Origin of the sequence: Nonomuraea sp. NPDC049750 (assembly GCF_040659625.1) — a bacterium.
In the GTDB taxonomy this organism is placed as follows: Bacteria; Actinomycetota; Actinomycetes; order Streptosporangiales; family Streptosporangiaceae; genus Nonomuraea.
The window spans coordinates 111816-166494 of record NZ_JBFANB010000002.1; the positions used below are offsets into that span (position 1 = coordinate 111816).

The following is a 54679-nucleotide window of genomic DNA, read 5'->3' on the forward strand; positions in this document are numbered from 1 at the left end:
TCGCTGAGCCGTCTGGGCATAGACCGTCAGGTCGCTCGACAGGCCCAGCTGGCTCAACCTGACGACGGTATGGGTCAGCTCGTCCCGCGCGGGAGCGGTGGCGGCGACGTCCCAGCCCAGCTCCTCGATGAGCAGATCGACCTGGCCGCGCGCCGCGTCCCACTCCGCACCGGGCTCCGGCTCGATGGTGGGGCCCAGGGCATACTGGGCGGTGCCGAGCATGCGATGCACCGAGAGCGACTCGTCGTCCACCGCCTCGATGACCTGCTTGATGGCCGCGACGGGCAGCCGGCCCACTTCGAGCAGCGCCCTGATCAGGCGGAGTCTGCGCAGGTGGGAGTCGTCGTAGTCGGCTCTGGTGGCCGCCAGTTGCCGACCCTGGTGCAGCAGGCCCTCGCGGAGGTAGTACTTGATCGTCGCGATCGCCACACCGGACTCGACACTCAGCTCCGAAACGCGCATCGCTAGATAATAGCGCTATCCAGAGCGTGCGAGATGCCGGGCGGCGTGCACGAGATCGTCCACGTCGGCCTGCCGGTTCCAGAGGAACACCACCTCAAGGGGCGGAATCTCCTCGGCGACGGGGATGAAGGTGAGGCGTTCCGGCACCGGCAGGCCGCCGCGTACGCAGAGCGTGTAGCCGGCGCCCGACTCGACCATGGCGACGGCCGCGTCATGGGTGGGCGCCCCGGGGCCGAGCCGGGGATGCAGGCCGAGCCGGACGAACCCTTCGAGGAACCGGCGCGCACCCGCCACCGCGTCGGACTCCGGCATGACGAGCGGCTCCGTCGCCAGATCGGCGAGCCGCAGCCGCTCGACCGAGGCCAGCCGGTGATCGCGGGGGAGCAGGGCGAGCACCTGGGCCCGCTGGACGAGCATCCGGGCCACGCCCCTGGGCAGCGAGCCGGGGGCGTAGCCGAGCCCGGCCTGAAGGGTTCCGTCCATGAGGGAGATGATCTGCTCGGCCGTGCACATGGGCGCGACCCGCAGCCGCGACTCCTGAACCTGCGACAGGAGCCGGGCCACCACATCCCCCAGCCCGTCGGCGACCCCCAAGCGAACCGTCTGCCCCTTGCCCCGAGCGGCGGCCACGGCGCGTTCGAAGGCGTCGACCGCCACCGTGGCCTGGGCAAGGAACACCTCACCCGCCTCGGTGAGCCGCACCCCGCTGGACGAGCGGGTGAACAGCTCGACGCCGATCTCCTTCTCCAGCGCCCTGAGCTGCTCGGAAAGGGTGGGCTGGGCGATGTGGAGCACGGTGGACGCACGGCGCAGGCTGCCCGCACGGGCGATGGTGATCGCGTAGCGTACGTGGCGTAGATCCATCGCTCACCTCGAGGTGATGGGGATGGGCTATCGTCGCACCTCCGTATTACAGAACGGACTAGCTGCTGTGAAGGGGTTCAGTCACCGCGGGGTGACTGTTTCCGCGGCCAGTCGGTGAGCGCCCCTCGCGGTCGTCCGTGGGAGACATGCCGAGCAAGCGCTTGTGCGGAAACCGCCGCCGCGTTAGCGTGACGGGCGAGCACCACATGCGTCACCCGCCGGGGTGGATCGCGCCCCGCCCCGGCGAGTGACCCGACGCCCGTCAGCCGGGCAGCCGTCAGCGAGGCAGCCTTTAGCGAGGCAGCCTTCAGTGAGGCAGCCTTCAGTGAGGCAGGAGGTGGGCATGCAGCCCTTCGCCGGCCGGGCGGCCGTGGCCGGTGTCGGCATGACCGCGCTGACGCGCGAGTCCGGCCGCACCGAGCTGGACCTGGCGGTCGAGGCCTGCCGTACGGCGTGCGCCGACGCGGGCATCGCGCCCACGGAGGTGGACGCGGTCCTGAGCTACCACATGAACGACTCGGCCCCCGTCACCCAGGTCGCCCGCGCGCTGCGCATCGACCGGCTGGGCTGGCACAACGACATAGCCGGAGGCGGCACCCAGGCCGCCTCGATCCTGGGCGACGCAGCCATGCTCATACACGCCGGTTTAGCACGAAATATCCTGATCTATCGGGCGCTTAACGGGCGTTCCGGCAAGCGCATGAACACCGTCTCCACCGGCCCCCAGGAGCGGTTCACCTACGGCATGGCCGGCCCGATTCCGCTCTTCGCCCTGGCCGCGACCCGCTACCTGCACGACACCGGCCTCGGCCCGGAACACCTGCACGCCGTCGTCGCCCAGTCCAGGGACAACGCCAAGACCAACCCCCGCGCTCTGCGCCGGGAGCCGCTGTCGTTCGAGGAGTACCTGGCCAGACCGTACGTCTGCACTCCGCTCCGTACCGTCGACTGCTGCCAGGAGACCGACGGCGCGTGCGCGCTGCTGGTCAGCGGCGTGCTCGGTGGCCCGCGCATTCAGGCCGTGGTACGCGGCGGCGGCCCCGGCTGCTCCGCGATGGACCGCGCGCCGGACGTGAGCGCCGTCTTCTCCGAGTACGTGGCCCCCATGCTGTGGGAGGCGTCGGGCATGCGGCCGTCGGACGTGGAGGCGGCACTGCCGTACGACGCCTACTCCTGGCTGGTCCCGCGGCAACTGGCGGACTTCGGCCTGGTCCCTCGCGCGGACCTGGGCCCGTACCTGCTGGAGCGCCGCCACGCCTGGATCAACCCGCACGGCGGCCTGCTGTCGGAGGGCTATGTGCACGGCCTGAACAACGTGGCCCAGGCGGTCCGGGAAGTGCGCGGCGGCCGTGAAGTGGCGCTGGCGACGGGCTTCGGCGGCAGCTACGGAAGCGCGGCGCTCCTGGTGGGGTAGAAGGGTGCCCAGGCTATCAAGGACCGGCCGTCAGGTTAGAGGGGCGCCCAGGCCGCCAAGGGCCGGCCGTCGGGTTGGAGGGGTGCCCAGGCCGTCAAGGACCGGCCGTGAACGCCGCGTGCGAGGCCCGCCGGTCGGCCTCCGGCAGCAGGTCGCGCGCCGCCAGCCAGGCCGCCGCCCCCGCCGCGTCCCGCGCCGTGGCCACGCTCTCACCGGCCAGCAGCTCGCGTACGGCCTGCCGTACCGGACCCTCGCTCGTCAGCACGCTCCCGGCGAGCACCACCGGCCCCGACCGGTGCACCCGCCGCACCGTGGCGGCCAGGTGCTCGGCGGCCTGGTGGGCGATGCCGAGCGCGAGCGGGTCGCCCGCTTCGGCGGCCTGGCTGACCAGCGCCGACAGGGCGGCCAGGCGCATGTGGTCGGCCTGCGCCATCCGGACGATCCGATCGGCCACCTTGCGCGGCGTGGGGCCGCGCTCGGCCCCGAGGAAGTGCTCGACGACCAGTTCGACCAACGGGCCCGCCGAGGAGCCGCGATCCAGCTCGGCGACGACGGCCTTGGCGCCCGCGCGCCCGATCCAGAAGCCCGACCCCGCGTCGCCCAGCAGCCAGCCCAGCCCGTCGGCGATCACGTCAAGCTGGTAGCCGGTGATCCGGGCCGCCACCGCCCCCGTCCCCGACAGCAGCAGCGAGCCGTCCGATTCGGGCGACCCCGCGACGTACGCGATCACCGTGTCGCCCATGAGCCGCGGCCCCGAGGCGATGCCGTGCCCCGCCCACACCTTGGCCAGCGCGGGCTCCATCTCGTCGACGAACCCCGAGATCCCGGCAAGGGAGGCGACGACCGACGAGGCGTCCAGCCCGGCCAGGGCTCCGCCGAGCGCGGTCTCGATCGCCGTCACCGCGTTCGCCAGGCCGTGGGCGCTCGGATTGCCCGCGCCCGCCCTGGCGTACCCGACGCGCGTGCCGTCGAGCGAGTGCACGGCGACACGGGTGGAGGTGGCGCCAGCATCCACCCCAATGGTGAGCGAAATGGTCACGGTCCGATTGTGGGACTTGACTCCGCGGAGAAGCAAGAATAATTTTCGGCGGAAGACCGGGTATCCGGAAGGAATATTCGTGACTTCAGGGGCCCTCGGGCGTGTGGAAACAGAACTACCCGGTTTGCCGGAGGCGTTGCGCAGAGTCGGCGAGGTGATCCTCGGTGATCCGGCCGAGGCGGCCCGGTCGACCATCATCGCGCTGGCCGAGCGCGCGGGCAGCTCGCCCGCGACCGTGACCAGGTTCTGCCGGGCCTTCGGCTTCTCCGGTTACGCCGAGCTGCGCGTGGCGCTGGCCACCGAGACCGGCCGGGCCGCGCAGGCGGGCTGGGGCGCGGGCGTGGGGCACGAGATCGGGCCCGACGACCCGCTCGACTCGGCGATCGAGGTGATGGCCGCGGCCGACGCCCGGCTCATCCAGGACACCGCCGCCCAGCTCGACTCGGAGATCGTCGCCCAGGTGGCCGATGCCATCGTCGCCGCGCGGCGGGTCCTGCTCGTCGGCGTCTCCACCAGCGGGAACGTCGCCACCATGTTCGAGGGCCGGCTGCGCCGCATCGGCATCCCGGGCTGGAGCGCGGGCGACGCGCACGTCGCGCTGTCGGACGCCGCGCTGCTCGGCGCGGGCGACGTCGCGATCGGCATCAGCCACCGGGGCCGGACCCGCGAGGTCATGGAGGCCCTGGCCGAGGCCGGCAGTCACGAGGCCACCACGGTCGCGGTCACCTCCTTCGCCCGCTCGCCGCTCGCCGAGCTGGCCGACCTGGTGCTCACCACCGCCAGCAGGGAGACCACCTTCCGGCTCGGCGGGCTGGCGGCCGTCCACTCGCAGCTGTTCGTGCTCGACGCCGTCTACGTGGCGGTGGCCCAGCGCACTTACGAGCGCACCAACCAGGCGTTCGGGCTCACGATCAGCGCCGTGGAGAGCCATCGGGTGGAGAGAGGCTGAATGACGTTCGCAACGAAGGCCCTGGAGCTGGCACACCAGGTCGTGGAGACACAGGCGGAGCCGGTACGCCGCGCCGCCGCCCTGCTCGTCGCGTCGCTGCGGGCGGGCGGCGTGGTCAACGCGTTCGGATCCGGACATTCCGAAGCGATCGCGATGGAGATCGCCGGACGGGCCGGGGGACTGGTCCCCAGTAACCGGCTCACCCCGCGCGACCTCGTCCTGTACGGCGGTCAGCCGCCGAGCGTGCTCACCCCCGAGCTCGAACGCGATCCGCAGATCGCCCACCGGATCTACGAACTGGCGCCCGTCGCGCCGCAGGACGTGTTCGTGCTGATCTCCAGCTCGGGCATCAACGGAGCCGTGGTCGAGCTGGCCACGATCGTCAAGGACCGCGGCCATCCCCTGATCGCGCTGACCTCGGTCCAGCACAGCAGCCAGATGACCTCGCGCCACCCGTCGGGCCGCAAGCTGCTCGACCTGGCCGACGTCGTGCTGGACAACGGCGCGCCGTACGGGGACGCGATCCTCGAACTGCCGGGCGGCGGCGGTTACGGCGCGATCTCGACCGTCACCTCGGCGTTGCTCGCGCAGATGGTGGTGACCGAGGCGGTGGCCGAGCTCGTGGCGCTCGGCGAGACGCCGCCCATCTACCTGTCGGTCAACGTGGCCGGCGGCGACGAGCACAACAAGGCCCTGGAGAGCCGTTACGCAGGGCGGATCCGACGTGGAGCATGACTAGTCAGGAGTAGAAATATGCCGGACACCCCCCGTTTCACCAGGCGCGAGCTTCTCCGGAGTGCCGCGCTGGTCCCCGTGGCGGGCGCGCTCGCCGCGTGCGCGACCCCGGCCGCGAAGCCGTCAGCCTCGTCGTCGGCAGCCCCGGTCGCGACCAGCGCGGCCAACCCCTTCGGGGTCTCGGACAGCAAGCCGCTTGAGGTGTGGATCTTCGACGGCGGTTTCGGCCAGGACTACGCCAAGAACATCCACCAGCCGCTGTTCAAGGCGAAGTATCCGAAGGTGGAGATCAAGCACAACGCCACCAAGGAGATCACCAAGGTCCTCCAGCCGAGGTTCGCCGGCGGCAACCCGCCCGACGTGATCGACAACTCGGGCGCCAACGCCATGGACTTCGGCGCGCTCGCCCAGGACGGCCAGCTCCAGGACCTCACCCCGCTGCTCGACGCGCCGAGCTGGGACGACCCGGGCACCAAGGTCAGGGACACCATCGACCCGGCCGTCATCGACATCGGCACCATGGACGGCACGTTCAGCGTGCTCGGCTACGTCAACTACATCTTCGGCATCTGGTATTCGCAGAAGGCGTTCAAGGACAACGGCTGGGCGCCCCCCAAGACGTGGGACGAGTTCCTCAAGCTCAACGAAACGATCAAAAAGTCCGGCAAGATGGCCCCCTTCACCTACGCCGGAAAATTCCCGCAATACCTGTACGAAGTGCTGCTCACCATGGCCGCGAAGATCGGCGGCCCCGAGGTCCTCGTCAACATCGACAACCTCGAGGACGGCGCCTGGACCACGGAGGCCATGAAGACCTCCGCCACGGCCTGGGCCGAGATCGGCGCCAAGTACCTCCTGGAGGGCACCGCCGGCCTCGACCACGTGCAGACCCAGACCGCCCAGAACAAGTACAAGGTGGCCATGCTGCCCTCCGGCTCCTGGCTGGAGAACGAGCAGAAGACCACCACCCCGGCCGACTTCGAATACGGCATGTTCCCCGTCCCCGACTTCACCAGCTCCGACAAGATGCCCTACGGCACGCTGCACAGCCAGCCGAGCGAGAACTTCATCGTCCCCGCCAAGGGCGCCAACCCGCAGGGCGGCATGGAGTACCTGCGGGCCATGCTGTCGAAGAAGGCGGCCGGCGAGTTCAGCGAGATGGTCAAGACCGTCTCGACGGTCAAGGGCGCGGGTGAGGGCCGCCAGCTGTCCCCGGGCGCCGCGAGCGCGACCAAGGCCTACGCCGAGGCCGGCGCGAACATCGTCTACTACCGCTGGCAGACCTGGTACCTCCAGCTCAAGGACGAGGCCGTCGCCGCCACCGGTGAGCTCATGACCGGCGGCCTCACGCCGGAGAAGTATCTGGAGCGCATCCAGAAGAAGGCCGACGAGATCAAGAAGGACTCCTCGATCAAGAAGTACAAGCGCTGATGCTGTTCAACAGGTATCGCCGAGGGCTGTTCATCACCGCGTTCCTGGCAGCCCCGGTGACCCTTTACCTGGTCTATGTGATCTCTCCATACATCCAGGCGTTCTACATCTCGATGACGGACTGGCGCGGCGTCTCGGCCACGCCGGCCTTCATCGGGCTGGAGAACTTCCGCCGGCTTCTCGGAGACGGGACGTTCTGGAAAGCGGTCACGCACAACGCCGGGCTGCTCGTCCTGCTGCCCCTGGTCACGATCATCATCGCCCTGTTCTTCTCCTTCCTCCTCAACGTGGGCGGCGGCGGGCGGGCCGTGGGCGGGATCACCGGCTCCAAGTTCTACCGCGTGGTGTTCTTCTTCCCGCAGGTGCTGGCCGTCGCGGTGGTGGCGGTGCTGTTCCAGCAGGTGTTCCGGCCGGACGGCAGCGGGATGCTGAACGCGCCGCTGATGGCGCTGGGTGGCAAGCCGATCGGCTTCCTGTCGGACCCGGGCGTCGCGTTCTGGTCGGTGCTCGGCGTCATGGTCTGGCAGGCGGTCGGGTTCTACGTGGTGCTCTTCTCCGCCGGCCTGGCTTCCATCCCGAAGGACATGTTCGAGGCGGCGCAGATCGACGGCGCCGGGCGGCTGAGCCTGTTCTTCCGCATCACCCTGCCGCTGCTCTGGGACACCATCCAGGTGGCCTGGGTCTACCTCGGCATCATCGCCCTCGACGTGTTCGCGATCGTGTGGGTGATGACCGACCAGCACGGCGGGCCCGACTGGTCGACCACGGTCATGGCGGCCGAGGTCTACCGCAACGCCTTCCAATACTTCCGCTTCGGATACGCCTCGGCCCTGGGCGTCGTGATGTTCTTCTTCACCGTCGGGTTCGCGATCCTTTCGCTGCGTCTTACGCGGCGCGAACGAATCGAGTTTTAGCGAAATGAGTACTGATGACGACGACCTCGTGGACGGTGGCCAACTCCCGCAAGCTGGCCCGCCAGGAGAGCCGGAAGCGGCTCGGGCCGATGGCGATCCTGTCGCACGTCGCGCTGCTGCTGTGGACCGTGCTCACGGTGGTGCCGATCCTGTGGACGTTCCTGGCGTCGGTCAAGAGCGAAGACGAGATCTTCGGCGACGCCTGGTCCCTGCCGGCCAGCCTGCGCTGGGACAACTTCGCCAGGGCCTGGGAGCAGGCGCACATCGGCCAGTACATGCTCAACAGCGTCATCGTGGTCGCCTTCAGCGTGTTCGGCACGATGCTGGCCGGCTCGATGGCCGCGTACGTGCTGTCGCGCTACCCCTTCCGCGGCAACCGGGCCGTCTACCTGCTGTTCGTGTCGGGCCTGGCCTTCCCGGTCTACCTGGCCCTGTCGCCGCTGTTCTTCGTCGTGCAGAACATGGGCAACGTCCCGCTGATCGGCCCGTTCATCGGCCTGAACACCCACGCCGGCCTCGTGCTGGTCTACATCGCCTACTCGATGCCGTTCACGGTGTTCTTCCTGTCGGCCTTCTTCCGTACGCTGCCCACGGCCGTGGCGGAGGCGGCCATGGTCGACGGCGCCTCGCACACCCGGGTGTTCTTCCAGATCATGCTGCCCATGGCCAGACCGGGCCTGGTCAGCATCACGATCTTCAACATCCTCGGCCAGTGGAACCAGTACCAGCTGCCGCTGGTGCTGCTGCAGGAGCGCGACAAGTGGGTGCTCACCCAGGGCATCGCCGACATCTCGACGGCCGCGGGCTATGACCAGGACTGGTCGGCCCTGTTCGCCGCCCTGACGCTGGCCATCCTGCCCATGCTGGTCGTCTACACGGTCTTCCAGCGCCAGATCCAGTCGGGGCTGACCGCGGGGGCGCTCAAGTAATTACCCTCTCGCGCACCCGACCCGCCGGGCCTAGGCTGCTGGTGTGATCGGCGACATCCGCGCGTTGCTGGCCCGCCACCTCCCCGACGTCGAGGTGCGCACTCTGACCGAGTCCGGGCAGGGCCTGGACCACGAGGTCTACGAGGTCAACGGAGAGTTGATCGTCAGGGGCGGCAAGACCGCCGATCCGGTGGCCACGCGGCGCGAGGTCGACCTGCTGGCCGCGGTCCGCGAGCTGGCCACCGTGGCGGTGCCCGAGGTGGTCTTCGCCGACCACGAGCAGGGCGTGATCGCCTACCGCAAGCTGCCGGGCGAGCCGCTCAACCAGCACCCGGTGCCGGACCCCGCGTCGCTGGCCGCCCCGCTCGGCCGTCTGCTGAGCGCCCTGCACAGCGCCCCGGTCGATGACCTGCGCGAGCTGGCGCCGCTCGACCTCTACCCGGCGCCCACCCTGCTGGTGGACGCCGGGCTCGACTATCGCGACGTCGAGCGGCACGTGCCGGCGGCGCAGCGGTCGCTGGTGGAGCGGTTCTTACGCGACACACCGCCCGACGAGCCGCGCGACCCGCGCTTCTGCCACAACGACCTGGGCAGCGAGCACCTGCTGGCCGACGCCGCGACCAGCACGCTGACGGGCGTCATCGACTGGACCGACGCCGCCGTCACCGACCCGGCGCACGACTTCGCGCTCATCTACCGCGACCTGGGCCCCGAGGTCTTCGAACGGACCCTGGCGCACTACGACCGCGACTTCGACGAGCTCGACCGAGCCAGAGTCGTCTTCTATGCCAGGTGCGCGCTCATCGAGGACCTCGCCTACGGCCTGAGCACCGGCCCGCGCCACTACGCCGACGCCGCCCTGGCCCACCTCGAATGGACCTTCAGCTGACCATCGGTAGAGCCGGCCCGCCGGTTGAGCTGATCACGTCGCGCTGATCATGTGGCGCCGAGTTCGTCGCGCAGGCGCCTGGTCGCGCCGACCACGTTGGCCAGCGCCGCCTCTACCTGCTCGTACGTACGCGTCTTCAGCCCGCAGTCCGGATTCACCCAGACCCGCTCGGCGGGCAGCACCTTCAGAGTCTCCCGCAACAACTCCTCCACCTCGGCCTGGCTCGGCACCCTCGGCGAGTGGATGTCGTAGACCCCCGGCCCGAGCCCTCGCCCGAAGGAGCCCACGGCCCCCAGGATCCGGGCCCCGGAGCGGGCCGACTCGATCGTGGTGACGTCGGCGTCCAGGCCGTCGATCGCCGCGAGAATCTGGTCGGCGTCCGAATAGCACAGGTGCGTGTGGATCTGGATGCGGTCGCTGGCCCCCGAGGTGGCCCGCCGGTACGCGGCCACGGCCCACTCCAGGTAGTCGGCCTGCGAGGCCCGCCTGAGGGGCAGCAGCTCGCGCAGCGCCGGCTCGTCCACCTGGATGATCGACACACCCGCCGCCTCCAGGTCGCGTACCTCGTCCCGGACCGCGTCGGCCACCTGGAACACCACGTCGCGCAGCGGCAGGTCGTCGCGGACGAACGACCAGGCGACGATCGTGACGGGCCCGGTGAGCATGCCCTTGACCGGCTTGTCCGTCAGTGACTGCGCGTGGCGCGCCCACCGTACGGTGATGGGCGCGGCCCGCCCGACGTCGCCGTGCAGGATCGGCGGCCTGGTGCACCGGGAGCCGTAGGACTGGACCCAGCCGTTGGCGGTCACCGCGAAGCCGTCGAGGTGCTCGGCGAAGTACTGGACCATGTCATTGCGCTCCGGCTCGCCGTGCACGAGGACGTCGAGGCCGAGCCGCTCCTGCAGCCTGATGACCCGCTCGATCTCCGCCTCGACCCGCCGCTCGTAGTCGGCCTCAGCCAGCGTGCCCGCCACCACGGCCGCGCGAGCCGCGCGCAGCTCGCCGGTCTGCGGGAACGACCCGATCGTGGTGCTCGGCAGCACGGGCAGCCGCAGGTGCGCGGCCTGGGCCGCGGCGCGCTCCGCGTACGGCCCGCGCCCCTCGAACACGACCGGGTCCGCCAGCGCCACCGACGCGGCCGGCGCCTCGGCGCCCCGGAAGTCGGTGCGCGCCAGCTCGACGACCTCCGCCACCTTCTGCTCGGCGAAGGCCAGCCGCGCCCGGAGTGCCGGGTCGAGCCCTTCTTCCCCCGCCACGTCGTAGGGCACGTGCAGGAGCGAGCACGAGGTGCTGACCACCACGTCCGCCGCGTGCTCCCGCACCGCCCGCAACAGGCTCAGGGCCCGCCCGGGAGCGGTACGCCACACGTCCCGCCCGGACACCACGCCCGCCACCACGGTCTTGCCCGCCAGCGCCGGCAGCCGGTCCAGGCCGCCGCGCACCAGGTCCACCCCGATCGCCTCCACCGGCGTCGCGGTCAGGACGGGCAGCGCCTCGCCCAGGTCGCCGAAGTAGGAGGCGACGAACAGCCAGGGGCGCGACGGCGCGGCCCCCAGCCGTTCGTAGGCGGCCGTGACGGCGGCCAATTCCTCGGGCGTCCGGTCGGCCACCAGCGCTGGCTCGTCGAGCTGTACCCACTCCACGCCCTCGGCCGCCAGGATCGCCAGCAGCTCCTCGTAGCAGCCGAGCACCTCATCCAGCCGCTCCAGCGCCCCGGCCAGCAGCAGGAACGTCACCGGCCCCACCACCACGGGCCGCGTCTCGAAGCCCAGCCCCCGAGCCTGCCGCAGCTCGGCGAGCGGCTTGGCCGGGTCGAGCTCGAACACGGTCTCGGCGTCGATCTCCGGCACGATGTAGTGGTAGTTCGTGTCGAACCACTTCGTCATCCGCAGCGGCGCCAGCCCCGCGGTGCCCCTGGCCATCGCGAAGTAGGGGTCCTCGGCCTCCTGATAGCGCCGGGGCACCGCGCCGAGCAGCACGGCCGTGTCGAGCACCTGGTCATAGAGCGAGAAGGTGTTGGACGGCAGCCCGGCCAGGCCCAGCTCGTCGAGCCGCCGCCAGGTCCGCTCCCGGATCTCGGCGCCCGCCTCCTCCAGCTCCGCCCGGGTCGAGCGGCCGTCCCAGTAGGACTCCAGGGCCCGCTTCAGCTCCCTTCGCGGGCCGATCCTCGGGTATCCGAGCACGGTGGACCGGGGAAATGACGACATCGACTGCTCCCATGCGTTGACTTGATCCAACGCCGAGAATTCACCACACCGGTCCCACCTGATGCATCCTGTATTCGTGCTGCTTATGCTCAAGGAGGTCCAGTGCTTCGTCCGCGTGGCGGCCCGGCTCAGCTTCTCGCTCGCCGCCGCGGACCTGGGCATGTCCCAGCCTGCCATGAGCCAGGCCATCACCAGACTGGAGCGCGCGGCCGGGACCAGGCTGTTCGACCGGTCCGCCCGCGCGGTGCGGCTGACCGCCGAGGGCAGGGCGCTGCTTCCGCACGCCGACGAGCTGCTGACCGCCGCCGCCGCGTTCGCGGCCGAAGCCGCCCGGCTGGCCCGGCCGACCATTCATCTTGCTTATCCACCACTCGTCGGCGCGTTGGCGGCCCGGGTCGCCCGCCGGTTGGCGGCCCGCACCCCGGCCATCGGCGTGGAGCTCACGGTCGCCGGTCGTGGGACGGCCGCCGACGCGCTGGAGCGGGGCGAGGTGTCGGCGGCGATCCTGGCCACCCCCGCGCCCGCGCGGTTCGTCACCGCCGCCCGGTTCCACGTCTCGGTGGACCAGCTCGCGGTGCCGCTGGGGCACGTACTGGCGCCGAGGGCCAAGGTCGTCGCCGGTGACCTGGCCGGGCAGGTGCTGCTGACCCCCGGCAGCCGGGCGTGGGCCGGGCTGCCGGGGCGCTCGCGCATGGTGGCCGACGACGACTTCGCCGCCGCGCTCGACCTGGTCGCGGCGGGTGCCGGGGTGCTGCCGATCCCGCAGCTGCTGGCCAGGACCATCCGCCGCGACGACCTGCGGTTCGTCCCGCTCGACGCGGGGGACCTGCGCATCACGTACGCGCTGGCCTGGGCCAGGGAGCGCGTCACGCCCGAGCTGATGGCCCTGGTGCAGGCCGTACAGGATGCCTTGTGGACTAGGTAAGTGGACTAGGTCGCGGGTAAGTTGCGCAGGGCCTCGCGGCGGCTCAGACCCGAGATGCCCTTGGTGCGTACATAGCGGATGACCTCCGCCGGATTGGTCTTGGCGTATTCGCGCAACGCCCAGCCGATCGCCTTACGGGCGAAGAAGTCGTTGTCCGACAGGCTCGGCTCGATGCAGGCGTAGAGCAGGGCCGTGTCGGTGCGGGCCTTGAACCTGTTCTGGCTCAGGATCGCGGTGCGGCGCTTCCACAGGTCGCCGTCGCGCGCCCAGTCCAGCATGAGCGGGCGCATCGAGTCGGGGAAGGCGGTCAGCAGGCCGCCGATCCGGTGCGTGGCCAGCTCGTCGACCAGGTCCCACCAGGCCCCGCTGACGATCATCTCCTCGTACATCGGCACCGTGTAGAGAGTCTGGAACTCCCGGTAGTGGTGATAGCCGGTCAGATCGATCGCCGCGTAGCGCTCCTCGCGGTATTCGGCCTCGCGCCACAGGCCGAGCACCGCCCGGCGCCACTCCGGCGCCGTGCCGATGCGGTGGGCCGAGAAGACCCGCCGCAGCACCGCCCGCCTCGGCACCGCCTGGACGCCGAGGAAGGGCATGTCGGACTTCATGTACGCGCGCATCGTGGCGGCCTTCTCGGGCTCCGCCGCTTCCCGCAGTGCCTGACGCACCGCCGTACCAAGCGTCATGCCTGCTGGCTGGTCCGCTCACCCGTGGCCAGGCCGTCGAAGAGCACGGTGATGTAGTGCTCGGCCAGACCCGTCGTGTTGAGCCGCCCGCCGGGACGGAACCAGCGCACCGCCACCCAGATCGTGTCGCGGATCATCCGGTAGGTGAGCTTCGGGTCCACGTCGGCGCGGAACTGCCCAGCCGCCTGGCCCGCCTTGATCTGGGCGACCCAGATCTGCTCGACCTCGTCCTCGGCCTTGACCAGGTAGTTGAACCGCTCGAACTGCCGCAGGTAGTTCCAGTCGTTCTGCATTACGGTGATCGCGGCCCGGTGCGGCTCCAGCGTGCCGAAGCCGATGCGCACCATCTCCGACAGAATCGTGCGCGGGTCGGAGCCCGAGGCGATCGCCGTGCGGTAGCGGGTGACCAGGTCGTCGAGGAAGGTGGAGAGCACCTCGTCGACGATGGTCTCCTTGGAATCGAAATGGTGATAGAGACTTCCCGAGAGGATGCCCGCCTCGTCGGCGATCTCGCGTACGGTCGTGGCCTGGAAGCCCTTGCGGGCGAAGAGCTCCGCGGCGAGCTTGACGAGGTGGTCACGGCGCTCCGACGCCGGCCCGGACGAGGTCGCGCGCTGGCGCTTCGCCGGGGCGGCCGCGCTCTGCCCGGGGTTCTTTCGCGTTGTCACGCCTCCCATTATGAGCCCTCAGACAATCGCTTGTTCACCGAACCCGCCCAGCTCACCCGGCATTCCGCGCGCGACCAAGCGCTTGCTACGATGCGGGAGTGAACGAGGCATACATCGTCGGCGCGGTCAGGACCCCGGTCGGGCGCAGGAACGGCGGTCTCGCCGGCGCCCACCCCGCCGACCTCGGCGCGCACGTACTCCAAGAGCTGATGACCCGCACGGGCGCCGATCCGGCGGCCGTGGGGGACGTGGTGTTCGGCTGCGTGGACACCATCGGACCGCAGGCCGGCGACATCGCCCGCACCTGCTGGCTGGCCGCGGGCCTGCCGGAGGAGGTGCCCGGCGTCACGGTCGACCGCCAGTGCGGCTCCTCGCAGCAGGCGCTGCACTTCGCCGCCCAGGCCGTGCTCTCGGGCACCAGCGACCTCGTGGTGGCCGGCGGCGTACAGAACATGAGCATGATCCCCATCTCCTCGGCGATGCTCGCCGGCCGCCCTCTCGGGCACGACACCCCCTTCAGCGGCTCCAAGGGCTGGCTCTCCCGGTACGGCACGCAGGAGGTCTCCCAGTTCACCGGAGCCGAACAGATCGCCGCCAAGTGGGACATCTCCCGAGAGGACATGGAGGCGTTCGCCTATGAGTCGCACCGCCGGGCCATCGCCGCCATCGACACCGGCCGCTTCGCGGCCCAGATCACCCCCTATGAGGGCGTCACCACTGACGAGGGCCCGCGCCGCGACACCACTCCGGCCAAGATGGCCGGGCTCCAGCCCCTGGTCGAGGACGGACGCCTCACCGCCGCCCTGGCCTCGCAGATCTCCGACGGCGCCGCCGCCCTGCTCATCGCGTCGCCACGGGCCGTACGGGAGCACGGGCTGCGCCCGCGCGCCCGCGTGCACCACCTGTCGGTGCGCGGCGGCGACCCCGTCATGATGCTCGCGGCGCCGATCCAGGCCACGGAGCACGCGCTGCGCAAGAGCGGGATGACGATCGGCGACATCGACGCCGTGGAGATCAACGAGGCGTTCGCCTCGGTCGTGCTCGCCTGGCTGAAGGAGAGCGGCGCCGACCCCGCCAGGGTCAACCCGAACGGCGGCGCGATCGCACTCGGCCACCCGCTCGGCGCGACCGGCGCGGTCCTGGCCGTGAAGCTGCTGCACGAGTTGGAGCGGGCCGGCGGCCGATACGGCCTGCAGACGATGTGCGAAGGAGGCGGCCAGGCGAACGTCACCATCATCGAACGCCTATGACGTCCGGCGATGCCACTAGCAAATAGGAAACTTTCCTATTAGATTGCGGGTCATGCTCAAGAGCGGTGACCTGCTGTGCCTTGCCGATGCCGTAATCCTGCCCGGGTTCGGGGGAACGACCCCGCCCGACTGGCTCCGCCGCCGCCTGGGGGAGGGGCTGGCCGGGGTCGTGCTGTTCACCCGCAACATCGCGGGAGCGGCCCAGGTGGCCGAACTGACCGCCGCCCTGCGCGCGGAGAACCCCGCCGTCATGATCGGCATCGATGAGGAGTCGGGCGAGGTGACCCGGCTGGAGGTGGCCACCGGCAGCAGCCGTCCCGGCGGCTACGCGCTCGGCGTCGTGGACGACGTGACGCTGACCGAGGCCGTGGCCAGGAACCTCGGGGCGGACCTGGCGGCCGCGGGCATCACGATCGACTTCGCCCCCTCGGCCGACGTCAACTCCAACCCCGACAACCCGGTCATCGGCCTGCGCTCCTTCGGCGCCGACACCGCGCTGGTCTCCCGGCACACCAGGGCGTTCGTCCGCGGCCTGCAGTCCGCCGGGGTGGCCGCCTGCGCCAAGCACTTCCCCGGCCACGGTGACACCTCGATCGACTCCCACCACGGCGTGCCGGTGGTCGCCACCGACGGGATCGAGTACGCGCTCGGCCCCTTCCGCGCCGCGATCCAGGAAGGCGTCAAGGCCGTCATGACCGGTCACCTGCTGGTGCCCGCGTACGACGCCGTCCTGCCCGCCACGCTCAGCCCCAAGGTGCTCACCGGGCTGCTCCGCGAGGAGCTGGGCTTCGACGGCCTGATCATCACCGACGGCATCGAGATGGCCGCCGTCTCCGGGCCGTACGGGATCGGGGGCGCCGCCGCCCGCGCCATCGCCGCCGGGGCCGACGCCATCTGCGTCGGCGGCGAGCACTCAGGCGAGGCGACCGCCGTCGAGGTGCGCGACGCGATAGCCGAAGCCGTGCGCGAGGGCCTGCTGCCGGAGGAGCGCCTGGCCGACGCCGCGCGCCGGGTCGGCGAGCTGGCCGCCTGGACCGCCGCCGCGGGCACCCCGGACCCCGAGGTCGGCCACCTCGGCCTGGTCGCGGCCCGCCGCGCGCTGCGGATCACCCGCCGCACGAGCGACCCCGTCCTGCCGCTCACCTCCGCGGCGCACGTGGTGGAGCTGGCCCCCGAGATGAACCTGGCCATCGACAAGAACACACCGTGGGGCGTCGGCGAGCCCCTGGGCAGGCTGCTGCCCGGCACCGCCGTGACCCGGCTCGCGGCCGGCGAGGCGACCGGAGCCGTGCTGGAGCGGCTCATCGCCGCCGCGGCCGGGCACCCCCTCGTCGTCGTGGTCCGCGACGCGCACCGCCATCCCTGGCAGAGCGAGGCGCTGCGGCACCTGCTCAGCGCCCGCCCCGACGCCGTGGTGGTCGAGATGGGCCTGCCCGCCCGGTCCGACCTGGGCGCCGTGCACATCGCCACGTACGGCTCGGCCAGGGTCTGCGGCCAGGCCGCCGCCGAACTGATCACCGGTACCCTTTGACACCGTGAACTTCGACGGCGAGGACCTCTCCCAGACCACGCTCACCGACCGGCTCGCGCCGGACGAGACCCACGTCTTCCGCGACTGCGACCTGACCGAGACCGACCTCCGGCGGGCTCCGCTGGCCGGCGCCCGCTTCGAGTCGTGCGTGCTAGAACACGCCGACTTCCGGCGGGCCGACCTCGACGGCGCGGTGTTCACGGGCGGCGGCGGGATGCGGATCAGGTTCAACGACGCCGAGCTCATCGACGTGACGTTCACCGACGTGGACCTGTCCTCCGCCCAGTTCGGCGGGGCGCTGGTGACGGACGTGGCCTTCACCGGGTGCCGCATGATCGGCGCGTCGCTCACCGCGGCGCGGGGAACCGGCTTCAAGGTCTCCCGCTCCAACCTGACCATGGCCAACCTCGGCGGCTGCTCGCTGCGCGGGGAGCTCATCGAGGGCGTCCGCTTCGACGACGCCGATCTGTCGGGCTGCGACTTCACCGAGGCGACGTTCAGCGGCTGCCGGTTGCGCGGGACCAAGCTGCTCAAGACCGTGTTCGCCAAGGCCGACCTGCGCGGCGCCGACCTGGGCGAGCCCGACGACACCAAGCTGCGGGCTTTCCAGGGGGCGACGATCAACCCCGCCCAGGCGGCGGCCATCCTGGCCGCCCGCGGCATCACGGTGCTCTGAACCGCTCCATCACTGTCTCCGCCTCGGACATCACTCGCTCGATCAGCTCCCGGCAGGACGGCAGGTCGTCGAGCACCCCGACCACCTGCCCGGAGGCCATCACCCCCAGGTCGGCCCGTCCCTCGACCATGGCGGCCCGCAGCAGCACCGGCGTGTTGGCCGCCTGCAGCACCTGCGCCCAGGTCAGCTCGCGGCCATGCCGCATCCGGCGCCCCTCGCGGATCATCTGGGTCCACGTCAGCCCCGACAACCGCTTGAACCTGGCACCGTTGACCACGGCCCTGAGCAGCCGGGAGCGCTCAAGCGACTCCACGAACGGCGTCCTGAGCACCCGATGCGGCACACCATCGACCCGCGTGGTGACCAGTGTGTCGGCCGCCGCCAGGTAGACCTTCTTCACCTCGTCCGGCACCGACGAGTCGCTCGTCAGCAGGAACCGGGTGCCCATCGCGATGCCGCACGCCCCGTACGCCAGCGCCGCCACCAGCCCGCGCCCGTCGAAGAAGCCGCCCGCCGCGATCACCGGGATGTCCACCGCGTCCACCACCTGGGGGAGCAGCAGCGTCGTCGCGACCGGCCCGGTGTGGCCGCCGCCCTCGCCGCCCTGCACGATCACCGCGTCCACGCCCCAGGCGGCCACCTTCTCGGCGTGCCGCCGAGCGCCCACGGACGGGATCGTCACCACGCCCGCGCCCTTCAGCCGGTCGATCAACTCCCGCCGCGGCGCCAGCGCGAACGACGCCACGCGCACGCCCTCGCGGATCATCACCTCCACCCGTTCGGCCGCGTCGTCGGCGTCGGAGCGGATGTTCACCCCGAACGGGGCGTCCGTCCGCTCCCGCACGCCATTGATCGCCTCGGTCATCTCGCCAACGGACATCGTGGCGGCCGCGATGATCCCGAGCCCGCCCGCCTCCGAGGTGGCCGCGGCGAGCCGCGCGCCCGCGACGTACCCCATCCCGGTCTGCACGATCGGATACCGGCACCCCACGAGGTCGGTCAGCGCGGTCTTCACGCCGCTGCCGCTTTCCTCATGCGGCCACCTCGCGCTCGCGCGACCCGCGCGGGTCGAGCACCTCCTTCAGCAGGCTGCTCTCCTCGGTGGTCGGCTCCCGGGTCTCGGGTACGTCCTCAGGGACCGTCAACTCGAACCCCGTCGCCGCGACCACCTCCGCGACACTCACCCCCGGATGCACCGAGGCCAGCCGCATCGACCCGTCCGGCGTGCGGAAGTCGAGCACGGCCAGGTTCGTCACCACCCGCCGCAGGTCGAAGGCACCCTTGTCGGTCCCGAGACCGCTGACCACGTCCACTCGCGGCACGAACACCTTGGGGGAGTGCCGGGGGATCCAGTAACTCGTCGGGCCGCAGCGCGTGTTGCCCGGCGCGCCGCGTACGCCGAGGAGCTGCGCCTTGGGCCGTGCCCAGTCGCCGATGCAGGAGATGTTCGAGTTGCCGAAGCGATCGATCTGGCTCGCGCCGAGCATCACGTGCCGCCGGCCGTTCAGCACCAGCCACAGGTGATCGCGGAACGGCAGCCAGCCCTCCACCACCTCGGGCCGCTCACCCAGCGCCGGTACGTCGCCCGTCAGCAGGCAGACGCCGTCATGCGTGAGCAGATCAGGCTCGAACGTCAGCCTGGCCAGCCGGGCAGCCAGCACGGTGACCGCCCCGCCGATCCCGGCCGCGAGGATCTCCCCGTCGCCTCTGAACGCCTCCGCGCAGGCGACCACGCACACATCAGCCCTGCTCACGGACACGTCAGACTTGGTCATGGAACTCCTCCCACGGCGTATCCACATAGCGCCGCTGCTCCTGCTCGTCGCGGCCGTAATCGGGCTCGCACGCGGTGAACCCCGCGCCGCCCGGCGTCTCGACCACGCCGCTCACCATCGACCGGCTGATCAGCAGCGACTGCACCGGCCCCTCCTTCAGCAGGTCGGCGGTGTCCACCAGCCGCTCGCACGACACGAAGCACCGGGCCGCCGCCTTGGCGTAGAGGTCGTCGAAGTACGGATCGGGGCCCAGGTACTGCGCGTTGCCGCGCCGGTCCGCCCGGTTGAGGTGCACCAGCGCGACGTCCATGGTCAGCGCGGGCACGGCGACCAGCTCCTCCCCGTCCTCGTACGGCGAGCGGACGGTGCGCAGATCGGGATTGACCCGCATGACGTCGGAGCCGAGACCGGCCCGCGTGGGCAGGAACGGCAGCCGGTGCGCCGCCGCCAGCAGCCCGAACATGAACATGCCCTCGTCATACTCGGTGAACTCGACCGTGCCGCCTTGCCTGGCCCGCCTGAAGTGCGGTTCGAGCGGGATGGAGTCCAGCGTCACGAACGGGGCCACCACCCTGCGTACCTTCCCGGCGGCGCAGAGCATGCCGACATCCGGGCCGCCGTAGGAGATGAGGGTGAGATCGCGGACGTTCGACCGCAGCAGGCCGGCGATCAGCGCCATCGGCTTGCGGCGCGATCCCCAGCCGCCGACGCCGACCGTCATGCCGCTCTCGACCTCGGCCGCGACCTCCTCGACGGACATGACCTTGCTCACGAGCCCTCCACGAAACGGTCCCGGTGCCTGTCGCCCGCGCCCATCAGGTTCAGCTCGAACGTGAAGCCCTGCTCGAAGCGGTAGGAGCGCTTCACGTCCACCGGGTCGATGCCGTTGAGCGACTCCTTGGCGCGGCGGATCACGTACGGGTCCTTGTCCGCGATCTGACCCGCCACCTCCAGCGCCGCGTCCCGCAGCTTGTCACGCGGCACCACCTCCAGCACCGAGCCGAACGCGTGCAGCTCGGCCGCCGTCACGTTCCGGCACGTGTAGACCATGGCGCGCATGAGGTGCTGCGGCACCAGCCGGGACAGGTGGGTGGCGGCGCCGAGCGCGCCCCTGTCCACCTCCGGCAGGCCGAAGTAAGCGTCCTCACTGGCCAGCACGATGTCCGCGTTGCCCACCAGGCCCACGCCGCCGCCGACGCAGTGGCCGTGCACAGCGACGATCACGGGCACCGGGCAGTCGTACACGGCCGCGAACGCCGCGAAGCACCCCCTGTTCGCGTTGATCAGGGCGGTGTGGCCCTCGGTGGCCTGCATCTCCTTGATGTCCACGCCGGCGTTGAAGCCCCGGCCCTCGGCTCGTAGTACGACGACCCTGGTCTGTTCGTCCTGCCCGGCGGCCGTAACGGCGCCGGCCAGCTCGTGCCAGGCTCGCGCCGGCAGCGCGTTCACCGGTGGGACGTCGACGACGACCTCGGCGATCGGGCCGTCCCGCAGCGTGATTCCCATCCCGCTCCCTGGTTGCACCTAACGCTTGCTTGGTACGGTAGCACCCGTGACGGTGACTTACGACTACACGGGCAAGGTCGTCCTGGTGACCGGCGGGACGCGGGGGATCGGCGCGGGCATCGCCACCGCCTTCGCCGCGGCCGGCGCCGAAGTGATCGTCTGCGCCCGCCACGACCCATCATCTGCGCCCCTGGGCACGCCTTCGGCCGTGGATGCGTCGTCAGCAACGCCGCCTCCTTCGGTTGTGGATGCGGCGCCGGCCGAAGGGGTGCGGTTCGTGCGGGCCGATGTGCGGGACGCCGACGACCTCGAGCGGCTGTTCTCCGGGCTCGACCGGCTGGACGTGGTGGTCAACAACGCGGGCGGCTCGCCGTACGCGCTGCTGGAGGGCACCTCACCACGCCTGCACACACGTGTCGTCGAGCTCAATCTGATCGCCCCCATGCTCGTCGCGCAGCGCGCCCACCCGCTGCTCGCCGCCTCGGGCGGCTCCGTCGTGATGATCGGCAGCTCCAGTGGAGTACGGCCCTCGCCGGGCACCTCGGCGTACGGTGCGGCCAAGGCGGGACTGCATCACCTGGCGAACTGCCTGGCCGCCGAATGGGCTCCTGACGTACGCGTCAACACGGTCGTCGTCGGACTGGCCGCCACGGAGGACTCCGCCGACCACTACGGCGGTAAGGACGTGGGGACCGCCATCCCGGCCGGGCGGATGGCGACGCCCGCCGACGTGGCCTCGGTCTGCCTGTGGCTGGCCGCGCCCGGTTATGTGACAGGGGCGCAGGTACACGTGCACGGGGGCGGCGAGATTCCCGCCTGGCAAAACCTGGCTTCAAGCGACATTTCCTGATATCTCTGCCTGATCTTCCTGGGAGGTCCGTGTGGGAATCTGTGACGGCCGCGTCGTGATCGTGACCGGAGCCGGGCGGGGCATCGGGAGGGAGCACGCGCTGGAGTTCGCCAGGCAGGGCGCCCGTGTCGTGGTCAACGACCTGGGCACCGGCCTCGGCGGCGACGGCAGCTCCGGCGGTCCCGCGCTGGCCGTGGCCGAGGAGATCCGCGCGCTCGGCGGCCAGGCGGTGGCCAGCAGCGACGACGTGGCCGACTGGAACGGAGCCGCCCGGCTGGTGAAGACCGCCGTCACCGCGTACGACGGGCTCGACGTGCTGGTGAACAACGCCGGATTCGTCCGCGACCGCATGCTGGTCTCCATGGGCGAAGACGACTGGGACGAGGTCATCCGGGTCCACCTCAAGGGTCACTTCCTGACGATGCGGCACGCCGCCGCGTACTGGCGCGAACGAGCCAAGTCCGGCGCACCCGCGGCCGCCCGCGTGATCAACACCTCGTCGGGCGCGGGCCTGCTCGGCAGCGTCGGCCAGTCCAACTACTCCGCCGCCAAGGCCGGGATCGTCGCGCTGACCCAGGTGGCCGCCGCCGAACTGGGTCGGTACGGCGTGACGGTGAACGCCATCGCCCCCGCCGCCCGCACCCGCATGACCGAGGAGGTTTTCGCCGAGACCATGGCCGCGCCCGATTCCGGCTTCGACACGATGCACCCGGCGAACGTGTCACCGCTGGTCGTCTGGCTCGGCTCGGCGGCATCGGAGGCGGTGACGGGCCGGGTGTTCGAGGTGGAGGGCGGAGTGATCTCCCTGGCCACGGGCTGGACCCACGGCCCACGCGCGGACCGCGGCGCCCGCTGGTCCCCCGGGGAGATAGGCGACGCAGTCGCGAAACTCCTCAAAGACGCCCCCGACCCAGTGCCCGCCTACGGCGCAGGCCCGCCTCCGTCGTGAGGCCCGTCCATGGTCCGAGGCGGGCTCTGGAAGCGGCTACGGCGTCTTGAGCAGGTAGGCGCCCTCGGACAGTCGGGTGCGGATCTCGGCGACCGTCTGCTCGGCGGTCAGGCCGCTGGAGTCGAAGGCGTGCGGCTCCAGCTCACCCAGGTCGACGAACTGCTGGTACATCTGCAGCACCGGCTCCGGATCCGTGAGCGCGTCAAGCCCTCGCCCCGTCGCCCTGACCAGGGTCGTCTCCCGGTCGGGCCGGAGCACCACATAGTGCAGCGGAGCGCGCCGTACCTTGGCGAAGGCGCCGACGAACCACGGCCCGACGACGCCATCCACCATCACGTGATAGCCGCCGTCGGCGTACCCGAACGCCGCGTCCGCCAGCACGCTCATGACGGTCTCGTTCTGATGGCGAGACTCCGCCAGGTACGGCGCGATGGCCCCTCGCCGGATGAACGCCCAGAAGTCATCCGTATGCAGATGCACGCTAGGCGTGACGGCATCGGCCAGCAGCCGGGCCACGGTCGACTTCCCCGCCCCCGGCGGCCCGGACACTATCACTACCTCCATGCCCACCATTGTCCGCGCGTTGACCCAACACCCGGACCAAGCCGTGGGGCCCGGAGCCTCAGCGAAGCGCTGATCGAGCCGTGGGAGCCAGGCGGAGACGCTGCGGGGGAGAGGTCAACCGGGACTCCAGCCCGGGCAGCGCCACCTCACGCTCGTCCGAGGGCCGATCGAACCGGGCGAACCACACGAACACCTGCTCGCCTGTACGTACGGGCAGGGCGGGAAAGGTGTTCTCGGCGGCCTCGGTCTCGAAGCACGCCACCGGCGGCACCCCGGCTTCCCTGAGCACGGGTACGGCCTCCCGAGCGAAGAACTCGGCGAACCCGTCGTCGACGTGGTAGATCATCGCGACGTACAGCGACTCGGGCAGAACGGTGGCGCCGACAGGCGGCCGGGCCGTACCGGAAAAGGGATCGAAAGAGGAACTGGAAGAGGACTGGAGAGTGGGGCCAGGACCGGACTCGGAGGAGAGGTCGGGAGCGGATCCGCTCGGGAGGTCGGGAGCGGACCCGGTCGGGAGGTCGGGAGTGGATCCGCTCGGGAGGTCGGGAGTGGATCCGCTCGGGAGGTCGGGAGTGGACCCGCGCGGGAGGCCGGAAGTAGTAGTCCCGCGCGAGAGGTCGGAGTGGCGGGGAGCGGACCCGTGTGGCACGTCGGCGGAGGGAACGGGCACTGGGCGCAGCAGCAGTACGTTGTCGGAGTCGATCATCGTCGCGTTGGCCGCGTCCCGGTTGGCCTTCCAGATCGGGCCGCCGTAGAAGGCCGTGAGGGCCGCCCGCCGAGCCTCCATATCCGGAAATTTCCGCATCCACGGATACATGTTTGGCTCGTCCAGGTCCCGGAAGTGGCCGACCACTCCGATCCCGGCCGCCTCCTGCCCTTCGATGAACTCACGCTCGAATAACTCGATCAGTGTGTCCCGCTGGCCGGGATGCAGAGTGTAGTTTCGCAACTCGTAAATCATGCGCGGATGCTACGAGCCGACCACTGACACCGCCTGTCAGCGATGCGGCCCTAGAAGAATGTTCTGATTGCTAAGAGTCACACGATCACTACGCTTGGTTATATGATCGCTTTGGCTTTGATCCTCAAAGGTCAAAGAAGGTCAACGGGGATGGCGGTGTGCTCTTGGGCCGGTGCTGTCTCATGCGAGACGCCCACCGGCGAAGGAGCTGAAGTGATCGAGAAGCTGTGCGTCACCGGTGCCGTCGTGGCAGCGTCCGCCGGCGCCATCCTGCTGGCCACACCCGCTCACGCTGACACCTGGACCGACGCCTGGAGCGGCAACACCTACTCCTCCCAGTCCGGAAACAGTCTCGCCGACATCGCAGCGGTCAACGAGGGTGCCGGTCGGTCGACCAACGTCAACAACATCAACGGCATAGCCGCCACCGCTACCAACGGCAGCACCACGGTGACCTACATCTTCTACTGACCCCGATCCCCCTTCCTCGCACCCCGGGCCGCCGTCCGGCGGGGTCCGAAGTCCATGAGAAATCCTCTGGAAGGACATCGACATGATCAAGAAGCTTGGCATCACGGCCATCGTCGCCATCGCCGCGGGCACGGCCCTGCTGGCCGCTCCGGCCCATGCCGACACCGACACCAGCAACAGCAGCTCCAGCACCAACTCCGCGTCCGCGCAGTCGGGCAACACCTTCGGCAACGTCCAGGCCGGCAACAGAGGCGCCGGCTCCAGCACCAACGTCAACAACATCAACGGCAACGCCGCTACGGCCACGCACCGTAGTGGCGTGGGTGTGAGCGCCACTTCCAAGTAGTGCGGTGACATCATGGCTTCCCGGGTGGTCCGTCACGCGACTGTCTCGATCCATGTGACGGTCCGTCGTGGCTGGGGTTTTGACGGAGGAATCCCCCTTCGGGGAGGCGACGCCATCGCGCTGGCGGCCGCCGGTCGCAACCCACAGGGTCCAGCCCTACCTCGACATGGTCGAGTCGGAGGGCGAGACCTCGCTGCTGTACTTCAACCGCCGGTTCGGCCATGCCGTCCGGCGCACCCCCAAGCTGTCTCCGGGAAAGACGGGCGCGGACCAGGTTCGGGCCGAACCGCGCACACCGGCCCCGGACCAGGTCGAACTCGCTGAGAAGGTGCTTGCCGCCATCCCCCAGGCCCTTCTGTACGCCAGGATCGACCTGGTCCGGCTCCCCGACGGCACCCCGGTGGTCATCGAGGTCGAGCTCACCGAGCCGTACCTGTTCCTGCGCTACGAGCCCCGCGCGGCCGCGAATCTCGCCACCGCGCTCCGCAAGTTCCTCTGAGATCCGCGCCTGACAGGATCCGCGCCTGACAGGATCGGGATTAGCAGGAAATGCCGCCGTCGACTGGAATGACCGTGCCCGTGAGGTACGCCCCGGCACGTGAGGACAGGTAGATCGCCGCCCCGGCCATGTCGTCGGGGTGGCCGATCCGGCCCATCGGCACACTCGCCGCGATGCTCTCCCGAATGGCCGGATCATCCAGGGCGAACGCCATCATCTTCGAGTCGAACGGCCCCGGTGCGATGGCGTTCACGGTGATGTGCTCAGGCGCCAGCTGCCTGGCCAGGTGCCGGGTCAGCATATGTACGCCGGACTTCGACGCGGAGTAGGCGAAGTTCTCCACGGACGGCACCCGGATCCCGTCGATGGACCCGATGTTGATCACCCGCGCCGGATTCTCCGCGCTGGCCGCCGCCCGCAGTTGCGGCAGGAAACGCTGGGTCAGGAAGAAGACCCCCTTGACGTTGATGTTCCAGAGCTTGTCGAAGGCATGCTCCGGATAGTCCTCCAGCGGCGCGCCCCACGCCGCGCCCGCGTTGTTCACCAGCACGTCCAGCGGCCCGTCCACCGCTTCCACCAGCGCGCCCACCCCCTTAGGTGTGGACAGATCGGCCGGCACGGCCACGCAGCCCAGTTCCTTGGCGGTCTGTTCCACCTCGGCGACCTTGCGCGCGGAGATGTACACGGTCGCCCCGGCCTCGACGAACCCGGTCGCGATCATGCGGCCGATGCCACGGGAGCCGCCGGTGACGACGACGGTCTTGCCTTCCACCGAGAACAGCGTCATGTTCCGGAAGCATGCCATACCGACTGGTCGGTAGCCAGCCGGCCTCGCCAGCCAGCCTCGAAGGCACGGGCCAGATGGCCTCGCAAGCCGGCCCCGAAGGCGCAGGCCAGTCGGCATCGCGTGCCCGTCCCGAAGGCGCGGGCACGGCTGGCATCGCGAGCCAGCCCCGCGAAGGTGCGGCGTGCTCAGCCGGAGTCCTTCACCCACATCCCAGCAGGCCGCGGAAGTGCTCCACGAAGCGGTCCCTCTCGTGCGCGGGATACGTGGCCGTCACCGTGTCGACCAGCAGCCGGTCGAAGTCCGGTCCCGCCACCCAGTCCAGGACGATCTCGTCGAGGTGGCGCAGCCGACTGTCGCAGAAGTCCTGGTAACGGTCGGTCTCGAAGTAAGCGTCGGCCAGCTGCCGATAGGCCGCCAGCCACTCCTCATACGACCCGGTGACCGCGAAGTACGCCCGCGTGTCCAGATCGAGCTGGCGGCTGCCGCCCGGTGCCCACACATCGTCTCCGCCCCGATCGACAGCGAACGGGCGAACGCGTCGTAGCCCTCGACCGCCTTCTGCAGATTCATGAGCATCTCGCCGCTCTGGTCGTAGGCCCGATGGAGCTCGCGGGGTCCCGTACCAGCGACACCCCGTGCCACGCCCCACCGTCGTACGGCTTCATCTGAACGGTGGCGCGGAGACCCGGTCCTTCAGGACCGGGAGGAAGCGCCACCTCTCCTTTCGAAAACAGTATGGAAAGGCTCGGTCACGTTCGGTAATATGTGCGGTGAGTGAGGACGCTGTGACAGGAGGTGCGCGATGGCAATCCGCCGCTCCACCACCAAACGCAACGGCCTGCCCACGATCGTGCAACTGCGCCTCACGCCCACCCCGGCCCAGGCCGACTCGCTGGCCGCGGCGGTTCTGCTGTGCAATCAGGCCACCGTCGTCTCCCGCCTGGCCTGGCAGCACCGCGTCTTCACCGTGGTGAAGCTGCACCGGCTGGCCTATTACGAGGTGCGCGGGCGGGTGGCCGGGCTGGGTGCGCAAGCGGCCGTACGGGCGATCGCCCGAGTCGCCGGCGCCTACGCCAACCGGCGCGCCAGCAAGAAACGCGCACACATCTTCCGCCCGCACGGCGCCGTCCCCTGCGACGCCCGGCTGCTGAGCTTCAACCGGGACGCCCGGACCGTGTCGCTGTGGACCCCCACCGGCCGCGTCACCCTCCCCTACACCGGCCGGCCAGAAGACCTCAAAGCCATCGAGGCACTGCCGCTCGGGGAGGCCGACCTGATCTGCCGGCGCGGGGTGTGGCTGCTGCAGGTCGCCCTCACCCTGCCCAACCCTGTGGTGCGTGAGCCGGTCGGCGGCTTTGTGGGGGTTGATCAAGGGGTGGCCAACCTGGCGGTCACCTCCGACCGGGCAGTGCTGCCCGGCCCCGCACTGCCGGGGCCGATCGGCGGCAACGGCCACGTCCGCACCCTGCGCGAGCGACGCCATCGCCAACGCCGACGGCTGCAGAAGAAAGGCACTTCTGCGGCGCGGCGGGTACTGCGCCGCCTGTCCGGGCGCGAACACCGCATGATGACCGACCTCAACCACCAAATCAGCAAATTCGTGGTGCGTGAAGCCGAACGCACCGGCCGCGGCGTCGCCCTGGAAGATCTGCAGGGCATCCGCAGCCGGGTAAGGGCTCACCGGCTCCAGCGGCGCACCCTGCACAGCTGGGCGTTCGCCCAGCAGATCACCTTCACCCGCTACAAGGCCGCCCGAGCCGGAGTCGCCTTCCTGCTGGTCGACCCCGCCTACACCTCCCAGGCCTGTCCAGAATGCGGGCACATCAGCAGGACGAACCGACCGGCGCGAGGCCGGTTCGTCTGCCAAAGGTGCGGCCTCGCTGGGCACGCCGACCACATCGCAGCCCGCAACATCGCCACACGCGGCATCACGGGCTGGGCTGCCATCAACCAGCCACACGCTACCGGCCTCCCCTCACCCAGACGGGACCGAGAGAGCAAACCACCAGCTTCAACCGGTGGTAGTTGATGAACAGCGGATACCCGATCCCCTCCGCGACCGCGTCAAGATCGAACGGCTGGTTGTATCGGGAGGCCGTATAGGCGTACTTGGTGTTGTCGGGCGGGTTCTTGTACGGCACGAGCACCGTCTTCGGGACCTTCAGCCCGAGGCGCATCATGGCGCAGTAGGCGGCGTGCTTCTCCATCGATTGGAAGGTGAACGGGCTGTTCAGCAGATAGACGTCGTCCATCATGGCGATCTTCTTGAGCCACTCGCGCGGGGTAATACCAGTACGCCAGCCGGTCGATCACCAGATCGTGCCGGGGCCGGTCGCGCAGGTCAAACGGCTCGATCGTGATGCGCTCCACGTCGAACTCGCCGACCCCCTTGACCGGCCCCAACCGTCTCAGCACCGTCTCGAACGCCGACGGCCAGTCCTCTTCCGTCCCCAGCAGCAACCCCACCAGACGCCTCACGATGCTCCCTCCACGTCCCTGCTCACGTCTCAGCCCACGTCTCAGCCCACGTCTCTGCTCGAACCACGTCCGAACAACCGGGCCACGAGCTCGGGACCGTGCCGGGAGAGCCGGCGGTCACACCCGCGGGGCGAGACGGCCAACCCGCACGGGCGAGGCGCCCACACCCGCACGGGGCCGGGGCGGTCACACCCCCGGAAGGCGGCCGTTGCGGAAGAGGTCGACGAACCGTTGGTGGTCTTCCCGGGCCTGTGCCCCATAACGGTGCGCAAAATCCACCAACATCCCGATAAATCCGGGCCTGTCGCCGTTGACCACGGCCATGATGGACTCCTCCGTCGAGAAGTTCACCAGGTCGTGGCTGGACTCGTCGTCCGCCACCGAGTGCATGCGCGCCACCGCCCGCCCCAGATCCCGCATGATCGACCGCAGCTCCGCCGGCTCGTTGACGTCGTCCCAATCGAGGTCGGCGGAGTAGGGCGAGACCTCCGCCACCAACTGCCCCACGCCGTTCAGCGTCGTGTAGCCCAGCCACGGATCGGCGTACGCCTGCAGCGCCCGCTGCGACTCCGCGGTCCGATGGCCCTGGTGATGGAAGTAACGGGCGACCTTCTCGTCGGGGACGTGCCGGGCCACCGCCGGCACCTGCGCCTGCTTCATGTAGAGGATGACGTCGTTCTCCAGCGCCTGCGACCGCCCCTCCAGCAGCAGGTTGTACGACGGCAGCCCCGCCGACCCGATCCCCACGCCCTTGCGCAGCGCCACGTCCTTGATCACGTGCTCGACCGGGTTCGACTGCGCGGGCAGCGTCGTCAGGTAGTCCTCGAAGGAGGCCGTCACGGAGTCGCGGGTCGCCGCGTCGACGGGTTCGCGCCCGTCCATGATCGCGAAGCGCCGGTCGTAGTCGTCGATCAGGGTCTCGACGTCCAGCATCGCCACGCGCGTGCTCAGCCTGGCCGTCTGGAGCACCCGGTGCAGCACACCGGTGGTGGTGTCGAGCGTGAGCGACCCGATCGCGTCGTCCCCGCCGCGCGCGATGCCGCCCAGCTCGGCCAGGTACGCGCCGGCGAAGTCGCTCACGAGCCCGCTGATCGACTCGTCCGACAAGGCCTTGGCGTACCCGATCAGCGCCACGCTGGCGGCGAACCGCTTGAGGTCCCAGACGTACGGTCCCACGTACGCCTCGTCGAAGTCGTTGACGTTGAAGACCAGCACGCCCGAGGCGTTCATGTAGGTGCCGAAGTTCTCGGCGTGCAGGTCGCCGTGGATCCACACCCTGCTGGTCGGTTCGTCAAGGTATGAGGAGTCCGCGAACCCTTCGGTGAGGTCCGCGTAGAACAGGCAGGCGCTGCCCCGGTAGAACGCAAAAGGGGAGGCCGCCATTTTCCGAAATTTCCGCCTGAATGCCGCGGGGTCTCGCTTGATCGACTCGCCGAACTCCGTCATGAGGACATCTAGCAGGTGGGAAGCGCGTGTGCCCATGTCTCGGACCTTAAGTCGTCCCAGCTCGCGCGCCTACCCTGGTCTTTCCCTGTCAGGGTGGCCGGCCGATGATCGATAGGGTGCGCCGGTGGGAGACATCTACGAACTCGTGCTGACCATGGACCTTCGCGCCGACCTCGGCGACGACGAGCTCGCCGAGCTGCGGTGGCATGTGGGGCAAGGGCCGCGACCTGAGCGGCTGCCGATCGGCACCGGCGACTACCTGGAGACCTATCCACTCGGTGACCCCGACGACCCCGACTGTGAGTGGGAGGACGTCGATCCGGAGCCCGTGTTCGCGCGGCGCTTCCCCGCCATGCGCGTGGGCGGGGTACTCGTCGCGGAGCTGGTCGAGAGGAAGCAGGCGGAGGGCTGGGCGCTGACGGTACGCCAAGAACTCCACCCCAACGAGTTCTACCAGGTCCGGGCACTGCTGGAGTGGCTCGGCCCGTGCTCGGTCAACGCGCAGGCCGCCGGGATCGAGTTCTTCGTCGGCTACATCCGCTTCAGCACCAGCGTTCAGGTCACCCCGCTCATTCTGCTGAACGGACGCATCGGCCTGCCGGAGGACATCGAATCGCACACCCCCCACTGGGAGGGGACCTGACGTTAGACCACAGCCCGCCCCTGTCGTACGGACGGCAAACCGCGGAAGCCCGCGACCGCGAGGACCGTCACCATGACGACCAGCGCCAAGCACTGGCCCATGCTGGACACCCAGATCGATTCCGGCCTTGAGCTCACGTCGTTGATGGCTACCAGCGGCAGCCGTGACAGCAGCGCCAACGTCCCCAGGATCGCCAGGGCGAGCGGCACGTGCGCCGACAGGCGACGCGCGAGGCAGATGACTCCGGCCACCACGAGGACCACCGTGGCGAGACCCGTCGGCTCCACCCATACCCACAACATCGGCGACTGCCACAGCGCGGACTCCAGCAGGAGAGGGATGGCGATCCTCAGCAGCAGCCCGGCGGCCGGCGCCAGGCCGATCGCTCGCCACCTGCGTCGCACCGGCGGGACGTCGTCGTGGAAGCCGGCGAGCAGGGCCGCCAGGGGCACCACGACGTTCAGTGCCTGGGGCGCCGCGTTCAGAGGCGCGAACGGGTCGGCCAAGTCCAGTCGGACGACGAGCTCGGCCAGGGCCACCGCACCGGCCGCGAGCGCCACCGGCTTGGCCATCGGGGTGCGTCCCCGCATCAGCAGGACGAATGCCGTCACCCAGAGAGCCGCCGTGATCACAGTGAGGGGCGGCGTCGCCAAGTCGGGTCTCTGGGGGAAGAGGATGGCGAGGGTGAAGGTGCCGACCGCAGCGTGGAAGCCGAGCCCCAGCAGCGCCACCAGCCTGGCGGCCGCACCCCACGCGACGTACCGGGGCATCGCGCCCGCTCCACCGAACCGTACGCGCATCGAGAGAGCGAGCACGCTGGCGATCTCGCCCCAGCGCGGCCGAGGGTTCTCCTCATCCGGCACGTCGCCGGAGAACTCCATGAACGTGGCCACCATCTCCTCCTCCCGCTCGGCCCGGTACGAGCGGGGGAGCAGCCACAGGACGTTGCGGTAGCGCCGTTCGAGCAACTCGTTCACCAGGCACCTCCGGCGAGCGCGGTGGCCGTTCCGGGGAGCAGGCGGGCGGTCCGGTCTCGGAGGCGGGTGGTCGCCGCGCGGGCGTTGGCCGCCAGCCGGGCCGCCTCCTCCTCCAGGGCCCTCGCCCCCGAGTCGGTCAGCCGGTAGTAGCGGCGTAGCCGCCCCTGTGCCACTTCCTCCCGGTCGAGCGCCACCAGGCCCTCCCCGGTAAGCCGGTCCAGCACGCCGTAGAGGGAGCCGATCTTGAGCTGCACCCGCCCCTCGGACAGTCGATCGACCTCCTGGACGATGCCGTAGCCGTGCCGCGGCTCGTCCACCAGCGCGGTGAGCGCCAGGAACATGGGCTCCGTTATATTCACCGGCCCACTATATCCTGTCGCTCAGGATATAGTCACGGGTGTTGAGAAGAGACGGAGACGACCTCGCCCGTCATGTACGAGGAGTAGTCGCTGGCCAGGAAGACGATCACGTTCGCCACCTCCCACGGCTCCGCCGAACGCCCGAACGCCTCGGCGGCCGCCAGCTCCGCCAGCAGCTCCTCGCTGGTCACCTTCGCCAGGAACGGGTGGACGGCCAGCGAAGGCGCCACCGCGTTCACCCGGACGCCGTGCTCGGCGGCCTCCAGGGCGACGCACCTGGTCAGCGCCATCACCCCGGCCTTGGCCGCCGCGTAGTGCGCCTGACCCCGCTGCGCCCGCCAGCCGATCACGGAGGCGTTGTTCACGATCACCCCGGACCCCTGGGCGATCATCTGCTTCAGGGCGGCCCTGGTGCAGCGCATGGTGCCGTTCAGGGTGACGTCGATGACGGTGTGCCACTGCTCGTCGGTCATCTCGGCCAGTGCCGCCGTACCACCGAGCCCGGCGTTGTTGACCACCACGTCCAGCCGCCCGTGCGCCTCCACCACCGCGTCGAACAGCGCCAGCACCTGGGCCTCCGACGTCACGTCGCACGGCACCGCCAGCGGTTTGACGCCGGTGAGCTCGGTCAGCGAGTCGGCGGCGGCGGACAGGCGGCGCTCGTGCCGGTCGGAGACGACGATCGTGGCCCCCTCCTCGGCGCAGCGCTTGGCCGTCGCGTAGCCGATCCCGGCCCCCGCCGCGGCCGTGACCAGCGTGACCTTGCCGTCGAGCAGGCCGTGCGCTCTGGGGTACGGCGGTGCCATAGTGCTCCGATCAGAGAGGTCCGTCAGCGGGGGAGTCCCAGGGTGCGCTCGGCGATGATGTTCCGCTGGATTTCGCTGGAACCGGCATAGATCGTGTCCGCCCGGCTGAAGAGATACAGCCGCTGGAGATCGTTGAGCTCGCCGTCGCGGGCGACAAGTCCGGACTTGAGCTGTACGGCCTGGGCCAGCTCGCCCAGCCGGCGATGCCACTCCGACCAGTACAGTTTGGCGATCGACGCCACCGGCCCCGGATCGGACCGCAGCGCGTTCAGCCGCATGATCTCCAGCTCCAGCCACGACCGCACCAGCCGGTCACGCAGCACCGGGTCGTCGGCCGCGCCCGTACGCTCGGCGACCTCGATCACCCGGGCCAGCTCCCGCCGGAACCCGATCTGCTGACCCAGCGTGGAGACGCCGCGCTCGTAGCCGAGCGTGGCCATGGCGACGCGCCACCCGTCGCCGGGCGCGCCGAGCACGTTTTCGGCCGCGGTCCTGGCTCCGTCGAAGAACACCTCGTTGAACTCGGACGTCCCGGTCATCTGCACGATCGGCCGAACCTCGACGCCGGGCTGGTCCATGGGCACGAGCAGGTACGACAGCCCACGGTGGCGCTGGGAGCCCGCCTCCGTACGGCAGAGCACGAAGCACCAGTCGGACACGTGGGCCAGCGACGTCCACACCTTCTGACCGGTGATGACCCATTCGTCGCCCGCCAGGTGCGCCTTCGTCTGGACATTGGCCAGATCGGAGCCCGCCTCCGGCTCGGAGTAGCCCTGGCACCACAGCTCGTCGCCCCGCTGGATCGGGGGCAGGAAGCGGGCCTTCTGCGCCTCGGTGCCGAACTCCAGGATCGTCGGCCCGATCAGTCCCTCGCCGATGTGGCCCACGCGGGCGGGGGCGTCGGCCAGGGCGTACTCCTCGTGGAAGGCGATCTGGTCGGCGAGCGAAGCGTCGCGTCCGCCGTACTCGACGGGCCAGCCCAGGCAGGTCCAGCCCGCCTTGCCGAGATGGCGCTCCCAGGCCAGCCGGACCTCGTGACCTTCGTGCTCACGCCCGGGGCCGCCCAGGCCGCGGGCGTGCGCGAAGTCTCCGGTGAGGTTCGCGGCCAGCCAGGCGCGCGCCTCCTCACGCAGGCTCACGCACGCCTCCTCACCGCGGGCTCAACGCGAACAACCGCAGGCTCGACGCGAACAACCGCAGGCTCGACGCGAACAACCGCAGGCTCGACGCGAACACCGTCACTGGGGCTCAACGAAGCCGCCGTAGCCGCCGCGGAAGAACAGCAGCGGGCCGCCGTCCGCGTGCGTGTCGAGCTGGAGCACCCGGGCCACCACGATCACGTGGTCGCCCGCCATGTGCTCGGCCTCGACCGCGCAGTCGATCCAGGCCAGGGTTCCTTCGAGCACCGGGTTGCCGCCGGGCGAGCCGGTCCACCGCAGCCCGGCGAACTTGTCGCCGCCCCGGCTCGCGAGCTGGGCGCAGACGTGCTGCTGGTGCTCGGCGAGCACGTTCACGGTGATGACCTTGGCGCCGCGCACCTTGGGCCAGCTCGTGCTCGTGTGCGCCACGCAGAACGCCACCAGCGGCGGGTCCAGCGACACCGAGGTGAAGGAGTTGGCCGCCAGCCCGCATGGCTCGCTGCTGGCCGGGTCGAGGGCGGTGATCGCCACCACGCCGGTGGCGAACCTGCCCAGCACCGACCTGAACCTCCGGCTGTCGAGCTGGCCGTTGCCGCTCGCGTGGGACTGGCCGTTCGGCATCGAGGCTCCGTTGAGAGTCCTGCGCTGGTACGGCACCGGGGGGCCGCCACAGCCGTCCGGCGTGATCAGCCGGGCAGCGTGTGTGCTCATGGTCTCCTCCTCCTCGCCGTCTGCATCGTATCTTACCAAGCGCTTGCTTGGACGGTAGGCGTGCGACGGAAAAGGTGTCAAGCGAAATGCCGCGGCATGCCCCCCGGTTGACATATGTGGACGGTCCGATCTAGCGTTTCAGGATGGCCAAGCGCTTGCTTGAGTTCCGGGACCGTACGGCTGTGGTGGGCGTCGGGTACACGCCCTTCACCAAGGACTCGGGGGTCAGCACACTCACCTTGGCCTGCCGCGCCATCCTGGCCGCCCTCGACGACGCCGGCCTCGGCCCCGGCGACGTCGAGGGCATAGCGACCCATCGCGTGGGCGACTCGGCGGCCCCGTCCCTGGTGGGGCCCGCGCTCGGCCTGGCGGACCCGGCCTGGTACCTCGACCAGTTCGGCGGCGGCAGCGTCTCGCACGCGGTCGTGGCCCAGGCGGCGCTGGCCGTGGCGGCCGGCGTGGCGGAGACCGTCGTCTGCTACCGCGCGATCAACGCCCGGTCGGAGTTCCGCATGGGCGGCACCGGCCGTGGCCTTCCGGTGAGTCCCGAGGTGCAGTATCAAGCGCCCTACGGCTATTTCGCGCCACCCCAGCAGTACGCGATGTACGCCCGCGCCCACATGCAGAAATATGGCACGAAAGCGGAGCATTTCGGGCAGCTGGCCGTCACCCAGCGGGCGAACGCCGTCAAGAACCCCCGTGCTCTCATGCGTACGCCCATCACCCTCGACGACTACCTCGACAGCAGGTGGATCGCCGAGCCGTTCCGCCTGCTGGACTGCTGCCTGGAGACCGACGGCGCCTGCGCCCTGGTCATCACGACCGCCGAGCGCGCCCGCTCCCTGCGCCGCCCGCCGGTGCTGATCTCCGGCGCGGCCTGGGGCGGTGGCGACTCGCACCTGTCCGGCGGCCGGGCCGACCCGACCACCACGGCCGCCGCCGCGCTGGCCCCGCGCCTGTACGCCCAGGCCGGAATCGGCCCGGCCGACATCGACGTGGCGCAGCTGTACGACTGCTTCACCTACTCGGTGATCGTCCAGTTGGAGGACTACGGCTTCTGCGTCAAGGGCGAGGGCGGCCCGTACGTCGCCTCGGGCGCCACGGCCCTCGACGGAGCCCTCCCGGTCAACACGCACGGCGGCTTCCTGTCGGAGGGCTACGTCCACGGCGTCAACCACATAGCGGAGGCCGTCTCCCAGCTACGCGGGGACGCGGGTGACCGGCAGGTCGCGGGCGCCGAGGTGGCCCTATCCACCGCCCAGCCCGGCTACATCCTCCCCGCCACTTCGGCTCTCCTGCTCAGAAGGGGCTGACCACCCATGCGTGACCTCAGAAGGGGCTGATCCATGCCCGACCGGTACGGCAGGCCGCCCCAAGGCGTGCGGCCGACGCCTGATCGCGACTCCAAGGACTGGTGGGCCCGGCTGGCCGGCCACGAGTTCGCGGTCCAGCGCTGCGACACCTGCCACACGGCCCGTTTCCCGCCCAGGGCCTTCTGCCCGGCCTGCCGTACCGAGGACTGGCACTGGGAGGCCGTCGAGCCGGCCGGCACGGTGGAGAGCTGGATCGTCAACCGCCGGCCGTTCATGCCCGGAGCGAGCGAGCCGTACGTCGTGGTGCTGGTCCGGCTCGCCGCCGTGCCCGGCTGCCTGATCCACGGCGGGTGGGACGGCGACTGCGAGCCCGAATACGGTCAGGCGGTCGAAGGTGTGTACGAGGACATGGGCGATGAGCTGACACTCATCAATTGGCGGCCGACTGAGTGGCACGCATCCCCGTGAAATCCTTCGCGGCGGCACCAAGTCGGGAACGATAGGTACCAATGGGCCTGAAGGCCAATCCCGGTCCGGCCGCCTCATCCCTGCGGCCGGCCACGCCCGCCGGACGCCGGTCCCTTGGGCGGGGCTCGACCGGGGACGGTCTACGGCGCGGGTATGACTTGGCACGAAAAATGGTGGTAAAAGGCGCGAAGTGCCGTAAATCATGAGAAAAAGGAGGAACGCGCGCCCTGGCGGGCGTGGGGGACCCGCCAGGACGCGCTTCCTGCCCCGTGTGCGGCGACGCCAGGACTCCGGCGAGGGATGGAGTCCTAGGTCGATTGTTCGCACACGGAGTTCATGGGGGAGCGACCCTCTTTCGAGGACTCCGGATGTCGGTAGTGGTCTGCGATGCGTTGGGCCGCACCGAGGGGGTCATCGATGGGATGTGAGACGGTGGCACCCTCCTCATTCCAGATGAAGGAACCGTCTTTGCTCCACACAGTTACCTCGGTCAACACGGATAAAACGGACATGCCACTGCCGTTGCTCTGGTAGGTGTTGCTGAGTCCCTGGCGAGGCAACGCGTAACGCAGTAAACGTGTTGCTTCACAAGGGTCTTGCCAGGGCAGGTATGGCGTACCCGCGTGGACCGGTAACACCGGGCCCTCACCCCCTCACCGGCCTTTCGATGGATTTGTACCAACGATTGGATGATGCGGCTGTCAATGGCCATTGGTCAAGGGGTTGTGGCCTGTTAGAACCAGATCGTCTAAATTGTTGGAACAAAAGGGGTGAAAGTGGCAAGGTCGGTCCTGTACCAGCTGGTGGCCTCAGAGCTGAGGAGAGCCATCTACTCCGGTGTACTCGGCCCCGGGGCGCAGCTGCCGACCGAGGCGCAGCTCATGGAAGACCATGGGGTGAGCCGCAACACCGTCAGACTCGCCCTAGGGGAGCTGGTCAACGAAGGGTTGGTCACGCGAACCCCACGGCGTGGCACGGTCGTCCGGGACCGCCGGCCGCTGCTGATCTACCCGCAGCGAGAGCTGGAGCCACAACCATCCGGCGAGCTGCGAGAGGCGTTCGCCTTCGCCGTGACGGAGGAAGGTCGTGCCCCCAGCCAGTACATAGAGGTCTTGACCGTCTCACCGGTCGAGGAGATCGCCAGCCGACTCGAGCTGGCCGAAGGCGAACTGGCCGTCGTACGACGGCGTCTGCGGTTCGTCGACGGGCAGCCGTACAACACCAACGATTCCTATTTTCCACGTGACCTGGTGGCCAGCACGGAGATCGCCCGGCCGGGCGACATTCCGCGGGGGGCGAACCGGGTCCTGGAAGAGCTCGGTCACGAGCAGGTGCGGGTGGTGGATGACATCTGGGCGCGGATGCCCAACCAGGAAGAGGTCGAGCGTCTCCAGTTGGAGCTCGGCACGCCGGTCGTGGTCTACGTCCGCGTTGGTTACGACAACGGCGACATGCCAGTGCGTGTCGCGGTGTCGGTGCTCCCCGCCGACAAGCACTTGATCAGATACGAGCTCGATCGCCGCTGAGCGAGCTCGGTTGGGGGTGATCCCACCGGCCGCCTAAGACGAGCCTCCCGCCTCGCTGGGCAGAGGGAGTCCTGCGCACTCCCTTCATGCGCGATTTATCGATAGATGTCGCCTCAAACCCCCCATGCGACCCAGCGCGCGCTCCAATCATTACGTTCTGTGGCTGCATGGACACCCGATGTAATGAAGGGCTGAACCGTGCTTTCCAACACCCTGCTCCACCCGCTCGCTCTCCGCCGGGCCGACGCCTCCGATCTCCCGGGCGTCCTGACCCTGCTCGCCGACACGGCCGAATGGCTGTACTCCCAGGGCGTGCGGCAGTGGCCGCGCGGCGGCTTCGGGCCCGAGCGGATCGAGCCTCTCATCGCCGAGCGGGTGCTCTACCTCGTGGACGACGAGCTCCGGTACCTCGAACTGGATGACGAGGCCCCGCCCGTCGCCACGATCGCTCTCGACGACCACGCCGACCCGGAGTTCTGGCGCCGCTCCGACGACCCGGGCGCCGCCCTGTACGTGCACAAGCTCGCCGTCGCCCGGCCCTGGGCGGGCTTCGGTCTCGGAGACGCCCTGCTGGACTGGGCGGGCTCCGCGGCGCTCGCCTCCGGGCTGAGCAAGCTCCGGCTCGACTGCGCCAAGAACAACCCGCGGCTGCAGGAGTACTACCGGCGCCGCGGCTTCCGGCACGTGCGGACGGTCGATCTGCCGCATCGCTCCTCGGGCGCCCTGTTCGAGCGGCCCGCGGAGGAGGCCGTCACGACGGCCTTCCGCGACCTCACCGTCGCCGAGCTGATCGGCGTCTGACGCACTGATCGGCCCCGGCCGGTACGGCCGTGCCCCGCTCCCCGGTGGGGCGCGGCCCGCAGCCCGGTTCCTGCCCAGGTCACCTGGCGCTTTCCGGCACAAAGGGACACAGCACCATATAACCTCTCCAGCATGACCGGATCCCTCCTTGAGGTGATCGCGCTGAACGTGCGCGACGCCGTCGCCGCGGAGCAGGGTGGAGCCGACCGTCTGGAGGTCGTCGCCGACATGGGCGCCGACGGGCTCACCCCCGCTCCGGAGACGGTCGCCGCGATCGCCGCGGAGTGCCCGTTGCCCCAGATGGTGATGCTGCGCTGCGCCGCGAACTTCACCGCCGACCCCGAGGTGCTCGACCGGCTCCGTCTCGACGTCAAGGCGCTGACCCAGGCGGGCGCCGCGGGGTTCGTATTCGGCTTCCTCGACGAGGCGGGCGTCGTGGACCTGGCGGCCACCGAGGCGCTGATCCACGCCGTGTCGCCGTTGCCGTGGACCTTCCACCGGGCCGTCGACCACGCGGCGGACGTACAGGCGTCGTGGCGGGCGGTGCGGCTGCTGCCCAACCTGGCCACGGTGCTCACGGCGGGCTCGCCCGCCGGCGTGGGCTACGGGCTGCCGATACTCAAGAGCCGGGCCGACGCGGGCGACGGCTCGATCATCCTGGCGGGCGGCGGGCTCAAACCGGCCTATGTGCCGTCGCTGCTTGACTACGGCATCCGGGCGTTCCACGTGGGCTCGGCCGTACGGGAGAGCTGGTCGCTGCCGGTTGACCAGCGGCGCGTCCGTCAGTGGCGCAGCCTGGTCGACCGCGACTGACCCAAGGGCCACCGAGCGGCCCGTGCTTTGACCCCAAGGTCGTCGAGCGGCCTCAGCCCGAGCGGCTTCAGCCCGGGAGGGCCAGCGCCGCGTCGGCGCGGCGGAGCGCGGCTACGAGGGTCTTGATCGTGGCGGGCTCGTCCATGACGCCGCCCCCGGCCGCGCGCCGCTCCTCCCAGGCCCGCACCCGATCCCGGTAGGAGTCGTAGCGCGCCAGGTGGAAGGCATAGACCGTGGCGAACCGGCTCACCAGGTGTGAAGGGTGCATGTCCCAGCCCTGATAGAAGCCGTGTCCCAGCGAATGCCTGACGAGCTCGGCGTGCCGCCGCCACAGCGCGTGCACGTCCGCGGCCGATCCCGAGGCGGGAGAGGCGGCCAGCGAGCCGTCGGAGAGCTCGACCCCCGTCCCCGCGAACGCCGTCTGCATCACGTGCCGGGCATGGTCACAGGCCGGATGGTCGAGCCGCTGCTCGTGCGGCGGCAGCCCGAGAGCGGCCGTGTAGTCGAACACCCCGAAGTGCGCGGCCGCCAGCCGCCCCCCGAACGACTCGGCCAGCTCACCGCGCAGGAACAGCACGGTCTGCGGCGCCTCGACCTGGATCTCGAACCGCAGCCGGACGTCCAGCTCCCGTTCGAGCCGCTCCAGGAAGCCGCAGAACTGGCCCAGATACGACTCCATCAGCACCTTCGGGAAGGTGACCACGAACCCCGGCGGCAACTCGCCCACCCGTTCGACGACCCCGGTGACGAACCCGTCGAGCGTCCGCACCGACCGCCCGGGATCCCCGTCGGCGAACGACTTGACCCGCGGCCCCCACCGGCGCGGCAGCGCTCCGGCCGCGTGCATCACGGCCACGGCCACGACGGCCTGCTCGACGTGGCCGTCCTCGTCGCCGGGCCGCCCGCCGTAGCCGTCCTCGAAGTCGATCCGCAGGTCCTCGACCGGCTCGCGGGCGAGCTTGCGCAGCACCCTTTCGTGTACGTCCCGCGCCGGCGCGTCAGGCAGCCCGAACACGTGGGCCAGTTCGGCCGGGCCGCTCAGATGCTCCTTGACCAGGTCGAGCGCCTGCGCGCCCCACCCCGCGACCGTGCTCGGCGACACCCGGTCGGCCGGGACGTAGACGGTGTGCACGGGCTGCCAACCGGGCTCGGCGGCCGGGTAGCGGGCCCGTTGGACCCGGTGGGCCTCGGCGAACCCTGGCAGGGACTGGTCCGTCACGGTGACACGCATGCCGTCAGGGCCGGCAGGCCCGCAGCATGGCCTCCAGGCCGGCGAGCTTGACCCGTTCGCCGCGGCCCAGCGACTTGGCCAGAGCGCCTTCGGCCGCCTCGATGGCCAGCCACTCGTCGTACGTCACCGGCCTTACGCCTCTTTCGCCCAGCAGCGCGTCGATGGGCGCCGACCGTAGCCGATCGTGGCCGGCCAGGTCGGACAGCAGGGTGCGGACCGTCTCCGCCGCGTCCGACTTGTTGGTGCCGATCACGCCGGTGGGACCGCGCTTGAGCCAGCCCGCCACGTACTCGCGCTCGCGGATCCGGCCGGCCTCGTTGGGCACGGTCATCGACCGCTCGTCGAACGGCACGCCCGGAAGGGGAACGCTCTGGTATCCGACCGAGCGCAGCACCATGCCGACCGGGATCGTCTCGAACTCGCCCGTCCCGACCACCCGGCCCTCCTCGGACAGCCGGGTGCGTTCGAGCCTGAGCCCCTCCACCCGGTCGGTGCCGAGGATCTCCACCGGGCGCAGCCAGAAGCGCACATCGAGGCGGCGCGGGCGGCCGACGGGGTTGCGGCCCGCCCACGACCGCAGGACGTCGATGTTGCCGCGGATCTGCCGGGGGAAGTCGCCGCCCAGCACCACGGCCTCGTCCTCGCGTACGCAGACGTCGGCGTTCGCCAGCTCGCCGAGCTCCCGCAGCTCCTTCAGCGTGAACTTGGCGTGCTCGGGACCCCGACGGCCGATCATGTGGATCGCCTTGACCTGGCTTTCGCCGAGCCGTTCGAGCACGTCGTGCGGTACGTCCGTGGAGCTGAGCTCCTCGGCGGTCTTGGCCAGGACGCGGACCACGTCGACGGCGACGTTCCCGACGCCGATGACCGCGACCTCGGGGCTGTCGAGGGTGAACATGGAGGCGGAGACGTCGGGATGGCCGCAGTACCAGTTGACGAAGTCGGTGGCGGCCACGCTGCCCGGCAGGTCCTCGCCCGGGATGCCGAGCTTCCTGTCGACCATCGCGCCCGTGGCGTAGACGACCGCGTCATAGCCGCCCAGCAGGTCCTCGACCGACAGATGCTCGCCGAGCGTGACGCCGCCGAGGAAGCGGACCTCGGGGAGTTCGAGCACCCGGCGCAGGTAGTTGGCGATCGACTTGATCGACGTGTGGTCGGGCGCGACGCCGTATCGGACGAGCCCGTAGGGCGTGGGCAACCGCTCGATGACGTCGACCTGGACGTCCTCCTGCGCCTGTTTGACCAGGGCCTCGGCCGTGTAGATACCGGCAGGGCCCGACCCGATGACCGCCACGCGCAACGTCACGCTGCCTCCTCTATGTGGGCGATTCTGTTACACGGGGCATGCGTCCCACCAGTACAACTCGGCACTGTGATCGATGTATCCCCGATCGCCGGTACGAATGAACCCATCTTTCGCGAATGGGGTCAGTGCGGGGCAGTCAGGAGGCGGGCGCGCGGGCGCGGAGGGCCCTCTTGTCGATCTTGCCGTTGGCGTTGGCCGGCAGAGCTTCGACCACGATGACCCGCTTCGGCACCTTGTAGTTGGACATATTGTCCTTCGCCCAGGTGAGCAGCGTGCCCGGATCGACCGTCATCCCCGCTCTGGGCACCACGTACGCCCAGCCGGCCTCGCCGGAGACCGGATCGGGCACCCCGATCACGGCCGCCTGCGCCAGCGAGCCCTCACGTAAGAGCAGCGACTCCACCTCGGCGGGCGAGACGTTGAAGCCGTTGACGATGTAGAGCTCCTTCTTGCGGTCCACGATGGCCAGATTGCCCGCCGGGTCGAGCACGCCGATGTCGCCCGTGTGCAGCCAGCCGTCCCGGTCGACGACCTCGGCGGTCTTGCCGGGCTCGTCCCAGTAGCCGCGCATGACCCCGTACCCGCGCTGCAGGATCTCCCCGCGCTCCCCGGCGGCCACCTCCTTGCCGTCGTCGTCGACGATCCGCACCTCGATGCCCGGCACCGCCCGGCCGGTCGTCGCGGCGATGACCTCGATCGGGTCGCCGGCTCTGGTCATGGAGACGACCGTGCCCTCCATCAGGCCGTACGCGTTGATCATCCGCTCCAGGCCCACCCGTTCGACCAGGCGGGTGATCAGCGCGGCAGGCACGGCGGCGGCGCCGCAGATGGCCACGCGCAGCGACGAGACGTCCCAGTCGGCGCGGTCCAGCTCGTCGAGCAGCCGGTGGAACAGCGTGGGCGGGCCCGCCAGGATGCTCACCCGGCCGGCCGAGATCAGGGACATCAGGGCGTCGGGGGTGAAGACCCTGATCGGCATCATGGTCGCCCGGCGGAGCACGCAGGCGATCAACCCGGCGTTGAGGCCGAAGCCGTGGCTGAACGGGGCGATCACCGGGTAGCGGTCGTGCTCGTCCAGGGTGACGATCTCGGACCAGTCCCAGTAGCCGCGCAGGACCTGGGCGTGGTCCAGCATCACGCCCTTGGGGGTGCCGGTGGTACCGGAGGTGGACATGATCTCGCACAGATCGCCGGGCCGTACGGCCAGCGCCCGCTCCTCGACGTCCTCCATCTCGACCCCCGGCGCCTCCATGTGGGGACTTCGCCCGGGGCTCAGGACGTGGCGCGGGGCGGCGCCGGGCGGCAGGAGGTCGGCGAGCACCACACCTGGCGGGCCCTCGCCCGTGACCAGCACCTCGGCGCCGGTCTTCTCGATCATCGCCGCCGCCTCCAGGCCCTTGGCGCGCGAGGAGAGCGGCACGATCACCGCACCGGCGTCCCAGACGCCGAAGGCGTGCGTGACCCAGTACGGGTCGTTCACGCCCCACAGGGCCACCCGGTCGCCCGGCCGGACGCCGAGCCCGATCAGCTCGTGCGCCACGCGGGCGGCTCCGGCGCGGAGCTCCGCCATGGTGACGCGCGTGTCGCCGTCGACGATCACCACCGCGTCCGGATGGCGGTCCGCCTGGTCACGGAGCATGCGGGGGAGCGTTCCCCAGTCCGGCATCGGTCCCATCGGTTCGCGCCTCCTGCTCCACGATGAGCGCTCCACAGGCCGAGCGCCCGGCTCCCGGATGGACCTCGGCTCTCGTACGGACTCTGGACGGGTGGGCGGGCCGGGCGGCTACACGATGAGCGCCCGGTCGCGGCCCAGGTGGTGGCCGCGCAGGTCGGTCAGCACGCCGGGGCCCGGCGTCTCGGCGATCTCCGGCGCGATCTCCACGCCGAGCGAGATCGGGGTGAGCCCCTGGATCGCCTGCTGGATTCGGCCCCGCCACATCGGGTTGCGCACGAGGCTCTCCCTCCCGAACGTGACGGTGAGCACCGCCGCGTCGAGCGTGCCCTGCCTGCTGACGACCAGCTCCCACCTGGACACGCCGTCGATCTTGGCCAGGGCCTTCTCGACGCGCGGCAGCGCCAGCCACACGCCCCGCACCAGCACGTGCTCGCCGACCGTGTGGACGGGCGCGGGCAATTGGGGGTCGGTCGCGGGCGAGTCGGTGCGTACCACCTGGCCCGTACGCAGGACGGCGTCGCCGAGCGCCGAGTGGCCGTGGGGCGTGATCACCAGCTCGGCCACCCCTGACGGCTCCGACGGCCGCAGCACGTCCTTGGTCAGCGAGGCCAGGTGCAGCAGGCCGTCCGTCAGCGGGGTGAGCGGGTCGCCTTCCGCCGCCCGCCAGGCCAGGGCACCGCCACCGAACGGGTCGGCGTACACCTCGGTCACGTGGGCGTCGAACTCGCCCGCCAGGTGGCTTAGCGTCCGCTTCGAGGCGATCTCCCCGGTCAGGACGATGTGGCGCAGTCCCAGGTCAAGGGGGTCCAGCAGGAATTCCAGGTGCAGCCTGGCCAGCAGGTCCATCGCACCCGTAGGGGTGGCGACCAGCGTGGTGGCGCCCAGGGTGGACAGCGTGTGGATCAACCGCATGCGGCCTCGTGGGCCCACCGAGGCGGCCGCCGACGCCACGTCCGCCGCGGCGGCGGCCCAGAGCGCGCCCGCCGGTTCGGCCAGCGCCACCACGACCCGGTCGCGGTCGCCCACTCCGGCCGCCCGTAGCGCCGCCCCGGTCAGTTCCTGCGCCGCCGCGCGGTCGCCGGGCGCCAGCGGGAAGGCGCTGGAGGCGTCGGGGGCGACCTGCAGCAGCCCTGTCGCGGAGCGCGCGCCCGTACGGAGGTCGTCCCGCGTCAGCCAGCGCGCGTCGGCGGCCTCCGCCGACGCGTCCCGCCCGCTCACGGGCCCGGAGCCGGTCCCGGTTACGGAGCTGGGGCCAGGGTCCGGGCTGGTCACTTGGTCACCTCGGTCATGAACAGCTTCATCGCCTCGCAGACCCGTTCGTGCGCCAGCCCGCCCACCTGCGCCTGGATGATCAGATCCGTCGCCCCGGCCTCCGCGATCCTGGCCAGCGCCTTGCGCGAACCCGCCACGTCGTCCACCACGACCATCAGGTGCTCCCGCAGCGTCGCCATCGCCTCCTCCGGCGGCATCCCGGCGGCGAGCTGGCCGAGGACGCGGTGGGTGGCGTGCCGGGCGTCGTAGTAGTCCGGCGGGGTGACGAGGTTGACCTGGCGGCGGATGTACCAGAGGACGGCGTCGGCGGCCGTCTCGTTGGCCTGGTCGCGGGTGGGCGCGACGAACCAGGGGATCATCAGCGCGACCCGGCGGGAGGCGGGGTCGAACCCGGCGGCGGCCAGACGCTCGCGGTATTGGGCGATGTCGTCCGCCACGTCGTCGATGCCCTTGACCATGGTCATGCCGAGCAGGTTGTAGCCGTGGTCGGCCGCCGCCAGATAGCCCTCCAGCGACGTCGAGGCCACCCAGACCGGCGGATGCGGCTGTTGCACGGGACGCGGGTAGACCGCCACGTCCGGGATCTCGAAGAACTCGTTTGAGCGGCTGACCGGCTCCCCGTCGGCCCGCCAGATGGCCAGCGTCGCCTCCAGCGAGTCCTCCCAGATCTGCCGGGACTTCTCGAAGGGCCGCTGGAAGGCCTGGTACTCCAGGGGCGAGGCCCCCCGCCCGGTGCCGAACTCCACCCGGCCGCCGCTCAGCACGTCGAGGGTGGCCACGCGCTCCGCGGTGCGGATCGGCGACTGGAACGGCAGCAGCACCACGCCCAGCCCGAGATGGATCCGCTCGGTCTGCTGGGAGATCGCGGCCAGCACGAGATCGGGCGCGGAGGAGTGGGAGAACCCCCGCGTGAAGTGGTGTTCGACGAACCAGGCGGTGTCGAAGCCAAGCCGGTCACCGAGCACGACCTGGTCGATCACGTTCTGGAACGCCTGTTGCTCGACCTCGCGGGAGCGCCCGCGCACCTCCAGCTCGTAGCCCAGGCTGATCCGTAGGGACGTCATCGCGCCTCCGGCGAAAGTAGTAAACCAAGCGCTCGCTTGGTAGAGACTATCAGCACCAAAGACTTGCGGGAAGGGCGCGTTCGCGATCAGAGTGATGCACGTGAGGCGAAAGCACGCGCTAAGGCGGCCGAAAGATGGCACGCTCCCCGATATGGGGGCCGATGACTTCTCCCTCACGAGCGGGCGCGGTTACGAGGCGTTCGGCCGGGTGATGGCCGCCCTCGCCACGGAGGCCGAGTTCATCGAGTCCTGCCGGGATCTGACCTGGTGGCGGGGCGCCGACCACAGCTGGCACATCGAGTGGCGCGACGGCCCGTACGCCTCCGAGGTGGCGGCGCTGCTGGCCGAGCAGGTGCGCGCTCCCGCGTACGAGGACGAGCTCGGCGCGCCCGCCGGGCCGGGCGACAGCCGGTCGGCGGTGCTCGACGTGATGGGCGTCCGCTTCGAGCTGCGGGCCATCGATCCGCTGGGCCGCGAGCGCGTACGCGACAAGCCGGGCTTCTGGCGGCTGGCCGAGGCGCTCGACACCACCCGCGCCACGAACGCCCCGCGCCCCTGGGAAACGCTACTGGGCGGCTAGCTCGGCCTGGAAGACCTGCGCGCCCAGGCGCTCGCGGTGCGCCTGCGGCGGGCCGAAGAGCTGGGCGTCGGAGGTGGCCCGCTTGAGGTAGCGGTGGGCCGGATGCTCCCAGGTCACGCCGATCCCGCCGTGGACCTGGATGTTCTCGCCCGCCGCCGTGAGATACGCCTCGGTGCAGTAGGACCCGGCGATCGCCGCGAGGGACTGCGACCCGGCCGCCGCCAGCGCCGCCGATCTGGCCGACTCCACGAGCAGCAGCAGGTCGGCCAGCTTGTGCTTGATCGCCTGGAAGGAGCCGATCGGCCTGCCGAACTGGTGGCGCAGCTTGGCGTGCTCCGTGGCCATCTCCAGGCAGCGCTCGGCCCCGCCCACCTGCTCGGCCGCCAGCGCCGCGATGCCGAGGTCGCGCACCCGGCTCCACGCCGCGCCGTCGCCCGCCGGCCGCGCCGGGGCGTGGTCGAAGGTCAGCTCGGCCAGGGGCCGGCTCTCGTCCATGGTCGTGTGCGCGACGCGCCGCGTCGGCACCGCCTCGACCAGGAGCCCGTCGGCGTAGGCGAGCACCACCTCGCCCTCCAGCGCGTACGGGACGACGCCCGTGAGCAGGCCGTCCCGGAGGGTCAGGTCGCCGTCGCCCGGCAGGACGACGGTCGCCGTCACCGAGCCGTCGGCCAGCGCGGGCAGCAGCCGGCCCATCGCCGCCTCGTCGCCGCCCGCCTTGAGAGCCTCGACGGCCACGACGGCGCTCTGCAGGAAGGGGTATGGGGACAGGGTCCTGCCCAGCTCTCCGGCCACGACTGCGGTCTCGGCCGGGCCGCAGCCCGCTCCGCCGTACTCCTCCGGGACGGCGAGCCCTGCGGTGCCCAGCTCGCGCGCGAACGCCGCCCAGGGCGCGGCGGGGCGGTCGGCGAGATAGGCGCGGACGACGGAGCGCAGCTCGTCTGTGACGGTCACCGAGCCAGTTTAACCAAGCGATTGCTTCGTTGCATTTGGTTGGCCGAAATTTGCCTTTTCTGGACGGCCACATAATCTGGTTGTGGTATTGCGACAAGCTGCGAAGGGAGGGTTGACCAGGCAATGGCCGTAAAAGAGAGCACGATCGACTACGCTGAGTTCGCCGCGTACGACCGTGGCCAGCGCTGCATCGAACGCCATGTGCTGGGGGCCTTCCTCGGCGGGCTGGTCGTCGGGCTCGTGGGCATACTCGCCGACGGTCGCGGCCCCCAATGGCTCGGCCAGGTTTATGACCCGTACATGTATCTGGGTCTGGCCCTGCTCGTCGGGGCGAGCGCGGCGGGCTTCGGGTGGGCGTTGCTCACCACGTTCCTGGCCTCCCTGTCCATGATCGTCGTGACGCTGGGCGGCAGCATGCTGCGCGGCGGGCCCGACATCGGCGGCGTGGGTGTCGGCGGCTCCGCGGCCGGGCTGAACTGGACGCTCTGCCTGCTGGTCGGGCTGGGCCTGCTCGCCTACGTGACGAGGCGGCCGGACGTCTGGGGCGACCTGGCGGCGGGCCTCATCGGTGCCCTTCTGCTCGCCGACGTGATCGACCGTGCGACGCCCGGTTTCATCCACAGCGACCCCGCGTTCTGGCCCGGCCCCGCGCCCGTGGTCGGCGCCCTGTCCGTCGTGCTGGTGCTGGTGCTGCGCCGTGGCAAGGCGGGCCGGGTGCGCGCGCTGGCGCTGGCGGCGGTCCTTGTCGGCCTGTTCGCGGTCGGAGTGGCCGGTTCGCTGGGCGGCTGGGTCCCCATCGCGGGATAAGGCCGCGCGGCGAGTCGCTCCGAGTCGATAGCCTGTAGTCCTCATATCCAGGCCGAACAAGGAGTAGTCGTGTCGCTGCGCATGTCGTCGTTGTTTCTTCGCACCCTGCGGGACGACCCGGCAGACGCGGAAGTGCCGAGCCACAAGCTCCTGGTCCGCGCCGGTTATGTCCGGCGGGTGGCGCCCGGCATCTACTCGTGGCTGCCCCTCGGCAAGATGGTGCTGGAAAACGTCGCCAAGGTCGTCCGCGAGGAGATGAACCGGATGGGCGGCCAGGAGGTGCTCTTCCCCGCCCTGCTGCCGCGCGAATACTACGAGGCCACCGGTCGCTGGACCGAATACGGTGACACGCTCTTCCGGCTCAAGGACCGCAAGGGCGTCGACTACCTGCTCGGTCCCACGCACGAGGAGCTCTTCGCCGACATGGTCAAGGGCGAATACTCCTCGTACAAGGACTATCCGGTCACGCTCTACCAGATCCAGACGAAATACCGCGATGAGGCCAGGCCCCGCGCGGGCATCCTGCGCGGCCGCGAGTTCCTGATGAAGGACGCCTACTCCTTCGACCTCGACGACGAAGGACTCAAGCACTCCTACGAGCAGCACCGCGAGACCTACATCCGGACGTTCGACCGGCTCGGCATCGATTACAAGATCGTGTTCGCCACGTCGGGCGCGATGGGCGGCTCGGCCTCCGAGGAGTTCCTGGCGCCCACGCCCACCGGCGAGGACACCTTCGTGGCCTGCCGCTCCTGCGGCTACGCGGCCAACGCCGAGGCCGTCACCACGACCGCGCCCCCGGCCCGCGCCCTCGACGGGCTGGAGCCGCAGCGCGTTCTCGACACCCCCGACACCCCGACCATCGAGTCGCTGGTGTCCTACGTCAACGAGCACCACGGCCTGTCGATCACCGCCGCCGAGACCCTGAAGAACGTCGTCGTCAAGGTCACCACGCCCGGCTCCGACAAGGTCGAGACGCTGATCGTCGGCGTGCCCGGCGACCGCGAGGTCGACTTCAAGCGCCTGGAGGCCGCGCTGGCCCCCGGCGAGCCCGCCATCTTCGAGGCCGAGGACTTCGCCAAGCACCCCGGCCTGATCCGCGGCTACATCGGCCCGCAGGTCCTGCGCGACCTCGGCATCCGCTACCTCGTCGACCCCCGCGTGGTCACCGGCACCTCCTGGGTGACCGGCGCCAACGAGCGCGGCAAGCACGCCGCCCACGTGGTCGCGGGCCGTGACTTCGTCCCCGACGGCACGATCGAGGCCGCCGAGGTGCGCGCCGGAGACCCATGCCCCCGCTGCGGCTCGCCGCTGTTCATCGACCGCGGCATCGAGATCGGGCACATCTTCCAGCTCGGCCGCAAATACGCCGACGCGGCCGGGCTCGACGCCCTGGGCCCCGACGGCAAGCCGATCCGTATCACGATGGGCTCCTACGGCATCGGCGTCTCGCGCGCCGTGGCGGTCATCGCCGAGCAGGCCCACGACGAGCTCGGGCTGGTGTGGCCGCGCGAGATCGCGCCCGCCGACGTGCACATCGTGGGCACGGGCAAGGACAACCAGATCGAGGCGGCCCTCCAGCTGGCCGCCGAGCTGGAGTCCCGCGGGCTGCGGGTGCTCGTCGACGACCGGTCCGGGGTCTCGCCCGGCGTCAAGTTCAAGGACGCCGAGCTGCTCGGCCTGCCCACGATCGTGGTCGTGGGCCGCGGGCTGGCTCAGGGTGTGGTCGAGCTCCGCGACCGGGTCACCGGCGTCAAGGAGGAGATCCCGCTCGACACGGCCGCCGATCGCGTGCTGGCCGCCTGCTCGTAACGCGAAGCACGGCTCCCTCTTCGTCCAAGGGGGAGCCGTGCTGTTCTGCCAGGGGGAGTCGTCAGTCCATGGCCGCGGGCATGGAGATCTTGCCGCGGCGGCGCAGCACCACGGGCCCGATCAGGCAGGCGGCGGCGATCACCAGGATGGCCAGCGACACGGGCCGGGTGAAGAACACCGCCGGATCCCCCTCGCTGAAGGCCAGGGCCCGCCTGAACTGCACCTCCATCAGCGGCCCGAGCACCGCCCCGAGGATCAGCGGCGCCACCGGATAACCGGCCCGCCGCAGGACGAACCCCACCAGCCCGAATCCGTACGCCACCAGGATCTCGAACACGCTCTGCGAGGTGGCGTAGACACCCAGCGTCGCGAACGTCAGGATCGCCGCCGTCAGCAGCGCGGCCGGCACGCTCAGCAGCTTCACCCACAGCCGGATCAGCGGCAGGTTCAGCACCAGCAGCATCACGTTGCCGATGTAGAGGCTGGCGATCAGCGTCCACACGAGCACCGGCTGCTGGTCGAAGAGCTGCGGTCCCGGCTGCACGTTGTAGATCTGGAAGGCGATCAGCAGCATGCTGGCCGTGGCCGAGGTGGGGATGCCGAGCGTGAGCAGCGGCACCAGCACGCCGGAGAAGGCCGCGTTGTTGGCCGCCTCGGGCCCCGCCACGCCCTCGATGGCGCCGTGGCCGAACTCCTCGGGGTCCTTGGCCAGCCGCTTCTCGACGTTGTAGCTGAGAAAGGTGGGCAGCTCGGCGCCGCCCGCGGGCAGCGAGCCGATCGGCAGGCCGAACGCGGTGCCCCGCAGCCACGGCCGCCAGGACCGGCGCCAGTCGTCGCGGGTCATGCCGATGCGCCCGGTCACCTTCACCGGCGGCTGCTCCTGCCGGTTGCGCTGGGCTGCCGTGGCGACCGCCTCGGCCACGGCGAACAGGCCGACGGCCAGCGCCACGACCGGCAGCCCCTCGTACAGGTCGGGTACGCCGAAGGCCAGGCGCGGCTGGCCGGTCATCTGATCGATGCCCACCATGCCGATCGCCAGCCCGAGGAAGAGGCTGGACAGGCCGCGCACGATCGAGTCGCCCATGAGCGAGGTGACGGTGACGAAGGCGAGCACCATGATCGAGAAGTACTCGGCGGGCTGGATCGACTTGGCGATGGCTGACATCCCGGGCGCCAGGAACGTGATCACCACGGTGGAGATCGTGCCCGCCACGAACGAGCCGATGGCCGCCGTGGCCAGCGCGGCCCCGGCCCGGCCCTTCCGCGCCATCGGGTAGCCCTCGAGCGTGGTGGGGATCGACGCCGTCTCGCCGGGGATGTTGAGCAGGATCGCGGTGGTGCTGCCGCCGTACATGCCGCCGTAGTAGATCCCGGCGAACATCACGAACGCGCCCACCGGGTCGAACACCATCGTCAGGGGCAGCAGCAGCGCGATCGTGGTGGCCGGGCCGAGGCCCGGCAGCACGCCGACGAGGGTGCCGACGGTGACGCCGAGCAGGCCGAGCAGCAGGTTCTGCAGGGTGAGCGCGTGCGCGAAGCCGTCGAGCAGGTGGCCCAGTACGCTCATCTCAGATCGCCAATCTGATCAGGCCCGGAGGCAGCGTGATGCCCAGCACCCGGTCGAACAGCACATACGTGGCCAGCGCCAGCAGCAGGCCAACGACCAGGTTGCGCACCAGCTTGCGGCTGCCGAGCACGCGGGCGACCGCGACGAAGAACAGCGTGGTCGCCTGCCAGTAGCCCACGGGGGCGAGCAGGACCGCGTACAGAACGAGCGCGCCGATGAGGAGCAGCACGGGACGCCAGTGCACGCCCTCTTCCTCGCCGCCCTCGCGGGTCACCGGAGCGCGGAACGCCTGCACCACCCCGATCACGGCCACCACCGCCATGCCGATGCCGACCAGGAGCGGGAAGGCCCGTGGCCCGACGGCCTGGTAACCGCTGCCGTCAGGGATCATGAACGCCTGCGCCAGTACGACCAGCGCGACCGCCAGGAACCCCGCCGAGACGAGCCGGGTGCTCACTTGCCCAGTCCCAACTCGCCGAGGATTGTGGTGATCTGCCCGCGCTGCTCGGTGAGCACCTGCTTGAAGGAGTCGCCCGGGGTCCAGGCGTCGACCCAGTTGTTCTGCTTGAGGACCTGCTGCCAGCACGACGTCTGCCGCATCTTGTCGATCATCTTGACGACGTCCTGCTGCTGCTCGGCCGACAGCCCCGCCGGGGCGAGCACGCCGGCCATCGTGGAGATGGCCTGGTCCGACAGCCCCAGTTCCTTCAGCGTCGGGGCGTCGATGCCCTCGATCCGCTTGTCGCCGTCCACCGCGAGCGCCTTGAGCTCTCCGGCCCGCAGCTGCGCGCGAAGCTCGGCGACGGTGTCGATGCCGGCGGTGGCGGCCCCGCTGAGCAGCAGGTTCATCGACTCGCCGCCGCCCGCCGTGGGCACGTAGTTGACCTGCTTGGCATCGATGCCCTGGCCCTTGGCCAGTCCCGCGACCGTCATCTGCCCGGGGCCGCCGAGCGAGCCGCCGGTCCACTTGACGCCGTGCGGGTTCTTCTTCATCGCGGCCAGCAGCGCCTTCAGATCGGCGTACGGCGCGTTCTTCGGCACCACGATCGCGCTCGGGCCCCTGCTCAGCCCGGCGATCGGGGTGAGCGTGGTCAGGTCGACGGGGGAGTGGTTGTTGACGATGCCACCGAGCATGGTCGCGCTGTCCATGACCATGAGCTGGTAGGGGTCGCCCTTGCTCTTGGCGAACTGGGCCAGCCCGATCGTGCCGCCCGCGCCGGGGACGTTGACGACCGTGGCCTTAGCGGTGGTGATCTTGCACTGGCTGAGCGCGCCGGCGATGCCGCGGGCGCGGGTGTCCCAGCCGCCGCCGGGGCTGCCCGGCGCCATGATCGTCAGAGGCTTGCTCGGGTATTCGGCGCCCGCCTCGGCGCTCTCGCCGACCGCGCAACCGGTGGCCAGGACCGTCAGGGCGGCGGCGGCGACAATGATCTTCATGAGGTCTCCCGGGGGGTGAGAATCGAGGTGAAGAAGTCCTTGACCGGCTCCAGCACGCTCATCGGCTGGTGCGCCACACCGGGCACGACGTCGAACCTGACATTGATGCCGTGCGCGGCGAAGTTGTCACGCAGCGCCGCCAGCCGTTCGACACGGGTGGTCCCGTAGGCGTCGGCACCGTCCATCCAGTTGGCGTCGCCCTGGTTGTTGATCTCCCAGGTCTCGACGTCCTCGGCACCCACGACCATCTGGACCGGCACCGCCCCGAGCTCCGCGATCCTGGGCGGCTGGCCGAACTCCTCCTCGAACCCCTTGAGCCCGATCCACCACGGGCTGTCCCAGTCGATGTACGATATCCGCCCTGGTGCACCAATTGACACTCCGGCCAGCCGGTCCGGATGCAGGTAGGCGAACCGATGGGCGAACTGGCCGCCGCCGGAGAAGCCGTGCAGGAGGAACCGCTCGGTGTCCACGTTGAAGCGCTCGCCGACCTCCTCGACCATCGCCAGCAGCACGTGGTCGAAGCGGATGCCGCGGTAGTTGATGAACTTGAAGCCGTGCAGGTCGTCCACGTCCTCGATGCCCGCGGGGAACAGCGGCGCCAGGACCAGGCAGCCCTGCCGCTCACCCCATTCGGCGAGGTTGTCGCGGTACTGCGGCCCGCGCCGTCCCGTCCCGTGCTGCATGACGGCGATCGGCACCGGCGGGCCGTCGGGCGAGTGGGCCGTCGGCACGTAGAGGCAGTAGGAGAAGCGCTGGTCGTATCGGGAGGCGAAGATGGTGGTGGACCCGCTGAAGTAGTACTCCCGAGGGTGCTTAACCGCGCCGCCGTTTTCGTGTAGTGGTGCCTTGGCCATGGCGCCACAGCCTGGACATATATCCAGTTTCGGACAAGGAGATTGCCGCCAACGCGGTAATGTGCAACGTGCCCGTCACGCTCCTCCTGTCCTCCACCGACCCGGCCTCGATCACCATGGGCGTCTCCCCGCTGGCCGAGCTCTGCGCCTGCCTGCACGCGCTCGACGAGCCCGGACACCACCCCGCGGCGGCCCGCTGGGTGGCCAGGGTCCACACGGAGGCCGACGAGGACCTGCTGGCCAGGGCGACGGCGTGGGCGCCCCTGTGGAGCGCCTTCCGGGCCCGCTACCTGCTGCCACTGTCCGCCGGCCGGTCCAGGACGCTCGAAGACGAGCTGGCCGAGATCGAGGCGCTGCCCA

Annotated in this window: 58 protein-coding genes (2 of these 58 only partly in view); 27 read left to right on the top strand and 31 right to left on the bottom strand. The window is 70.4% G+C overall.

Annotation, left to right across the window (positions count from 1 at the left end; all coding sequences use genetic code 11):
- Positions 1-462, bottom strand: partial view of a MerR family transcriptional regulator gene (locus AB0J16_RS05710; protein WP_358535052.1) — the 5' portion only. Its footprint begins 291 nt before the window's first position; only the first 462 of its 753 coding nucleotides appear in the window; its start codon is at positions 460-462; its stop codon lies beyond the left edge, outside the window.
- A 15-nt stretch (positions 463-477) separates the two neighbouring features.
- The gene (locus AB0J16_RS05715; RefSeq protein WP_357946632.1) at positions 478-1326 is read right to left on the bottom strand and encodes a LysR family transcriptional regulator; all 849 of its coding nucleotides are present in this window, start codon (positions 1324-1326) and stop codon (positions 478-480) included.
- 343 nt (positions 1327-1669) lie between these two features.
- On the opposite strand from AB0J16_RS05715, the gene AB0J16_RS05720 reads away from it, so the two are divergent.
- The gene (locus AB0J16_RS05720) at positions 1670-2740 is read left to right on the top strand and encodes an acetyl-CoA acetyltransferase (protein WP_358535056.1); all 1071 of its coding nucleotides are present in this window, start codon (positions 1670-1672) and stop codon (positions 2738-2740) included.
- Positions 2741-2834: 94 nt separating this feature from the next.
- Here the strand turns inward: AB0J16_RS05720 and AB0J16_RS05725 are convergent, their stop codons facing one another.
- Positions 2835-3779 (bottom strand): BadF/BadG/BcrA/BcrD ATPase family protein, encoded by a 945-nt coding sequence (locus tag AB0J16_RS05725; protein ID WP_358535059.1) that lies wholly within the window; start codon positions 3777-3779, stop codon positions 2835-2837.
- Between the two features lie 79 nt (positions 3780-3858).
- Here AB0J16_RS05725 and AB0J16_RS05730 point away from each other — a divergent pair, with 79 nt between their 5' ends.
- The 6 genes from AB0J16_RS05730 to AB0J16_RS05755 are packed head-to-tail and all read left to right on the top strand — an operon-like array spanning position 3859 to position 9626.
- Positions 3859-4728 (top strand): MurR/RpiR family transcriptional regulator, encoded by an 870-nt coding sequence (locus AB0J16_RS05730; RefSeq protein WP_357946641.1) that lies wholly within the window; start codon positions 3859-3861, stop codon positions 4726-4728.
- Complete coding sequence (locus AB0J16_RS05735) at positions 4729-5463, top strand: SIS domain-containing protein (protein WP_358535061.1); 735 nt, start codon at positions 4729-4731, stop codon at positions 5461-5463.
- 18 nt (positions 5464-5481) lie between these two features.
- Entirely contained in the window at positions 5482-6894 is a 1413-nt protein-coding gene (gene ngcE, locus AB0J16_RS05740; RefSeq protein ID WP_358535065.1) for an N-acetylglucosamine/diacetylchitobiose ABC transporter substrate-binding protein, read from the top strand.
- Positions 6894-7808, top strand: a complete 915-nt coding sequence (locus tag AB0J16_RS05745) for a sugar ABC transporter permease (protein ID WP_358535067.1) — start codon at positions 6894-6896, stop codon at positions 7806-7808. The genes ngcE and AB0J16_RS05745 overlap by 1 nt, the downstream gene beginning before the upstream one ends.
- A gap of 14 nt (positions 7809-7822) precedes the next feature.
- Positions 7823-8737, top strand: a complete 915-nt coding sequence (locus tag AB0J16_RS05750; RefSeq protein ID WP_358535069.1) for a carbohydrate ABC transporter permease — start codon at positions 7823-7825, stop codon at positions 8735-8737.
- A gap of 43 nt (positions 8738-8780) precedes the next feature.
- Positions 8781-9626, top strand: coding sequence for a phosphotransferase (locus tag AB0J16_RS05755; RefSeq protein ID WP_358535071.1), 846 nt, complete (start codon positions 8781-8783; stop codon positions 9624-9626).
- Between the two features lie 47 nt (positions 9627-9673).
- On the opposite strand, the gene metE is transcribed toward AB0J16_RS05755, so the two are convergent.
- Positions 9674-11833 carry a 5-methyltetrahydropteroyltriglutamate--homocysteine S-methyltransferase gene (metE, locus tag AB0J16_RS05760; protein WP_358535073.1) on the bottom strand — a complete coding sequence of 720 codons (2160 nt, stop codon included), beginning with the start codon at positions 11831-11833 and terminating at the stop codon, positions 9674-9676.
- A gap of 85 nt (positions 11834-11918) precedes the next feature.
- Between metE and AB0J16_RS05765 the strand changes: the two genes are divergently transcribed.
- The gene (locus AB0J16_RS05765) at positions 11919-12758 is read left to right on the top strand and encodes a LysR family transcriptional regulator (RefSeq protein ID WP_358536123.1); all 840 of its coding nucleotides are present in this window, start codon (positions 11919-11921) and stop codon (positions 12756-12758) included.
- 5 nt (positions 12759-12763) lie between these two features.
- Here the strand turns inward: AB0J16_RS05765 and AB0J16_RS05770 are convergent, their stop codons facing one another.
- Positions 12764-13444, bottom strand: coding sequence for a DNA alkylation repair protein (locus AB0J16_RS05770; protein WP_358535075.1), 681 nt, complete (start codon positions 13442-13444; stop codon positions 12764-12766).
- Complete coding sequence (locus AB0J16_RS05775) at positions 13441-14112, bottom strand: TetR/AcrR family transcriptional regulator (RefSeq protein WP_358535076.1); 672 nt, start codon at positions 14110-14112, stop codon at positions 13441-13443. Before AB0J16_RS05775 ends, AB0J16_RS05770 begins: the two co-directional genes overlap by 4 nt.
- A 98-nt stretch (positions 14113-14210) precedes the next feature.
- Between AB0J16_RS05775 and AB0J16_RS05780 the strand changes: the two genes are divergently transcribed.
- From AB0J16_RS05780 to AB0J16_RS05790, 3 genes are read left to right on the top strand one after another with little or no spacing between them, the layout of a single operon-like run.
- Positions 14211-15362, top strand: coding sequence for an acetyl-CoA C-acetyltransferase (locus tag AB0J16_RS05780; RefSeq protein WP_358535078.1), 1152 nt, complete (start codon positions 14211-14213; stop codon positions 15360-15362).
- A 52-nt stretch (positions 15363-15414) separates the two neighbouring features.
- Positions 15415-16893, top strand: coding sequence for a glycoside hydrolase family 3 N-terminal domain-containing protein (locus AB0J16_RS05785; protein WP_358535079.1), 1479 nt, complete (start codon positions 15415-15417; stop codon positions 16891-16893).
- A 4-nt stretch (positions 16894-16897) separates the two neighbouring features.
- Complete coding sequence (locus tag AB0J16_RS05790) at positions 16898-17569, top strand: pentapeptide repeat-containing protein (protein ID WP_358535080.1); 672 nt, start codon at positions 16898-16900, stop codon at positions 17567-17569.
- Here AB0J16_RS05790 and AB0J16_RS05795 read toward each other — a convergent pair.
- From AB0J16_RS05795 to AB0J16_RS05810, 4 genes are read right to left on the bottom strand one after another with little or no spacing between them, the layout of a single operon-like run.
- Positions 17556-18584: a nitronate monooxygenase gene (locus AB0J16_RS05795; protein ID WP_358535082.1), complete on the bottom strand. Its 1029-nt coding sequence runs from the start codon at positions 18582-18584 to the stop codon at positions 17556-17558. The genes AB0J16_RS05790 and AB0J16_RS05795 overlap by 14 nt on opposite strands.
- Positions 18585-18600: 16 nt before the next feature.
- Positions 18601-19344 (bottom strand): CoA-transferase, encoded by a 744-nt coding sequence (locus tag AB0J16_RS05800; protein ID WP_358535084.1) that lies wholly within the window; start codon positions 19342-19344, stop codon positions 18601-18603.
- Positions 19331-20104: a CoA-transferase gene (locus tag AB0J16_RS05805; protein ID WP_358536125.1), complete on the bottom strand. Its 774-nt coding sequence runs from the start codon at positions 20102-20104 to the stop codon at positions 19331-19333. The genes AB0J16_RS05800 and AB0J16_RS05805 overlap by 14 nt, the downstream gene beginning before the upstream one ends.
- A gap of 8 nt (positions 20105-20112) precedes the next feature.
- Positions 20113-20850: an enoyl-CoA hydratase family protein gene (locus AB0J16_RS05810; protein ID WP_358535086.1), complete on the bottom strand. Its 738-nt coding sequence runs from the start codon at positions 20848-20850 to the stop codon at positions 20113-20115.
- Positions 20851-20896: 46 nt separating this feature from the next.
- Here AB0J16_RS05810 and AB0J16_RS05815 point away from each other — a divergent pair, with 46 nt between their 5' ends.
- On the top strand, positions 20897-21700 hold the full coding sequence (locus tag AB0J16_RS05815) for an SDR family oxidoreductase (protein WP_358535088.1): 804 nt from the start codon (positions 20897-20899) through the stop codon (positions 21698-21700).
- A gap of 31 nt (positions 21701-21731) precedes the next feature.
- The gene (locus AB0J16_RS05820) at positions 21732-22649 is read left to right on the top strand and encodes an SDR family oxidoreductase (protein WP_358535090.1); all 918 of its coding nucleotides are present in this window, start codon (positions 21732-21734) and stop codon (positions 22647-22649) included.
- Positions 22650-22685: 36 nt separating this feature from the next.
- Here the strand turns inward: AB0J16_RS05820 and AB0J16_RS05825 are convergent, their stop codons facing one another.
- Both AB0J16_RS05825 and AB0J16_RS05830 read right to left on the bottom strand, forming a co-directional pair.
- The gene (locus tag AB0J16_RS05825; RefSeq protein ID WP_358535092.1) at positions 22686-23213 is read right to left on the bottom strand and encodes an AAA family ATPase; all 528 of its coding nucleotides are present in this window, start codon (positions 23211-23213) and stop codon (positions 22686-22688) included.
- Between the two features lie 58 nt (positions 23214-23271).
- Entirely contained in the window at positions 23272-24177 is a 906-nt protein-coding gene (locus AB0J16_RS05830; protein WP_358535094.1) for an NIPSNAP family protein, read from the bottom strand.
- A 213-nt stretch (positions 24178-24390) separates the two neighbouring features.
- Between AB0J16_RS05830 and AB0J16_RS05835 the strand changes: the two genes are divergently transcribed.
- The 3 genes from AB0J16_RS05835 to AB0J16_RS05845 all read left to right on the top strand — a co-directional run bounded on the left by AB0J16_RS05835 (position 24391) and on the right by AB0J16_RS05845 (position 25493).
- Positions 24391-24648 carry a hypothetical protein gene (locus tag AB0J16_RS05835; protein WP_357946688.1) on the top strand — a complete coding sequence of 86 codons (258 nt, stop codon included), beginning with the start codon at positions 24391-24393 and terminating at the stop codon, positions 24646-24648.
- An 82-nt stretch (positions 24649-24730) separates the two neighbouring features.
- Entirely contained in the window at positions 24731-24994 is a 264-nt protein-coding gene (locus tag AB0J16_RS05840; RefSeq protein WP_358535096.1) for a hypothetical protein, read from the top strand.
- Between the two features lie 79 nt (positions 24995-25073).
- Entirely contained in the window at positions 25074-25493 is a 420-nt protein-coding gene (locus tag AB0J16_RS05845) for a hypothetical protein (protein ID WP_358535099.1), read from the top strand.
- 40 nt (positions 25494-25533) lie between these two features.
- On the opposite strand, the gene AB0J16_RS05850 is transcribed toward AB0J16_RS05845, so the two are convergent.
- Both AB0J16_RS05850 and AB0J16_RS05855 read right to left on the bottom strand, forming a co-directional pair.
- Entirely contained in the window at positions 25534-26280 is a 747-nt protein-coding gene (locus AB0J16_RS05850; RefSeq protein ID WP_358535101.1) for an SDR family oxidoreductase, read from the bottom strand.
- A gap of 199 nt (positions 26281-26479) precedes the next feature.
- Positions 26480-26779, bottom strand: coding sequence for a hypothetical protein (locus AB0J16_RS05855; RefSeq protein WP_358535103.1), 300 nt, complete (start codon positions 26777-26779; stop codon positions 26480-26482).
- A gap of 303 nt (positions 26780-27082) precedes the next feature.
- On the opposite strand from AB0J16_RS05855, the gene AB0J16_RS05860 reads away from it, so the two are divergent.
- Positions 27083-28309: a transposase gene (locus AB0J16_RS05860; protein ID WP_358535105.1), complete on the top strand. Its 1227-nt coding sequence runs from the start codon at positions 27083-27085 to the stop codon at positions 28307-28309.
- On the opposite strand, the gene AB0J16_RS05865 is transcribed toward AB0J16_RS05860, so the two are convergent.
- On the bottom strand, positions 28242-28535 hold the full coding sequence (locus AB0J16_RS05865; RefSeq protein WP_358535107.1) for a hypothetical protein: 294 nt from the start codon (positions 28533-28535) through the stop codon (positions 28242-28244). The two genes, AB0J16_RS05860 and AB0J16_RS05865, sit on opposite strands and share 68 nt — an antisense overlap.
- Positions 28536-28944: 409 nt before the next feature.
- Positions 28945-30240 (bottom strand): DUF2252 domain-containing protein, encoded by a 1296-nt coding sequence (locus tag AB0J16_RS05870; protein WP_358535110.1) that lies wholly within the window; start codon positions 30238-30240, stop codon positions 28945-28947.
- A gap of 88 nt (positions 30241-30328) precedes the next feature.
- Between AB0J16_RS05870 and AB0J16_RS05875 the strand changes: the two genes are divergently transcribed.
- Positions 30329-30847: a hypothetical protein gene (locus AB0J16_RS05875; RefSeq protein ID WP_358535112.1), complete on the top strand. Its 519-nt coding sequence runs from the start codon at positions 30329-30331 to the stop codon at positions 30845-30847.
- A gap of 2 nt (positions 30848-30849) precedes the next feature.
- On the opposite strand, the gene AB0J16_RS05880 is transcribed toward AB0J16_RS05875, so the two are convergent.
- The 5 genes from AB0J16_RS05880 to AB0J16_RS05900 all read right to left on the bottom strand — a co-directional run bounded on the left by AB0J16_RS05880 (position 30850) and on the right by AB0J16_RS05900 (position 34749).
- Entirely contained in the window at positions 30850-31824 is a 975-nt protein-coding gene (locus AB0J16_RS05880) for a hypothetical protein (protein WP_358535114.1), read from the bottom strand.
- Positions 31821-32183: a PadR family transcriptional regulator gene (locus AB0J16_RS05885; protein WP_358535116.1), complete on the bottom strand. Its 363-nt coding sequence runs from the start codon at positions 32181-32183 to the stop codon at positions 31821-31823. The genes AB0J16_RS05880 and AB0J16_RS05885 overlap by 4 nt, the downstream gene beginning before the upstream one ends.
- Positions 32184-32215: 32 nt before the next feature.
- On the bottom strand, positions 32216-32989 hold the full coding sequence (locus tag AB0J16_RS05890; RefSeq protein WP_358535118.1) for an SDR family oxidoreductase: 774 nt from the start codon (positions 32987-32989) through the stop codon (positions 32216-32218).
- A 23-nt stretch (positions 32990-33012) separates the two neighbouring features.
- Positions 33013-34128 (bottom strand): acyl-CoA dehydrogenase family protein, encoded by a 1116-nt coding sequence (locus AB0J16_RS05895; RefSeq protein ID WP_358535121.1) that lies wholly within the window; start codon positions 34126-34128, stop codon positions 33013-33015.
- 99 nt (positions 34129-34227) lie between these two features.
- Positions 34228-34749 (bottom strand): flavin reductase family protein, encoded by a 522-nt coding sequence (locus AB0J16_RS05900; protein ID WP_358536127.1) that lies wholly within the window; start codon positions 34747-34749, stop codon positions 34228-34230.
- A gap of 233 nt (positions 34750-34982) precedes the next feature.
- Here AB0J16_RS05900 and AB0J16_RS05905 point away from each other — a divergent pair, with 233 nt between their 5' ends.
- The 5 genes from AB0J16_RS05905 (at position 34983) to AB0J16_RS05925 (ending at position 39760) form a co-directional block, all read left to right on the top strand.
- On the top strand, positions 34983-36152 hold the full coding sequence (locus AB0J16_RS05905; RefSeq protein ID WP_358535123.1) for an acetyl-CoA acetyltransferase: 1170 nt from the start codon (positions 34983-34985) through the stop codon (positions 36150-36152).
- A gap of 33 nt (positions 36153-36185) precedes the next feature.
- Positions 36186-36620: an OB-fold domain-containing protein gene (locus AB0J16_RS05910; protein WP_358535125.1), complete on the top strand. Its 435-nt coding sequence runs from the start codon at positions 36186-36188 to the stop codon at positions 36618-36620.
- Positions 36621-37396: 776 nt separating this feature from the next.
- Complete coding sequence (locus tag AB0J16_RS05915; RefSeq protein WP_358442764.1) at positions 37397-38146, top strand: GntR family transcriptional regulator; 750 nt, start codon at positions 37397-37399, stop codon at positions 38144-38146.
- A 198-nt stretch (positions 38147-38344) separates the two neighbouring features.
- The gene (locus tag AB0J16_RS05920) at positions 38345-38947 is read left to right on the top strand and encodes a GNAT family N-acetyltransferase (RefSeq protein WP_358535128.1); all 603 of its coding nucleotides are present in this window, start codon (positions 38345-38347) and stop codon (positions 38945-38947) included.
- 132 nt (positions 38948-39079) lie between these two features.
- Positions 39080-39760, top strand: a complete 681-nt coding sequence (locus AB0J16_RS05925; protein WP_358535130.1) for a copper homeostasis protein CutC — start codon at positions 39080-39082, stop codon at positions 39758-39760.
- Positions 39761-39827: 67 nt separating this feature from the next.
- Here the strand turns inward: AB0J16_RS05925 and AB0J16_RS05930 are convergent, their stop codons facing one another.
- The 5 genes from AB0J16_RS05930 to AB0J16_RS05950 all read right to left on the bottom strand — a co-directional run bounded on the left by AB0J16_RS05930 (position 39828) and on the right by AB0J16_RS05950 (position 46308).
- Entirely contained in the window at positions 39828-40991 is a 1164-nt protein-coding gene (locus AB0J16_RS05930; protein WP_358535132.1) for an aldolase, read from the bottom strand.
- A 4-nt stretch (positions 40992-40995) separates the two neighbouring features.
- Positions 40996-42297 (bottom strand): FAD-dependent oxidoreductase, encoded by a 1302-nt coding sequence (locus AB0J16_RS05935; protein ID WP_358535134.1) that lies wholly within the window; start codon positions 42295-42297, stop codon positions 40996-40998.
- Between the two features lie 136 nt (positions 42298-42433).
- Positions 42434-43936, bottom strand: coding sequence for an AMP-binding protein (locus AB0J16_RS05940; protein WP_358535136.1), 1503 nt, complete (start codon positions 43934-43936; stop codon positions 42434-42436).
- Between the two features lie 144 nt (positions 43937-44080).
- The gene (locus AB0J16_RS05945) at positions 44081-45244 is read right to left on the bottom strand and encodes a hypothetical protein (protein ID WP_358535138.1); all 1164 of its coding nucleotides are present in this window, start codon (positions 45242-45244) and stop codon (positions 44081-44083) included.
- Positions 45241-46308: an LLM class flavin-dependent oxidoreductase gene (locus AB0J16_RS05950; RefSeq protein WP_358535140.1), complete on the bottom strand. Its 1068-nt coding sequence runs from the start codon at positions 46306-46308 to the stop codon at positions 45241-45243. Before AB0J16_RS05950 ends, AB0J16_RS05945 begins: the two co-directional genes overlap by 4 nt.
- Positions 46309-46459: 151 nt before the next feature.
- On the opposite strand from AB0J16_RS05950, the gene AB0J16_RS05955 reads away from it, so the two are divergent.
- Positions 46460-46888 carry a hypothetical protein gene (locus AB0J16_RS05955; RefSeq protein ID WP_357946738.1) on the top strand — a complete coding sequence of 143 codons (429 nt, stop codon included), beginning with the start codon at positions 46460-46462 and terminating at the stop codon, positions 46886-46888.
- On the opposite strand, the gene AB0J16_RS05960 is transcribed toward AB0J16_RS05955, so the two are convergent.
- Positions 46874-47839: an acyl-CoA dehydrogenase family protein gene (locus AB0J16_RS05960; RefSeq protein ID WP_358535142.1), complete on the bottom strand. Its 966-nt coding sequence runs from the start codon at positions 47837-47839 to the stop codon at positions 46874-46876. The two genes, AB0J16_RS05955 and AB0J16_RS05960, sit on opposite strands and share 15 nt — an antisense overlap.
- 123 nt (positions 47840-47962) lie before the next feature.
- Here AB0J16_RS05960 and AB0J16_RS05965 point away from each other — a divergent pair, with 123 nt between their 5' ends.
- Positions 47963-48646, top strand: a complete 684-nt coding sequence (locus tag AB0J16_RS05965; RefSeq protein WP_358535144.1) for a hypothetical protein — start codon at positions 47963-47965, stop codon at positions 48644-48646.
- 69 nt (positions 48647-48715) lie between these two features.
- On the top strand, positions 48716-50458 hold the full coding sequence (locus AB0J16_RS05970) for a proline--tRNA ligase (protein WP_358535145.1): 1743 nt from the start codon (positions 48716-48718) through the stop codon (positions 50456-50458).
- Between the two features lie 61 nt (positions 50459-50519).
- Here AB0J16_RS05970 and AB0J16_RS05975 read toward each other — a convergent pair whose 3' ends face one another.
- The 4 genes from AB0J16_RS05975 to AB0J16_RS05990 are packed head-to-tail and all read right to left on the bottom strand — an operon-like array spanning position 50520 to position 54319.
- On the bottom strand, positions 50520-52025 hold the full coding sequence (locus AB0J16_RS05975) for a tripartite tricarboxylate transporter permease (protein WP_357946748.1): 1506 nt from the start codon (positions 52023-52025) through the stop codon (positions 50520-50522).
- Between the two features lies 1 nt (position 52026).
- Positions 52027-52482 (bottom strand): tripartite tricarboxylate transporter TctB family protein, encoded by a 456-nt coding sequence (locus tag AB0J16_RS05980; protein ID WP_358535147.1) that lies wholly within the window; start codon positions 52480-52482, stop codon positions 52027-52029.
- Positions 52479-53462, bottom strand: a complete 984-nt coding sequence (locus AB0J16_RS05985; protein WP_358535149.1) for a tripartite tricarboxylate transporter substrate binding protein — start codon at positions 53460-53462, stop codon at positions 52479-52481. Before AB0J16_RS05985 ends, AB0J16_RS05980 begins: the two co-directional genes overlap by 4 nt.
- Positions 53459-54319 (bottom strand): PHB depolymerase family esterase, encoded by an 861-nt coding sequence (locus AB0J16_RS05990; RefSeq protein WP_358535151.1) that lies wholly within the window; start codon positions 54317-54319, stop codon positions 53459-53461. The genes AB0J16_RS05985 and AB0J16_RS05990 overlap by 4 nt, the downstream gene beginning before the upstream one ends.
- 68 nt (positions 54320-54387) lie before the next feature.
- On the opposite strand from AB0J16_RS05990, the gene AB0J16_RS05995 reads away from it, so the two are divergent.
- Positions 54388-54679, top strand: partial view of a DUF5937 family protein gene (locus AB0J16_RS05995; RefSeq protein WP_358535153.1) — the 5' end (the start) only. The gene runs 755 nt beyond the window's last position; only the first 292 of its 1047 coding nucleotides appear in the window; it begins with the start codon at positions 54388-54390; its stop codon lies beyond the right edge, outside the window.

Coding starts and splice junctions, on each gene's coding strand:
- AB0J16_RS05715 (WP_357946632.1), bottom strand. CDS start 1,326: ATGGATCTACGCCACGTACGCTACGCGATCACCATCGCCCGTGCGGGC.
- AB0J16_RS05720 (WP_358535056.1), top strand. CDS start 1,670: ATGCAGCCCTTCGCCGGCCGGGCGGCCGTGGCCGGTGTCGGCATGACC.
- AB0J16_RS05735 (WP_358535061.1), top strand. CDS start 4,729: ATGACGTTCGCAACGAAGGCCCTGGAGCTGGCACACCAGGTCGTGGAG.
- ngcE (WP_358535065.1), top strand. CDS start 5,482: ATGCCGGACACCCCCCGTTTCACCAGGCGCGAGCTTCTCCGGAGTGCC.
- AB0J16_RS05745 (WP_358535067.1), top strand. CDS start 6,894: ATGCTGTTCAACAGGTATCGCCGAGGGCTGTTCATCACCGCGTTCCTG.
- AB0J16_RS05750 (WP_358535069.1), top strand. CDS start 7,823: ATGACGACGACCTCGTGGACGGTGGCCAACTCCCGCAAGCTGGCCCGC.
- metE (WP_358535073.1), bottom strand. CDS start 11,833: ATGTCGTCATTTCCCCGGTCCACCGTGCTCGGATACCCGAGGATCGGC.
- AB0J16_RS05765 (WP_358536123.1), top strand. CDS start 11,919: ATGCTCAAGGAGGTCCAGTGCTTCGTCCGCGTGGCGGCCCGGCTCAGC.
- AB0J16_RS05770 (WP_358535075.1), bottom strand. CDS start 13,444: ATGACGCTTGGTACGGCGGTGCGTCAGGCACTGCGGGAAGCGGCGGAG.
- AB0J16_RS05785 (WP_358535079.1), top strand. CDS start 15,415: ATGCTCAAGAGCGGTGACCTGCTGTGCCTTGCCGATGCCGTAATCCTG.
- AB0J16_RS05800 (WP_358535084.1), bottom strand. CDS start 19,344: ATGACCAAGTCTGACGTGTCCGTGAGCAGGGCTGATGTGTGCGTGGTC.
- AB0J16_RS05805 (WP_358536125.1), bottom strand. CDS start 20,104: ATGTCCGTCGAGGAGGTCGCGGCCGAGGTCGAGAGCGGCATGACGGTC.
- AB0J16_RS05810 (WP_358535086.1), bottom strand. CDS start 20,850: ATGGGAATCACGCTGCGGGACGGCCCGATCGCCGAGGTCGTCGTCGAC.
- AB0J16_RS05825 (WP_358535092.1), bottom strand. CDS start 23,213: ATGGAGGTAGTGATAGTGTCCGGGCCGCCGGGGGCGGGGAAGTCGACC.
- AB0J16_RS05830 (WP_358535094.1), bottom strand. CDS start 24,177: ATGATTTACGAGTTGCGAAACTACACTCTGCATCCCGGCCAGCGGGAC.
- AB0J16_RS05840 (WP_358535096.1), top strand. CDS start 24,731: ATGATCAAGAAGCTTGGCATCACGGCCATCGTCGCCATCGCCGCGGGC.
- AB0J16_RS05850 (WP_358535101.1), bottom strand. CDS start 26,280: ATGACGCTGTTCTCGGTGGAAGGCAAGACCGTCGTCGTCACCGGCGGC.
- AB0J16_RS05860 (WP_358535105.1), top strand. CDS start 27,083: ATGGCAATCCGCCGCTCCACCACCAAACGCAACGGCCTGCCCACGATC.
- AB0J16_RS05865 (WP_358535107.1), bottom strand. CDS start 28,535: ATGATGGACGACGTCTATCTGCTGAACAGCCCGTTCACCTTCCAATCG.
- AB0J16_RS05870 (WP_358535110.1), bottom strand. CDS start 30,240: ATGGGCACACGCGCTTCCCACCTGCTAGATGTCCTCATGACGGAGTTC.
- AB0J16_RS05890 (WP_358535118.1), bottom strand. CDS start 32,989: ATGGCACCGCCGTACCCCAGAGCGCACGGCCTGCTCGACGGCAAGGTC.
- AB0J16_RS05900 (WP_358536127.1), bottom strand. CDS start 34,749: ATGCCGAACGGCCAGTCCCACGCGAGCGGCAACGGCCAGCTCGACAGC.
- AB0J16_RS05905 (WP_358535123.1), top strand. CDS start 34,983: ATGGCCAAGCGCTTGCTTGAGTTCCGGGACCGTACGGCTGTGGTGGGC.
- AB0J16_RS05910 (WP_358535125.1), top strand. CDS start 36,186: ATGCCCGACCGGTACGGCAGGCCGCCCCAAGGCGTGCGGCCGACGCCT.
- AB0J16_RS05925 (WP_358535130.1), top strand. CDS start 39,080: ATGACCGGATCCCTCCTTGAGGTGATCGCGCTGAACGTGCGCGACGCC.
- AB0J16_RS05930 (WP_358535132.1), bottom strand. CDS start 40,991: ATGCGTGTCACCGTGACGGACCAGTCCCTGCCAGGGTTCGCCGAGGCC.
- AB0J16_RS05940 (WP_358535136.1), bottom strand. CDS start 43,936: ATGCTCCGTGACCAGGCGGACCGCCATCCGGACGCGGTGGTGATCGTC.
- AB0J16_RS05950 (WP_358535140.1), bottom strand. CDS start 46,308: ATGACGTCCCTACGGATCAGCCTGGGCTACGAGCTGGAGGTGCGCGGG.
- AB0J16_RS05955 (WP_357946738.1), top strand. CDS start 46,460: ATGGGGGCCGATGACTTCTCCCTCACGAGCGGGCGCGGTTACGAGGCG.
- AB0J16_RS05965 (WP_358535144.1), top strand. CDS start 47,963: ATGGCCGTAAAAGAGAGCACGATCGACTACGCTGAGTTCGCCGCGTAC.
- AB0J16_RS05975 (WP_357946748.1), bottom strand. CDS start 52,025: ATGAGCGTACTGGGCCACCTGCTCGACGGCTTCGCGCACGCGCTCACC.
- AB0J16_RS05985 (WP_358535149.1), bottom strand. CDS start 53,462: ATGAAGATCATTGTCGCCGCCGCCGCCCTGACGGTCCTGGCCACCGGT.
- AB0J16_RS05990 (WP_358535151.1), bottom strand. CDS start 54,319: ATGGCCAAGGCACCACTACACGAAAACGGCGGCGCGGTTAAGCACCCT.